The sequence below is a fragment of the Acinetobacter sp. SWBY1 genome, from assembly GCF_002946595.1.
Lineage (GTDB): Bacteria > Pseudomonadota > Gammaproteobacteria > Pseudomonadales > Moraxellaceae > Acinetobacter > Acinetobacter towneri.
The window spans coordinates 2,247,916-2,305,586 of record NZ_CP026616.1; the positions used below are offsets into that span (position 1 = coordinate 2,247,916).

Below are 57,671 nucleotides of genomic sequence, written 5' to 3' on the forward strand. Positions count from 1 at the left end.
GTAACAGAAGTCAAAGGCTTCGGTCGCCAAAAAGGTCATACCGAACTTTATCGTGGCGCTGAATACGTCGTTGACTTTTTGCCTAAAGTTAAAATTGAAATCGCAATTAGCGATGAAATGGTGGATTCGGTGATTGAGTCAATCACTCGTGTTGCTAGTACAGGCAAGATTGGTGATGGCAAAATCTTTGTGACTAACCTCGAACAAGTCATCCGTATTCGTACAGGTGAAACGGGTGCAGACGCTGTTTAAGAAAATGGCACGAAGTTTGCTGAGTACCTAATAACTCACAAAAACAAAGGTCGGGGGACACAAATGAAAAAAATGCTACTCGCGCTGAGTCTATCAGGCGCACTTCTTGGTGGTTCTGTTGCTTGGGCTGAAGAAGCCGTAACAGCCACCGCACCAACTTCAGATGTTGCAGTGCTTGAAACTGCCGAAACATCTCCTATCGAAACAACAAATGCAACAGAAGTTGCAGCTGTAGCAGAAGTCAGCACGCCCGAAGCTGCTGAACCTGAAGCTGTATTAGATACAGGCGATACCGCTTGGATTTTAGTTTCGACTGCTTTAGTTTTACTCATGACCATTCCTGGTTTGGCACTATTTTATGGCGGTATGGTACGCAAGAAAAACGTACTCAATACTATGGCTTATAGCTTTGTAGCAGCAGCCGTGGTCAGTATTGCCTGGGTGGCAGTGGGCTATAGTTTGGCTTTTGGTGAAGGTAATGCCTTTATTGGTGGTCTAGACAAAGTCATGCTGGCAGGCATTGGTACCGATGCGCTCAGTGGCAGTATTCCTGAAATTCTATTTGTGATATTTCAAATGACCTTTGCCATCATTACTGTGGCAATTATCAGTGGTTCAATTGCAGAACGAATGAAGTTTGGTGCCTTTGTTGCCTTTATCGCGATTTGGGTGGTCGTGGTCTACGCACCAATTACCCACTGGGTATGGGGTGGTGGTTGGTTAGGCAATGATGGTGCTCTCGACTTTGCTGGTGGTACTGTTGTTCATATTAACTCGGGTGTTGCAGGTTTAGTTGCTGCATACATGTTGGGCAAACGTATAGGCTTGGGCCGTGAATCTATGGCTCCGCACAACCTGACTTTGACTGTACTGGGTGCAAGTTTACTCTGGGTGGGCTGGTTTGGTTTCAACGGTGGTTCTGCTTTAGGTGCCAATGGTGCAGCGGGTTATGCCTTAGTTGTGACTCAAGTGGCAGCCGCAGCCGCAGCAATTGCATGGCTTGTAGCAGAAAAACTGGTACGTGGTAAAGGTTCTGTATTAGGTGCTGCATCGGGTGCTGTAGCAGGTTTGGTGGTGATTACTCCAGCAGCAGGTTTTGTGACTGTTGGTGGTGCATTAGCGATGGGTTTAATTGGTGGTGTGGTATGTTTCTGGGGTATTACTGCCTTAAAACGCGCCCTGAAAGCTGATGACTCTCTAGATGCCTTTGGACTACATGGTGTAGGTGGTATTGTTGGTGCAATTTTAACAGCCTTCTTTGCCAGCGAGTTTATTATGGGCGATGCTGCACCAAGCAACTTGATGAGCCAACTTTGGGTGCAAGTTGAAGGTGTGTTAGCGACCATTGCTTACTCTGCTGTACTGACTTTCATCATCTTAAAAGTAATTGATCTAACCATTGGTATTCGTGTGGCTGCAGAAGATGAGCGTATGGGACTCGACTTAAGCCAACATGGTGAACGTGTAGAATAATCTAGACAGTACATAATCAATATATTGTGTAAAACAGCCCTTCGGGGCTGTTTTTTTTCTATATGTTGCGTAAAACTCTACAAAGTTTGGAATTTTTGCTACACTGCATTTTCATTCAAATTTGTGCAATTAAACCGCTATGCATTGTCCATTTTGCAACACTGCAGACAGTAAAGTGATTGACTCACGTTTGGCGGCAGAAGGCTGCCAAATTCGCCGACGTCGTGAGTGTATTGGCTGTGGTGAACGCTTTACCACCTTTGAAAGTTATGAAGTGGTTATGCCACGGGTGATTAAATCCGATGGTAAAAGTGAGCCTTTCGATGAAGCCAAGTTACGTCGTTCGTTAATGCATGCTTTGCAAAAACGTCCCGTGACCCAAGAGCAAATTGAAACGGTACTCAGTGACATCCAACTGCAAATTCGCCGTTTGGGAGAGCGTGATGTGAAATCACGTACCATTGGTGAGGTTGTTATGCAGGCTTTATTTGCATTGGATCATGTTGCTTATGTACGTTTTGCCTCGGTGTATCAAGACTTTCAGGATGTCGAAGCATTCCGTCGCCAAATTGAACAAATGCAGTCGCGTGAGCAATAAAGCGCAATGCCAGCATCTATTCCACAGCATCCATCATCCATGACTGAACTCAATACTGACGCGCAACCTGATGATCTTTTTTGGATGCGTCGTGCCATTGAACTGGCACGTTTGGGGCAATACAGCACCAAGCCAAATCCGAACGTGGGCTGCGTTATTGTTAAAGATGCCCAATTATTGGGCGAAGGTTTCCATCCTCGTGCAGGACAGCCACATGCCGAAGTCTTTGCTTTGCGTCAGGCCGCTGAACAAGCGCAGGGTGCAACTGCTTATGTGACTTTGGAACCTTGTGCACACTATGGGCGCACACCACCATGTGCCAAAGCCTTGGTCGATGCAGGCGTGGCCAAAGTGGTTGTGGCTTGTCCAGACCCAAATCCATTGGTGGCAGGTAAAGGTGTTCAAATTTTAAAAGATGCGGGTATTCAGGTTGATGTCGGTGTGGCAGAAGCCGAAGCGCGTCAGTTAAATTTAGGCTTTTTAAAAGCCATGGCTACGGGCGTGCCCTATGTGCGTTTAAAAGTAGCTTCGAGTTTGGATGGTCGCACGGCAATGGCTTCAGGTGAGTCCAAGTGGATCACAGGCACGGCTGCCCGTGCCGATGTGCAGCATTGGCGGGCAATTTCTGCTGCAGTATTAACGGGGATCGACACGGTACTGGCCGATGACTGTCTGCTTAATGTACGCCATTTAGAGGGTGTAGATGACATCCACAGCGTAGTACAACCTAAACGGATTATTTTAGATCGCCAAGGTCGTTTGCCTTTGAGCGCACAAATTTTGCAGCAGCCTGAAACGGTGATGGTGATGGGACCGTATCGTGCAGAGTTGGCTGCTTTGGGCGTGTTACAATTGGAATCGCAACCTTTAGCCACCTTACTTGCCCAATTGGTACAGCAACATCAAATTTATGATGTATTGGTTGAAGCGGGAGCAACCTTATCGACCGCTTTCTTACAGGAAGGTTGGGTCGATGAAGTGATCAGCTATGTGGCACCTACATTGTTAGGGCGCTCGGCTCGTGCCATGTTTAATGCAGAATTTGAACAGATGGCAGAGCAACTTCGATTTAAACTTTGCGATGTCACTCAATTGGGTGATGACGTGCGCCTTAGGTTAATTCCTTCTCAAGAGACACTATGAGTTCAGAGTCAACGGTTTATCACAAACGTCGCCATGCGGCACGCACCACTGATGAATACTTATTCCATCAGTTAGTGCCTTATTTGGGCAATAAACGCCGTTTACTGCATCTGATTTTAGAAGCACTTGAACAGACAGGAACGCTGCATCCTAAAAATGGTCGTGCGCCAATTTTTGCCGATTTTTTTGCAGGTTCAGGAGTGGTATCACGTTTGGCGCGCCAAAATGGTTATCGGGTGATTGCCAATGACTGGGAACCGTACAGCCATGCCTTAAACCATGCGATTTTGGCCTGCACTGAAGCACCTGCGTTTAAAGAATTAGGTGGCTATCAAAAAGCCATTGATTATTTGAACCGTTTGCCTGAAGTCAAAGGCTGGGTGACGCATAACTTGTGCCCGCGCAATGACGAAATTTATGACCCAAGTCGTGACCGTTTATTCTTTAAACGTCGTAACGGCATGCGCATAGATGCGATTCGTCAGCAAATTGCCACGTGGCAAGCGCAGGGTGCCATTGATGATGTCGAGATGTCGGCATTGTTGGCGCCGTTGTTGTACTCTGCCAGTTTTGTCAGCAATACCAGCGGGGTGTTTAAAAGCTTCCACCACGGCTGGGGCGGCAAAACCCAAACTGCACTCGAACGAATTGAATCATTATTGTGGCTCACTCCAAGTCGTTTTTGTGACATTGGTGAACCAAATAAACCTGCTGCAGAAATGTGGTGTGTCGATGCACAGCATCTTGCCAATCAAATGAGTGGTTTTGAGGTGGATGTGGCTTATTTAGACCCACCGTATAATCAACATGCTTATAGCAGTAACTATCATGTCTTAAATGCCTTAACCTTGTGGGATCAGGTCGATTTACCAACCCCAGACACCAAAGGCTTTAAAAGTGGTATTGACCGTGCATGGCGCAAAGAACGTCCAAGTCCATACAACTCATCTAAGTACGCCAAAGAGGCGTATGAAACCTTATTGGACACCATTAATGCACGTTTTATTCTGACCAGTTATTCTACCGATGGTAATATTAGTGCCACAGACTTGTTGCAAGCCAATTTAAAACGCGGTCGAGTGACGTTATTGACGCAAGATGTTCCGCGTTATCGCGTGAGTAAACAGCGTCAGTCCGAGCGTGCGCGCGTGCTGGAATTTATTGTGATTACCGATACGCATGCCAAGTCAGGCCCACCTATTCGCCAGTTGTTAGGGCAACTTTACCATTTTGCAGAATTGGGTGGTGTAGATACCTCAGGTGTGAGTACCCAATTGGCGTTGTGGTAAATCCACAAATCCTCAGTGAATGAGAGAAAAGATTATGTTTACAGGCATTATTGAAAGTTTAGGTAAAGTAGAAAGCCTGCAAAGTGTGGGCGGTGATGTACGTTTGCGTATTCAGACCGATTTGGATATGTCGGATGTGCATTTGGGGGATTCAATTGCCACCAATGGTATTTGCCTGACTGTGATCGAGTGGGGCGACAATTGGTATGCCGCAGATGTGTCCCGTGAAAGTTTGAACCGTACCACTTTAGGCACATGGAAAGTGGGTCAGCCTGTCAATGTCGAAAAAGCCATGTTGCCGACCACACGTTTTGGTGGACATATCGTAAGTGGCCATGTTGATGCAGTCGGTGAAATTACGCTGGTACGTGAAGATGCACGTTCAATTTACTATGAAGTGACTGCACCTGCAGAAATTGCCAAATATTTGGCAGAAAAAGGTTCGGTGACCGTCGATGGCATCAGCCTGACCATTAACCATTTACGCGGCAGTGTTATCAGTCTGAATTTAATTCCACACACGGCAGAGCGTACCAATATTGGCACATGGAAAGTTGGCAGCAAGGTCAATTTAGAAGTGGATGTCTTGGCGCGTTATATTGAGCGTTTGCTCTTGGGTGATAAAGCTGCAGAAACTACGCAGCAATCTAAAATTAGCATGGAATTCTTGGCTGAAAATGGCTTTTTAAAATAAGCACAGAGCCGAATGAAATTTAAACAGTCTGATTGAAAAATTAGACTGTTTTTTTGTTTTTAGGGATAATTAAAAAGATAAAGATGTTTTTTTTATCATAAACACCCCTTTGGTTTAATGTAGATGATTGATTTTTTAATGAATTTGGAACACTGGCTGCCATTATTACTCGATAATTATGGTCTGTGGATCTATGCCATTTTGTTTCTGATTATTTTTGCAGAAACAGGTTCTGTGTTCATGTTCTTTTTACCAGGCGATAGTTTGCTGATCGCAATTGGTGCCTTGTGTTCCACCACCGATGTGGTGCATTTGCACTATATGGGGATTTTGCTTTTTGTCGCGGCAGTCTTGGGATATAGCGTCAACTATTACACTGGACGAATTCTAGGGGTGAAGTATTTTCATCAACATTCACGTTATTTCAAACCTGAATATATTGTCAAAACCAACCATTATTTTATGAAACATGGTGGCAAAACTATTTTAATGGCGCGTTTTATACCGTTTGTACGCTCATTTGCACCATTTGCTGCAGGGTCAGGGCACATGCCTTTGGCGACCTTTAGTTTTTATAATGTGGTGGGTGCTGCCGTATGGATTTTTTCTTTAATGGCAATAGGTTATGGCTTGGGTAATATTTTGTCTTGGTTGGGTGATTGGATTTAAATTCCTCATTTTTTCTATTTTCTTCTTCTAAATCCACCGCGATAACTAAAAAAGTGGATTGATGGCCACAAAAAAAGCCCACCGTGTGGACTTTTGATATTGTTCAGTTTTAGTGTTTGGTGACAATTAATTCTGTGCCACCCAAGCGCGGGCTAAAAGTATCGTTACTTTGAATTGAAAACTCACCCTTTTCCGCTTCTTTAGACAAGTACATGCTTAATGATTGGAAATCTGCACGACTGATCCATAAATCCTGAGCACGAATACTCCACTGTTCGCCCGCATTAAGATGGTCGATTTTGCCTGAAATTTTCGTCAAGATATCCATTTGAAACCCATGATTACAAAAGTCATTTAAAGGAGATAAAAGTTGAGAATTCAACTTTTTCTGGATGATTATCATGTGACAAAATTATTTCATTTTGATGACATTGGGTTTAAGACTTTGGGCTAATTGGGGATAAAAAGTAAAATTATTCTTTAGAAAAATTTGAATTTTTTAAGATATAGTCAATTTCTTCTTGGGCTGCAGCATGTAGTCGCGCACGAAAGATCGTTACCGCCTGCTCAATTTGAGTTTCGGCTTCTAGCTCTAAACGCAAACGTACACTTTCAAGTTCAGAAACAATTTGATCATCACTTACCGCAGTTGCGGCTTGATTAAAAGTCACTGCAGGTAATTCAGGATTTTGCTCATAACGTGCAGTATAGTTTGAAATTTCCTGATCCAGACTTTGACGCATCAACTCAAGTGCTTGAGTTTGTTCTGCAAAGCGTTGCGCTTCATCTTGCTGTAGCTGTGCAGCATAAGCGGCTTGTTCTGCACGTTGCTGTTCTAATTTGAGTTCGAGTGCCAATTGGCGACGTTGCCGTGCTTCTTCAATCAAACGTGCTTTCAGGTCAGCATAGGCTTGTTCAATTTTTTCCTGTGATTGTTGCTGAGCGCGCTGATCTTCTGCAATCCAGTTGTGTAATTGCGTTTCAGGTTGCAAGACCTCACAAATTCGATGCAGATCATCCATAAATGTCTGGCGCACAGCCTGAGGCGCGGTTAACCAGCGCTGTTTAAAATCTGAGCCGACATTTAAAGTCACCGCATCTCTCCTTATTTTGAGCAGTATTTTTAAAAAAACGTTTTAAAATTAAAGCTTAAACGTCTGTGGTTCTATGCCCAAACGTCGATATTGTTTAAATTTTTCACGTCCAAGCACTTTAGCTGCTTCGTGATTTTCAATAATCTCAATAATGTGACTAAATTTTGCATAGGCTTCAAGTGCCTGACTGTTAAAATTAAACACAATCCAGTCCGATTGCTGCGGTAATTCGGCAGAAATACATACGCTGGCCTGTGTTTGGTTAATGCCATGCGGAATAAAACTGCTGGCATCAAAACTCCACAGACGCTCATCCAATGTTTGCTGTAACTCTGGGTCAGGGCAATGCAACCAAATGCGCGCCTGCTGCCGCAGTATTTTGCGGCATAAACGGCAAGTGCTTTCCACTTGCCGTTCAGGACTTTTTTCAAACAAATAAAAGCTGACTTTAGCCATTATTGCCTGCACGTTGTGCGAGGAACTGCATCAATAACGGTACAGGACGACCTGTTGCGCCTTTATTGCTGCCTGAATTCCATGCAGTGCCTGCAATATCTAAGTGTGCCCAGCGGTAGTCACGAGTAAAGCGTTGCAAGAAGCACGCTGCGGTAACTGAACCTGCTTTAGGACCACCAATATTGCCAATATCGGCAAATGGTGAATCCAGTTGTTCTTGGTAATCGTCAATCACGGGCATACGCCATACACGGTCAAATGCGGTGAGTCCCGCAGCATCTAATTCCGCCGCAAGCTCATCATCTGGGGTAAACATGCCTGTCAGTACCGAACCGAGTGCAACCACGCAAGCGCCTGTTAAAGTCGCAATATCAATCACCAAAGCAGGGTTGAAGCGTTTCACATAGGTTAGGGTATCGCACAGCACCAAACGACCTTCGGCATCGGTATTTAAAATTTCGATGGTTTGACCGCTCATACTGGTCACAATATCACCCGGGCGAGTAGCTTTGCCTGATGGCATGTTTTCTGCTGCAGCAATCGTACCGACCACATGGATAGGTAAACGTGCTTCACATAGCGCGCGCATGGTGCCTAAGACTGAAGCAGAACCACACATATCAAATTTCATTTCATCCATCCCTAAGCCAGGTTTGAGTGAAATGCCGCCTGTATCAAAAGTGATGCCTTTACCAACCAATACCACAGGTGCTTCATCACGCTGTGCTTGGTATTCGAGGCTAATGATGCGTCCTGGACGGTCTGAACCCTGACTGACTGCAAGGAAAGCACCCATGCCCAATTCCGCTATTTCTGCTTCATCTAAAATGGTGACTTTGAGTAGGTCTGGATATTCTGCCGCAAGTGCTTGGGCTTGTTCTGCCAAATATTCAGGGAAACAAATGTTGCCCGGACGGTTGCCCAAGTCGCGTGCCATGTTTTGCCCCGATTGCATGGCTTCAATCAATTGAAGTTGATCTGCGCTGAGTGGGCTGTTATTGGCAATGAAATGGATTTGTTCAAGCTGAAACTCATTCTTTTTGCTTTTGTATTCATCAAAAGCATAGGCTGCTTGGGTCAGGCTGAGTGCAAATACATAATGCAGCTCGCTAGGCAGGGCAGACAAGTCAATGCTGATCTGTTTAAATTTTTTTTGTGAAGATTTGATAATGCTTTGTGCAATTTTTGCCAGCTTTGCGGCTGGTAATTCTTCGGTTTTACCCAAACCGATCAGGTTGCTATTGGCGCATTCAGCAACGCTAGCCACCAAACTTAAACTTTCATTAAAGCCTGCTTTAAATTGTGTCGCTTGAATAATGCTGTCTAAATCCTTGATTTGATAAGCAGCAGTTGCCTGTGGCACCTGTTCTGCAGCCACTAAAATTGACAAAGATTCACTCGCGCTGTGTTCTTGGAATGCGGGACTTAAGCTAAATTTAATCACTGGATTTTATGCCTATCTAAATGTGCAAACTATGCAACCATTGAAACATTTTTATGCGTCGAGTTTCAATGTATAACAAGGCGATAGGTTTTATATTTTCAACATTCAGGTAAACTAACGCGAATTGGATTCCCTCACATTTTGGAAGAAATAATTTGATTATTCGGCGTTATTTGGTCAAGCAAGTTGTGTCGACATCCTTGGTTGTGATTGCCTTACTGACTTTGATCATGATGGGTGGTCGCTTGATCAAGTATTTTGGCGTGGCGGCACAAGGGCGTTTGGATGCGAGTATTTTATTCAGCATCATTGGCTATCGCTTGCCTGAATTTTTGACGCTGATCTTACCTTTGGGTTTCTTTATTGGTTTGATGCTGGTATTTGGTCGTTTATATGTCGACCATGAAATGGCAGTGCTCAACAGCAGTGGCGTGAGTCGGCATCAATTGGCACGTTTATTGGTGCCAATGACGCTGGTATTTCTAATTGTCCAAGGCTTTTTAATGCTGTGGGCATCACCGTGGGGACTGCGTCAGTTTGAAGCATTGACCACCAGTCAGGCAGTACGCACAGGTTTTGATTTGGTGCGACCCAAAGAATTTATTTCTTCAGGGCCATATACCATTTACGCAGGCGATCTGTCCGAAGATCGTAAAAACCTGAAAGATATTTTCTTTTATCAACGTGCAGAAAAAGCAGGTCGTCCTGATGTCATGATTCTGGCAAAAGAAGCGACACGGGTAGAGCTGGAAAATGATCCTGCCAATGTGGTGGATTTGGTCGAAGGGCGTCGTTATGAAATATTTCCGGGCACAGCCAAATATTCACAGGCAGAATTCCAAAGTTATCGTTTACGTTTAGAGAATGACAAAGAAGCTAAATTTGAAAGTGCCGAAGTAGAAGCCTTAACCACCTCGCAACTTTGGAAAAACCGTGCAGACCCTGTGGTCGCAAGTGAACTGGGATGGCGTATTTTTGTGCCTTTTGCGATTGTGGTGGCGTTGTTTTTAGCCGTGGCATTGTCAGAAGTTAGTCCGCGTCAGGGGCGTTATTTAAAACTGTTTCCTGCCTTGTTAATTTTCGCCAGTTTGATTGTGGCGCTCATGGCGGTTAAAACCCGTATCAGCAAACAAGAAATGGGCATGATTGCTTATCCGTTGGTGTTGTTGGCTTATGCGATTGCGGCAGCCTTGTTCTCACGTAAACAAAAACTAGCACCTAAAATTAAGCAGCAAATTCAGCGAGTGAGGTCTTAAGATGTTGGCACGTCGTATAGTTGCAAAACACGTCACCAAGACCACTGCACTGGCTATGTTTGGTGCAACGGCAATTTTGTCTGGTTTGCAGGTGTTGTTTACCTATTTAGGCGAATTGGGTTCACTCAATGAAAACTATAGTGCATGGCAGGCATTGCTGTATGTATTGTGGGGTGCGCCAAATTATCTCTATGAAATTTTGCCGATTTCTGCCTTGATTGGCGCAGTGTTAGGCTTGGGTACGTTGGCATCCAACAGCGAATTGATTGTGATGCGTTCTGCAGGGATTAGCCTGTGGCGTATTGTGGGATGGGTGATTCGTTCCGCCATGGTATTGGTACTGCTGTCTTTTGTGCTCAGTGAATGGGTGATTCCATACACCAATGAACAAGCCAAAAGTGTTAAAAGTCACCGTAGCGTCGCTGAGCTGGGTGAAGTTCGTGGCTATTGGTCGCGCGAAGGCAATCGTTTTATTTATATTGACTACGCCAATGCCCAAGGGCAGCTCAAAAATGTACAAGTGGTCGATTTTGATGATAACTATCGCTTGCGTGGTACATTGTCTGCAGATCAGGGACAGTTTGTTAAAGACGGTAGTTGGTTGCTCAATCAAACTGAACAGATGGATATTTTGCAGGCGGGCAACGCGACTTTAGCTAAAAACAGCGAACAGGCTTTGGCTTTAGCATTGCAACCGAAATATGTGCACATGGTCACCATCGACCCTGAAGATTTATCCCCAAGTCAATTGGTCAGTTTCATGAGTTATATGCATGAATACAGCCAAGTACCCAAAACCTACCAACTGGCGTTCTGGCAAAAACTTGGTGCACCCTTTGCGCTGATTGCTTTGGTGGTGATTGCTTGCTCCTTTATTTTTGGGCCGTTACGTCAGCAATCTATGGGTTTCCGTTTGGTGATTGCTTTATTTGTCGGCTTAACCTTCTTTTATTTACAGGATTTCTTGGGCTATGCCAGCTTGGTCTATGCACCATCGCCTGCGTGGTTCGTATTTATTCCTATTATTCTGATGTTTGTCATCGGCGGTTACTTACTGCATCGTGCGCGTTAAGTGCGGGCCGATGCTGCTGCTTTTTCCGTATGATTGGGTAAACCTATCTGAATCAGTGGCGGAAACCATCTTCTGAACATAGAGTCTTGACGCAAAATTCGTTAAGATAGCATGATTAATTTGTAGACGAAAAAGAGTATTGATTATGGCGGATGCAACTGCTGGCAAAATCCCTCACGTATTGGTGATTATGGATGGTGTGGGTCATCGCGAAGCGGTCGAAGACAACGCGTTTTTAGCAGCGAAACGACCAAATTTGACTGCTATGCAGGAAAAGCATCCGCATGGTTTGATCTCTGGTTCAGGTGAAGATGTGGGCTTGCCAGATGGTCAAATGGGTAACTCTGAAGTTGGTCACATGAACTTGGGTGCAGGACGTGTGTTGTACCAAGACTTTACCCGTATTACCAAAGACATTCGTACAGGCGCTTTCTTTGAACATGAAGTGTTGGTCGATGCGGTAGAAAAAGCCAAAGCAGCCAACGGTGCAGTGCATCTGCTTGGTTTATTGTCTGAAGGCGGTGTGCATTCGCATGAAGATCATATCGTGGCGATGGCAGAATTGGCATTAAAACGTGGTGCAAAAGTTTATCTACATGCCTTTTTAGATGGCCGTGATACGCCACCCAAAAGCGCGCAGCCTTCTTTGGAAAAATTGGACGCATTATTTGCACAATATCCAAATCAAGGTCGTATTGCCAGCCTGATTGGTCGTTACTATGCGATGGATCGTGACAACCGTTGGGATCGTGTAGAACAAGCCTATCGTTTACTTACCGAAGGTGAGGCAGTACGTACTGCGGCAACCGCGGTAGAAGGCTTGGCAGCGGCTTATGCGGCAGAGGAAAGTGATGAGTTTGTGAAAGCCACCCGTATTGGTGAAATTGCCAAAATTCAAGATGGCGACAGCGTGGTGTTTATGAACTTCCGTGCTGACCGTGCGCGTGAATTGACCAAAGCTTTTGTGGAACAAGACTTTGCTGGTTTTGAACGTAAAGTTGTGCCGCAATTGTCTAAATTTGTGATGCTAACCCGTTATCAAGCCAGCATTGCTGCACCAGTGGCGTACATGCCAGAAGATTTGAAAAACTCCATTGGTGAATATTTATCAGACTTGGGCAAAACGCAATTGCGTATTGCTGAAACTGAAAAATACGCACACGTGACGTTCTTCTTTAGTGGTGGCCGTGAAGATGAATATCCGGGTGAAAAACGCATCCTGATCCCATCGCCAAATGTAGCAACCTATGACTTAAAACCTGAAATGAGCGCTTATGAAGTGACTGATGAACTGGTTGCAGCCATTAACTCAGGTGAATATGACTTGTTGGTGGTGAACTATGCCAATGGCGATATGGTCGGTCATACTGGTGTGTTTGATGCAGCTGTCAAAGCAGTTGAAGCGGTAGATACCTGCTTAGGTCGCGTTTATGAAGCGGTGATGGCGAAACAAGGTCACATGATTATTACAGCTGATCATGGTAACGTCGAGCAAATGCAAGACTATGACAGTGGTCAGGTACATACTCAGCACACCACTGAATTAGTGCCATTCATTTATGTAGGCCCAACTCAGGCCACCATTTTGGAAGGTGGTGTGTTGGCAGATGTTGCACCAACTTTATTGAATTTGATGCAATTGCCAGTGCCAGCAGATATGCAAGGTCGCAACTTAATTCGCTTACAGGCATAACCCTCGATACAGGTAGATGATGGAATGACGGCTCACAAAATTTATGCGGTTGTGTTGGCAAGCGTGTTGTGTGCCAGTCATTCGAGTGTTTGGGCTGCACCAGATTTGGAGTTAGATGGCCCTACACTACAACAGGACTATGTCGATGTGCCTGTAGAGTCGATACAGGAATTTGTACAAATCTATGGCATTGTCAAAGACAACTATGTGACTGAAAAAAGTGATGATGCCTTGTTTCAGCAAGCCATTCGTGGCTTGGTGAGCGGTTTAGATCGTTATTCACGCTATTTAACTGCTGAAGAATATAAACAACTTTTACAATATACCGAAGGCGACTTGGCCTCGGTTGATTTTACTTTGCGCTATGACGCTGCCCAGCAACATTGGGTCATTCAAAATTTAAGTGCCAATGCCGACTCGGCTAAACAAGGGCTGAAGAATGGCGACAGCCTATTTAAAATTGATAACCAAGAACTGAAAAAGCTGAGTGCAGATCAGGTCAATAACCTGCTCACAGGCTCAGTGGGATCGACTGTAAGCGTACAACATGCAGCCAATCAGCCTGAAATTATGTTGGTACGCAACAAAAAAGTAGAAACCGATATTCAGGCGCAGATGCTTTCTAATCAGGTCTTGTTGTTAAAAGTACGTGTGTTTCAGCAAGACACCGCCAATGAAATTAAACGCTTAATTGAAGAACATAGCACGCCACGCTTAAAAGCCGTATTGATTGATCTGCGTAATAACCCAGGAGGCTTACTGTCTGCTGCGGTGGAATCTGCCGATTTATTTTTAAATCAGGGTGTGATTGTATCGACCAAAAGTCGTTCTGAAGGCGATCAACAATTTCAGGCGTTACCTAGCTTTGAATTTCAAAATTTAAAAGTCGGAGTACTGATTAATCATCGCTCTGCATCTGCGGCAGAAGTCTTTACCGGTGCTTTAAAAGACCATTCACGCGCTTGGGTGATGGGCGAAAAAAGTTATGGCAAGGGGGTGGTGCAAAAACTGTTCCCACTTAGCGATGGTGCTGCCTTACAAATGACGGTTTCGCATTATTACACCCCACGCGAGCAAATGATTGAAGGGGTTGGGATTCAGCCGAATCAGCAATATATTCAAAGTCCTGAAATGAAAGAAGAGGCTTATCTTGAGCATGTGGCAGATTTACTGCTGAGCCGCCGTTAAGTCTCATCTGAGTAACACGTATTTTTAGACAGTCTTCATTGTTTAGCGTTTACTCATCTTCAGTATCTAATCCAAACTTTTTCAGACGATAGCGCAAAGAACGGAAAGACATGCCCAATTTTTTTGCTGCCAACGTACGGTTCCAGTGGGTCAGGTGCAGCGCATTCAGTAAAATGTCTTTTTCTACTTTTTCCAAGTAGGCTTCTAAACCTTCTTCAGGCAGTTTGCGTCCTGTCAGCAATACATCTGTCACGATCTGCTGTGGTGTTTCTGCTGCGGGTTGCGGTTCAGCGGTTGCTATATTGCTTATGCTGAATTGGCGTAAGGGTGCAGTTTGTAAGTGTTTGAGATCAATAACATCCTCATCACTCAGGGTAATGGCACGTTCAATTATATTGCGTAATTCACGCACATTGCCCGGATAGTATTGCTCTAATAAAAATTGCTGGGCGCGTGGCGTCAGTTGTTTGGCAGGAATATCCCATTCTTGTGCAACTTTTTGAATGAAGTGGTCTGCCAATAATAGAATATCTTGTCCACGTTCACGCAGGGCAGGCAAGACCAAATCCATCACGTGAATTCGGAAGAATAAATCCTGACGGAAACGTCCTTGCTGAACCAAACTTTCTAAGTCCTGATGACTGGCGCTGATCACTCGAAAATCGACATCAATTTCACTATCTGAACCCACAGGACGGATGCGCTTTTCCTGAACGGCACGCAGCAGTTTGACTTGCATGCTCAGTGGCAGTTCGGCAATTTCATCTAAAAATAAGCTGCCACCATGTGCAGATTGAATCAGACCTTGTTTGTCTTGAGTCGCTCCTGTAAAGCTACCTTTTTTGTGTCCAAATAGCTCGCTTTCCATGAGATCGGTGGGAATCGCGCCGCAGTTAATTGCAATAAATGGTCCTTCGTTGCGGTTGCTTAAGCGGTGAGCCAAATTGGCGACAACTTCCTTTCCCGTACCTGATTCGCCTGTAATAAACACAGGCGCTTGCGAGCGCGCAATTTTTTTGATGGTGCTGCGTAATTGCTGAATAGGCAAAGATTGCCCAATCAACATTTTATATTCAAGCTGATCTTGGCTGTGATGATCGGTGGTGTCGAAAGGTTTATTCAGTGCTTTTTCAAGGAGTTGCTGTAAATGTATTTGATTGACAGGCTTGCTGACAAAGTCAAATGCACCTGCTTTTAAAGCAGCAATCGCAATATCCATATTGCCGTAAGCGGTCAATACGGCAACAGGCACATTCGGATATTGTTCGGAAATCCATTCAACCAGTTGCAAGCCATTGCCATCGGGCAGGTTTAAGTCGGTTAAGCAAGCATCGTACTGATGTTCTGCCAATAACTGCTTGGCTTGCACCAAACGATACGCGACATGGGTTTGAATCCCCATACGTGCCAAAGTCATCTGCATGAGGGTACAAAGGTCTTCTTCGTCATCGACCAATAAAACCAAAGGTTGAACAGCGTGCATATTTTCCCCAAAACCACACAAAATTAAATCAAAACCACAGCAACAAGATTGATCCAATATCAATCGCGTTTATTCAATGGCACGTAGACATTTCATCCTGAAACATGCGCCTTGTTCTTGTTCTACATAGCTCAGCTTGGCTTGATTCGCCTCGCAAAAACTATGCGATAGATACAATCCTAAACCAGTTCCATTGATTTCGGTACTGAAAAATGGCTGGAACAGATAGAGGAGATCTTGACTGGCGACACCTGCACCAAAATCCCGCACATCAATATAAATATAAGTTGTTTGCGGGTAGACCGTAATCTCAATGGGCTGCTGTGCAGCATTGTGTCGAATGGCGTTACGAATCAGGTTAATCAGCACTTGGCGAAACTGTGATTCATCAAACTGGATGCTCAGTGGTTCGGTCAGTGTAAGCTGAATTTGACTCGCTGCATCAGGTAAATCTTCCTGAATGAATTGTGGCAAAAATTGATTGAGCTGAATCGCGACAGGCGTGGTTTGTTTATTTTTGACCATACTCAGCGTGTCGTGAATAATCTTATCAATCCGTGTCGCTTGTTTGCTGATCATGTCCGACAGCAATTGTTGCTGTGCAGCATCACTGCCTGTAAATAAATTGTTGGCTTGTACAATGGCTGCCAACGGGTTGCGAATTTCGTGCGCAATACTGGCAGAGAGTTGTCCTAAGGCGGCTAATTTGAGTTGCTGGACTTGCTGATTGATTTTACGTCCATCCTGCAGCGCCAATAAAGTCAGCGTTTGATGTGGCACTTTGAGTTTTTGTACCTGAATATGCACATGAAAATGACTCAGTTGCGACTCGAATTGAAATTTTTCTCCATCTTGCAATTGATCAAATTTGAACAGATCAAATAAATCGGGCTGAATTTTATACAATGGATAGGTCGCGTGCGCATATTTAGGATGAATCCCCAACAGATGACAGGCTGCAGGGTTGCTGAGGACGACATAGCAATTTTCATCTAAAACCAAATAGCCCATTTCGGTTTGTTCTAAAATATAACGGTTGATATTTTGTAGGCGGTTTAATTCCAAAGATTGCGAAAAATTTAGATTTTCTAAAATTTGGAAACGCCGTACTGCAATACGTCCACTGCCATAAACCACCCAAAATAAAAATGCCAATAGCGCACTTTGACCAATATTATTTAGCGATGAAAAGTCCAGCAAACTCCCAACAAAGTGTTGGTAAATCACCATAATCATCGCGATGAGGGTAATGGCTAAGGCTTTACGATTTTGCAGCAAGAGTGATGCTGCAAAAATCGTGATCGCAAACAGCAGACTTAAATATAAATTAGGGCCATCGCTGGCAAAAGTCAGGCTACTGAGCGCGATAATATCGACTGCAAAAAACAGGGTCAGTTGTTGCGTGCTTTTAAAAGGAATATATTTATAGCTGATCAGTTGCAGGCAGCTAAAAATAAAATAGCAGACCAAGGTGTATAGATATAAACCCGGGTGCTGATATTGTGTGCCAAGCTGCTGAAAGGTGAGTAGGGTAATCAGCAGCAAACAAAAGGCAATCAGCAGTCGGTAAGTACCATACCACATGCCAAGATGATACTGATTTAACTCAGAATGTTGTTTTAAATCTGGCATATCGTAAAGGTCTTATTTGTGCATCAACAGCGTTGAAAATTTAGGGTTTAATCAGTCCATAACGAATGGCAAGGTGAGTCAGTTTGACATCACTATCAATATTTAATTTTTCAAAAATACGGTAACGATAGGTATTTACGGTTTTTACACTGACAAACAACTTATCGGCAATTTCCTGTGCGCTAATACAATTCACCACCATCATCGCCACTTGCATTTCACGTTCTGAAAGACTATCAAAAGGCGATTGTTGTGTGTCAGATAAGTATGAACTTGCCAGTTGTTCGGCAATGTCGGCACTGAAGTATTTACCGCCCTGCATGACTTTTTTAATGGCACGTACCATTTCACTGACAGGTGCGCCTTTGGTGATATAGCCTTTTGCACCTGCTTTCAGCAATAAAGAAGGGTAGGGTTCTTCTGCCAAACCACTCACCGCCAAGACCTTAGTGTCTGGTGCAGTTTGCAATAGACGACGTGTGGTTTCTACGCCTCCAATCCCAGGCATGTTCACATCTAACAACACCACATTGGGATGATGCTGACGCACTAAGGTAATCGCTTCTTCACCCGATTCAGCTTGTCCAATCACCTGCACATCGGTATGGTCTTCGAGCATACGGCAAATCCCAGTACGTACCAATTCATGATCGTCGACTACTAAAACTGTGATCACCTACACTCTCCCTTTGAAAAAATCATCTTTTTTGTTACATAAAGCAAAATTAGCTTGCAATGAAACGACAAAATTAGCAATGCTATTCTTAATCTAGAATGAAAAGTTCTGCACAATATGGTGTCAAAAACGATTCATTGTTGTATTTTTAAATGTAAGGCATATTTGAGGTAATACGCAAATGTATCTTACCTCCCTGAGTTGAGTAAGCAGTCGTGAAAAATTCTAAGAAGTCGTTCATGCATGTGCTGGTCGCATCTATGATGTTCAGCCTAAGTTCTGTCAGTTTTGCTGAACTTGTCATCAATCCTTCCTCTGGGAGCGACGGTCAGGCGACCTTAAGTTGGTCTTCGGAGCAAGCCGATCAATTCTTAAATGGTGATCTGGAAAGTACCAGTGCGAGCGCTCAGGCTGCGCCAGAGAGCTATGTTGCTGAACCTACTCCGCCAGGTTCAACGAAAATTACCACTACAGTGCGTAGTAGCAATGGTGTTGCACCTGCTTCCACTGCGCCTAAAACAGTCCGTATTTTAGATACCTCTGCTTATAGCAACCAACCATCAGTTAATGCACGTGCGGCTTTGGTGATGGATGCGCAAACAGGTGAAGTGCTGTATAGCAAAAATACCAATGTGGCATTACCTATTGCATCTGTGACCAAGGTGATGACTGCCGTGGTGACTTCTGATGCACGTTTGAATATGTCTGAACAAATCACTTTGCAATCGATTGATTTTGCAGGTGCAGCAGGTAAAAACTCAAGCTCAACTTTGCGTGTGGGCGACAAGTTAAACCGTGCCGAAGCGTTACTGTTTGCATTAATGAAATCTGAAAATCCTGCAGCAGCAGCGTTGGCACGTACTTATCCAGGTGGGAAAAATGCCTTTGTAGCCGCAATGAATGCTAAAGCGCGTGAATTGGGCATGCATTCTACCCGTTTTACCGAAGCAACAGGCTTAGACCCACGTAATGTATCTTCTGCGCGTGATTTGGGTATTTTGGTCAGTACCGCTTCGCAATATGGTTTGATTCGCCAATTCTCAACCACGCCAACCTATGACTTTAACTTGGGTTATCGTGTTTTAAAATCTAACAATACCAATGCACTGGTACGTAATGGTGGTTGGAATATTAATCTGTCTAAAACAGGCTATATCAATGAAGCAGGGCGTTGTGTGGTGATGCATACCACTTTGAATAACCGTCCTGCAGTGGTGGTGCTTTTGGGTGCAGATACTTCACAAGCACGTACCAATGATGCAACTCGCTTAATGAGTTGGGCAAGCCAGTTACCTAAACGTATTTAAGAGCACATTCAGCTTGGAGCGTTGAGTTATCAATCGTATGACTCAACTTCCGTTAAAGTTGCATGATTCCAAATACAAAAAAACCTGCTAATGCAGGTTTTTTTGATCACGATTCAAAACTTACATGTTTGAAAGGATAGAGTCTTTTACTTGTTGCATTGTAGCATCAATAGAGAGCATCACCGCATCTGCACATTGTTTCATTGCAGTGTCAGGATCTTTCAGACCGTTACCTGTTACGGTACATACAATCACAGAACCTTCTTTGATTTTACCTGCTTTGATGTCGCGCATTGCACCACCAATAGACGCAGCAGATGCAGGCTCAACAAATACGCCTTCATACATTGAAAGCATGCGTTGTGCTTCTAAGATTTCAGCATCAGTTAGCTCATCAAACCAACCTTCTGAATCGCGTACAACGGCTTTAGCATGATTCCAGCTTTGTGGGTTACCAATACGAATTGCAGTTGCAACAGTTTCAGGGTTTTCTACAGGCGCACCACGTAAGAATGGTGCAGCGCCAGATGCTTGATAACCCACCATGATTGGGCGACCTTCAGGGTTTGGACCTGTGAATTTGTCCGTTGCTGCGTCATAAACCACTTGCTCGAATTGATCGGCAGGTTGGTTGGCAACCGCTTCGGTATAACCCATCCAGTGTGCAGTAATGTTTCCTGCGTTACCTACAGGTAAGCAGTGGTAATCTGGTGCACGACCTAACTCATCTACAATTTCATACGCAATGGTCTTTTGACCTTGTAGACGGTAAGGGTTGATCGAGTTCACAATAGTTACAGGCGCTTGGTCAGCAACTTCTTTAACTAGACGCATACCATCGTCAAAGTTACCGCGAATTTGCATGGTGATGGCACCGTACATCATCGCTTGTGCCATTTTACCCATGGCAATTTTGCCTTCAGGAATTAAAACGAATGCTTTGATACCTGCACGTGCAGCATAGGCAGCAGCCGCAGCAGAAGTGTTACCTGTAGATGCACAGATAATGGCTTTTGAACCTTCTTCAACTGCTTTAGTAACTGCCATGGTCATACCACGGTCTTTAAATGAACCTGTCGGGTTTAAGCCTTCATACTTCACATAAATTTCAACATCTTTACCAATAATGCGTGGAATATTCTCAAGCTTAATCAGTGGCGTGTTTCCTTCGCCTAGAGAGATTGCACGTGTGGTTGCAGACACTGGTAAACGGTCACGATAACGGTCAACTAAACCAGTATAACGATTGGCATTCGACATGATGATGTTCCAATTGTGTGTAGAGCTTGGCAAGGGGAAATACTCCCCTTCACCCGATTAATTATCAAGCGATTCTAAACGAATTCGTACAATTTCGCCATGAATGGTTGGCAATGCTTGAATTTGTTGTAACGCTTCATCCATTTTTGATTCTAGGACTGGGTCAGTCAGAATCACGATAGGAATAAGGTCTTTCAAGCGTGATTGCTGCATGATGGCATCAATACTGATTCCCGCGCGGCTTAAAATAGTGGTCACATCAGCAAGTACGCCAGTTTGGTCTTCGGCATTAATGCGAATGTAGTAACCCGTGGTCATTTCTTCACGGCTTAAAATTGGCAAGTCGGTTAAGGCTTCAAATGCCAATTGCGGAATTGTACCTGCGCCATCTTCGGTATAAGAAATGTCACGGACAATATCAACGACATCTGCAACTACTGCAGAGGCTGTTGGGCCTGCACCTGCACCTGCGCCATAATAGAGCGTTGGACCAACCGCATTGGCTTGTACCAAGACCGCGTTTTTCACGCCATTAACATTGGCAATCAATTCTTCTTCAGGAATTAAAGTTGGGTGAACACGCAATTCAATACCTTTATCGGTACGACGGGCAATCCCCAAGTGTTTGATGCGGAAACCGAGTTCTTCGGCATATTTCACATCTTGTGCGGTCACTTTGCCAATACCTTCGGTAAAGACTTTGTCAAACTGTAGTGGAATACCAAATGCACATGAAGCCAAAATAGTCAGTTTGTGTGCAGCATCAATACCTTCGACGTCAAAAGTCGGATCGGCTTCGGCATAGCCTAACTCTTGCGCTTCTTTCAGTACATCTTCAAATGCACGACCTTTTTCACGCATTTCACTTAAAATGAAGTTGCCTGTACCGTTGATGATGCCTGCCAACCATTCAATTTTGTTGGCAGCCAAACCTTCACGGATGACTTTAATAATTGGAATACCACCTGCAACCGCAGCTTCATAGGCAATTTGTACGGCATTGTCTTCAGCTGCTTTAAATAGCTCATTGCCGTGTTCTGCAAGTAGGGCTTTGTTGGCTGTCACTACTTGTTTGCCGTGCTTCATGGCTTCCATGATCACGTCATAAGCAGGGTGAATACCGCCCATCACTTCAACCACCACGTCTACATCGGGTTGACGGACAATGTCCATCAAGTCGGAGCTTTGCTTGACCGATTCAGGCAAGTTTAGGTCAGGACGCGGACGACGTGTTCCCACATAAGTGATTTCAATTTCACGACCGGTGCGACGTCTAATCTCAGCAGCATTTTCTTTTAATAGTTTAAGGGCACCACCACCCACAGTACCAAGACCGAGGATTGCCAGACGAACTGGTTTCACGTCACACTCCATATTTTAATAACTTTAAGCAAGCCTAGATCATAGCTAAAAAAACGCGCTGACTCTAGGGCAGATCTCACTTATCTTCACAGTATAAAAAAAAGTAAAATAACGCATAAAAAATCGTTATTTATATTGGCTTCATAGATGCTACGTCTTGGTGTATTGGGATGATGCAGCATCCACAGATCCGCTATTTTTATTTGTCTAAGCGCTTGATCAATTCAGCGGTAGACAGATAGCCGCCTAAATATACGCCTTCGGCATTATAAATCGCAGGTGTGCCATTGACGCCCATATTTAAGCCCAATTGATACTGAGCACGAACAGGGTTTTTACAGTTGGCAGGTGCAATTTGTGCGCCATTCATGACCTGATTAAAGGCAGCGTGACGATCTTCGCTACACCAAATTGCTTCCATAGCAGGCATGTGCTGTTCACCACGCGGCCAAGCAATGTAACGGACTTCAATGCCTTTACCATTCATTTCATCCATTTGTTCATGTAGACGATGGCAATATGGACAGCTGACATCGGTAAATACATAAATGACGTGTTTGGTTTTGCCTTTGGCAGGGAATACCAATAAATCTTCCTGTTTTAATTCAGCAAAAATTTTCTTGTTCACGCCTGCTTGCAGGTTTTCACTGACGTTATGTAGTTCTTTGTCACCTAAACGGATCACATCGCCCTGAATAATGTATTTGCCATCACTGGTGGCATAGACCGATGACATGCCTTCAAGACTCACCCAAAATAAATTTGGAACTTCCGTGGCTTTAATGTCGGTAATTTTGGCGTTGATACCTGCAGTTTTAAAATGTTGCTGCAAGGTTGTACTTAAACGCTGTTGTGCATTGCGTTCAATTAGGGTTGATGCTTCACCCGTTGCAGGCGCACTGGCGGTGAGTGTGGTTTGCTTTTTATCTTCATTGTTTGCATTTGAACATGCGGTGATTGCAAAAGCACTTGCCAGTGAACAGGCAATCAAAAGTGTCGAGCGGGTAAATGTCATAAACAACCCTTTCTTGTTGGCATAAAAAATAGAGCGTTAGCATAACAAAAAATATTCGTGATCGTTAGGGTCTGTTGCCATTTCATAAATGGCTTACGTTCATAGATGAAGTGTCAACAGACCCTATGCTTCTACGTCGTTTTTGTTTTTTTAAGCCCGTGGATGATGCTGGGCATGCAATTGCTGCATACGGATTTGTGCGACGTGGGTGTAGATTTGTGTGGTGGATAAATCACTGTGCCCGAGCAGCATTTGTACCACGCGTAAATCTGCCCCATGATTGAGTAAGTGTGTGGCAAAGGCATGTCTTAACGTGTGTGGCGATAACTCGGCTTGAATGCCTGCTTGCAGGGCATAGCGTTTAATGGCATACCAAAAATTTTGTCGGCTCATAATGCCGCCATGAACTGTTAAAAATAGATAATCGGTAGCACTTTTATACAGTTGCGGACGCGACTCGGTTAAATATTTTTCTATCCATTCACAAGCGACTTGTCCCATAGGCACCAAACGCTCTTTATTGCCTTTACCTACAATTCGTAAATAGCCTTGTTTTAGGTTGATTAATTCTAAACGTAAATTCAGCAATTCCGTCACTCGTAAACCGCAAGCATATAAGACTTCAAGCATGGCACGATCTCGTAATCCGAGTGCAGTGTTGATGTCAGGAGCGTGAATTAAGGCTTCAACATCGGCTTCAGATAAATCTTTGGGTAAGGCACGACCTAATTTTGGGGTTTTATGCGCAGCAACAGGGTTGTCAGAGCGCAGTTTGTGCTCTCTTAAAAATTTATAAAAAGAACGTAGTGCAGACAGGCAGCGTGCAATAGAGCGGGGGCTTTTTTGTTGTTTGGTGAGTTCGATGAGTACATCTGAAATATCGTCATGATTCCATTCAGGCATGGGTTTGCTGACATAGTCACTGCATTGAATTAAATCGGACAGATAGGCATTGCGGGTATGCGGGCTGACACTTTGCGCGATTAAATCGTTGCGATAGCCTTCCAAAAAGCTCAAAGCTTCTGGAATTTGTATTGCAGCAGGAATACGAGGTTTTTTGTTCAGCATAGGAATCACAGACGAAATCACAAAATTAATTGAGAAATTCGATAATAAGCAGCGTTATTTTCTACTCTAATCCAATTCAGCAAGGCTGTCGATGTGATATAAAGCATTTAAATGTAAGTCGACCTTATTTGTTAATTGTTCTCATTTGCATGTTATAATATGCAAAATGGTATAGGAATTTCACGGTGCGTTTGTCAGAACTTAAAGCAAAACAAACAGCCATCATCCGTCAGGTATTACGTACCGCCGATGGTGGAACATCCCTTAGTGACTTGGTGGCAAACCGCTTAGAAACACTGGGTTTTGTGCCGGGTACGCAGGTGCAGGTGATTACCAAAGGTATTTTTGGTGGTGATCCAATCCTGATTCAAGTGGGGTTTACCCGTTTTGCTTTGCGCAAAGTAGAAGCTGAACGCATTGAAATTGAACAAGGGGTGTCCGCATGAGCGATGCCTTACGTATCGCACTTGTAGGGAATCCAAACTGCGGTAAAACATCTTTATTTAACCATTTGACAGGGACACGTCAAAAAGTTGGCAACTACGCAGGCGTGACCGTGGAGCGTAAAGTCGGGCAATTCACCTTGCCTTCGGGACAGGCGGTGCGGGTGTTGGATTTGCCCGGAACTTATAGTTTAGAAGCCACCAGTCCCGACGAAGCCATTACCCGTGATGTAGTACAGGGCAAAATAGCCGAAGAAGGTCAGCAAGATGCCTTTCTTTGTGTCGTGGATGCCACCAACCTGAAATTGCATTTGGGCTTGGTTTTGGAAATGATTGCACTGGGTCGTCCGATTTTGTTGGTACTCAACATGATGGATGAGGCGCGTCGTCGTGGCATGCAAATCAACACGCAAAAATTGTCTGAGCGTTTGGGTGTACCTGTGGTGGAAACCGTGGCAGTGCGTGATTCAGGTATTCAAAACTTAATGCATGCCTTAGATCAGGGCAAATTTGCTGTTCCGCAGACAGAATTGACAGGCTTAACAGGCAGTCAGCATCAACGGATTCAAACCATTTTGTATGATGTGGTGCACTTTGTAGATCAAGAAGACAAACGCTCCGACTTCCTCGATAAAATTTTTTTACATCCTGTATTCGGTTTAGTCAGCCTTGCGGTGATGATGTTTGTTGTCTTCCAAGCGGTATTTGCTTGGGCTGCACCGTTTATGGATGGCATCGAAAGTTTATTTGGCTGGCTAGGTGAAGTGATTGGCGAAAACATTAGCCATCCCTTGCTGAACAGCTTGATTGTGGATGGCATTATTGCGGGCGCAGGCGGTGTGGTGGTGTTCTTGCCGCAAATTTTAATTCTGTTCCTGTTTATTTTAATTTTAGAGGAATCGGGTTATTTGCCACGTGCCGCATTCTTGCTCGATAAGCTGATGTTTAGCGCAGGTTTGAGTGGTCGTGCCTTTATTCCATTGCTGTCTAGTTTTGCCTGTGCAGTGCCGGGCATTATGGCAACGCGTAGTATTGCTGACCCACGTGATCGTTTAACCACGATTATGGTTGCGCCGTTAATGACTTGTTCTGCGCGCTTGCCTGTATATGCCTTACTCATCGCAGCATTCATTCCCAATCAAACCGTATGGGGCATGTTTAATTTACAAGGTCTGGTCTTGTTCGGTCTGTATATGGCAGGCATTGTGAGTGCCTTGGGCGTATCTTTTGTGCTTAAATTTTTGCAAAAAGATAAATCTGAGCATGTCTTGTTGATGGAACTACCAAGTTACCGTTTTCCAGACCTAAAAAGTGTTTGGATTGGTTTGCTAGATCGCGCCAAAATTTTCTTAAAGCGTGTCGGTGGCATTATTTTTGCACTGTCGATTTTATTGTGGTTCTTGTGTACGTTCCCGCAGCCGCCTGAAGGCGCGACCATGCCTGCAATTGACTATAGTTTTGCAGGGATGCTGGGGCATGTATTACAGCCAATTTTTGCTCCTGTGGGCTTTAACTGGCAGATCGTGATTGCCTTGATTCCTGCGATGGCAGCGCGTGAAGTGGTGGTGGCTGCATTAGGCACAGTCTATGCCTTATCTGCAGTGGATGAAGATGCCATGTCCCAAGGTTTGGCTGCTTTAATTAGTGGTGGTGGTGAACTGGGCTGGTCATTGGCAACGGGTTTATCGTTATTGGTGTGGTTTATTTATGCACCGCATTGTTTGGCAACTTTAGCAACGGTAAAACGCGAAACAGGATCATGGCGTACGGTCAGTATTATGACCTGCTATCTATTTGGTTTGGCTTATTTCATGTCATTCCTGACTTATCAAACGGCATCGTATTTGTTGGGTTAAGGCACATGCCTGACCTACAGGAGTAGATGAACATGGTTGAAATTTTAATTGTTGCTGCATTGGTACTGTGGAGTGCTGTAGTAGTCTTTAAAAAAGTCTTTCCCAAGACTTCTGGCGCAGTTTTTCTAAAACTCTCCAATTTCTGTACTGAAAAAGGCTGGCATGGCTTGGCCAAATGGCTAAAACCTGCAGCCGCGGCAGGCTGTGGTGGCAGTTGTGGTTGTGATTCTCAAGATCAACCCGCAGAAAAGAAAGTTGAAGTTCAAGCGGTGAAGTGGAAATAGACTTGTTTATTCACTTTAGCAATATTCTTTTTAAAAACCGTCTGCAATATGACGGTTTTTTTACGCACTGACACAAAAAAACTGCAGGAACTGCAAACAGAAAAAGCATTCAAAACAGCAAAGTGCTACTATTTTGTCTGTTTCAAAATTAGCGCACAAAATGGGGCAAAAATGTTAATACAACGTGGTGGATTAAAAGTCGTTGCAGGACTTGGTATTTCTGGTGTTGCAGCCGTTAATTTTTTACATCATCAGGGTTACCGCGTTGCTGTGACAGATTCTCGCCCCACACCCCCAGGGCATGACCAAATTCCTGCCGAAGTGGAAACCCGTTTTGGTCAGTTTGATCAGGATTTATTGTTGTCTGCAGAAGAAATTGTGATTAGCCCAGGGCTAGATCCAAAACTCCCTGAAATTCAGGCTGCGATGGCGCAGGGCATTCCTGTGGTGAGTGAAATTCAGATTTTACGTCGTGCGACCGACAAACCTATTGTGGCAATTACAGGGTCTAATGCGAAAAGTACCGTTACCACACTGATTGGTTTAATGGCAGAGCAGGCAGGCAAAAAAGTCGCGGTAGGTGGCAATTTGGGACGCCCTGCGCTGGATCTGATCAAAGATGATCCTGAACTGTATATTTTAGAACTCTCCAGTTTTCAGCTAGAAACCACCTCGAATTTAAATGCAGAAGTGGCGGTAGTGCTGAACATGAGTGAAGACCATTTAGACCGTCATGGCGATATGTTCGGTTATCACACCGCCAAACATCGTATTTTTCAGGGTGTGAAAAAAGTGGTGTTTAACCGTGATGATGCTTTGAGTCGTCCGTTGGTGCCAGATCAGACTCCTATGCAAAGTTTTGGCTTAAATGCGCCTGACCTAAACCAATACGGCTTATTAAAAGATGATGATGGCAGCATGTGGTTGGCACGTGGGCGTGAGCGTTTATTAAAAAGCACCGAGATGTATATTCAAGGCACACACAATATTGCTAATGCATTAGCGTGTTTGGCATTGGGTGAAGCCATTGGTTTATCTATGCACAGCATGCTGGAAACGCTGAAAACCTTTAAAGGTTTGGAGCATCGTTGTGAATTCGTCAAAGAATTACATGGGGTGCGTTATTATAATGACTCCAAAGGAACCAACATCGGTGCAACTTTGGCAGCTTTAGATGGCTTGGGTGCAGCAATTCAGGCACAAGGCGGTAAGGTTGCGATTATTTTAGGTGGGCAAGGCAAAGGGCAGGACTTCACTGCGCTGCGCCAATCATTGCAACAATATGCCAAACTGGCAGTGTTGATTGGTGAGGATGCTACGAAAATTGAAACAGCAGTTGCGGGAACAACCCAACTCTTAACTGCAGATACCTTGCAACAAGCAGTTGAAATCTGCCAACAACATACACAAGCGCATGATGTGGTGTTATTGTCACCTGCATGTGCAAGTTTTGATATGTTCTCGGGCTATCCAGAACGTGGTCACAAGTTCGTTGCTTATGTCAACGCACTGGTATAACAACAATAAGGTGTGAGATATGGCTGGCTTTGCTCAGACAACAATCAATAAACTCAATCAGGTCTATGATCGCTGGTTACCCAAACTGCCAGCGGAAGTGAATGTACGCAATGTGCTGATTTTTAGCGTACTGGCGCTGTTATGTATTGGTTCAATCATGGTGGCATCGGCTTCTATGCCTTATGCCGAGCGCATGCATGAAAATGCCTTTCACTATGTATTGCGTCATGGCATTTCTATTGTGGTGGCATTAATCGCTGCCGTGATTGCCTATAGAGTGCCGCTGAATACCTGGTTTAACAACACCTTCTTTCTGTGGATTGTGACCATTGCCTTGTTGGCTGCAGTGTTGCTGGTGGGTACTGAAGTCAATGGTTCTAAACGCTGGATTCGGGTCGCAGGTTTTACCCTGCAAGCTTCCGAAGTCGCTAAAGTGATGATGGCCATTTTTACCGCTGACTATGTGGTGCGCCGTGCCGAAGAAGTGCGTAATAACATTAAAGGTCTGATTCGTCTTGCAGTGATTATGGCAGTCACGGTAGGTTTGGTGATTGCAGAGCCTGACTTGGGGGCGACCGTGGTGATTGCCTTGACCATGTTAGGGGTCTTCTTTTTAGCTGGTGCGCCATTAATTCAGTTTGGTATTGCCTTTGGCGCGATTATTGCCGCCTTTGTGTTTTTGGTGGTATTTGAGCCTTATCGTTTTGAGCGTTTAATGTCGTTCTCAAACCCGTGGAATGACCCTTTGGGTGTCGGTTATCAGTTGTCTAACGCCTTAATGGCATTTGGACGCGGTGAATGGGCAGGCGTAGGCTTGGGGCATAGTATCCAGAAAATGTCCTATTTACCTGAAGCACATACGGACTTTATGTTGGCTGTCTTAGGTGAAGAGTTTGGCTTTTTAGGCATTTTTGTGGTGTTGAGCTTGTCTTTTGCTATGCTGATTGCCTGCATTAAAATTGGTCATCGCGCCCTGAAAAACCAGTACTTACGTGCAGGATATTTGGCTTATGGCATCAGCATTATCTTCTTATTACAGATTATGGTGAATGCAGGCATGAATATGGGTATGTTGCCTACCAAAGGTTTGACTCTACCTTTTATTAGTTATGGTGGTTCATCGTTAATTATGTGTGCAGTGATGGTGAGTTTGATTCTGAAAATTGAAGCCAGCACGCATGAGATTAACCCTAGCCGTGAAGAATCCAGCTTCTAGAATTTATCCTTCTATTTCGCTTCTGGCTGAGCATGGTGCAAGACCATGCTTGGCATGACTGTTCCGCAGTGTAAGCACTTGACTGTAGTATTTTTTTGTTTAGACATAGGAAACAAGGGAATAAAAAATAAGGAAAAATATTGTCGTTGCTGTCTGAGTTCATAGCTACTGCGAGTGCGGCAAACGGGGCAGCTAAATTGACTTTTCTCGACCACTTTGGTTTTCGGTCCAACACCAAAAATAAAAAACATGACACAACCTCAAATGATCCATTTCAATTTGAGCATAACTGAATTTTAAATTTTATAAATAATAGCCGTGTAAAGCTGTGCCTGCAGGAATACGTGAAAGATCCCATTGCTGAATGGCTTGCGTAAGCATGCGTGCAGGGGTGTCTAATTCGACAGTGGCTTGATTTAAGGCAGTTAAAGCGGCTTGTAGCAGCTTCGGTGCTTGGGCTAAATCTAAAGCTTGTGCCAAGTTCTGTTTAGACAGTTTTTGCCCTTGTGCATTCATGGCTAAAGGCAGGTGCGTGTAGCTGAGTTTAGGGTAGCCTAACAGTTGCCCCAAATAGATTTGCCGTGCGGTGTTGTCGAGTAAATCTGCGCCGCGAACCACATGGGTAATGTCTTGCAAATAATCATCCACCACCACTGCCAGTTGATAATTGATAATGCCATCACGCCGTTTTAGGACAAAATCGCCCAAGTCCTGCGCAAGGTTGGAACATTGTTTGTCTTGCAGGCGGTCTTGAAAGCAAATCTCTTGGTCTGTGACTTTGACTCGAATCGCTTGATTGGCAAAATCTAAACCTAAATTGCGGCAAGTCCCTGCATAAATATGATTGGAGCCAAGCATTTTGCGGGTGCATTGACAGGCATAGACCAAGTCGCGTTGCTGCAATTGTTGCAACACGGCTGCATAGAGATCGAGGCGATCTTTCTGGAAAATAATTTCGGCATCTGGCTCAAATTGAAAGGCATCAATACAACGCAAGATATGATTTTCACTGCCAGGGTAAATGCGTGGGATGTCAGTATCTTCAATACGTACCAGCCAAGTGCCGTGCTGGGCTTTGGCATCGCAATAACTGGCAACGGCAGTAATGAGAGAGCCAAAATGCAAAGGGCCGGTTGGCGATGGCGCAAACCGACCTGAGTAGCGCGTCAGCGAAATATGATCTCGCTGCTGCGCATGGGGAGCATGCTCCGCTAAAGAATTTTCAACAGTCACAATTAACCGTTATTTTGCTTCTCTTTGATCTCTGCCAAAGTTTTGCAGTCAATACATAACGTTGCCGTTGGGCGTGCTTCTAAACGACGCAGACCAATTTCGATACCACAAGTTTCACAGAAACCATAGTCATCGTTTTTAATCGCTTCAATGGATTGTTCAATTTTACGAATCAATTTACGTTCACGGTCACGGGTACGTAATTCAATCGCAAATTCTTCTTCTTGTGTCGCGCGGTCATTCACATCAGGCAAAGCGGTATTTTCGTCTTGCATGGTGTTGAGTGTACGATCTACTTCTGACATTAACTCTTCTTTCCACGCCATTAAAATTTGACGGAAATGTTCGAGTTGTCCTTCAGACATGTATTCTTCATTCTTTTTCGGCTGATAAGGTGCAATACCAAATAAGCTAGCTGTAGAACCACCCTCTAAAGCCTTTGGCTTTGCCTTACGCACGCGTTTTGTAGCTTTTTCTTCTACAAGATCTGTTTGTTCGTCCAAGACTTGATTTTGGTTGTCATTCGCCATGTAGGGCATTCCTCATCATATGCGTAAGATTCATACGCGAAAAATATGGTGATATGCAAGTGTTTGTATCCACTCCCTCAGAAAGAATTCTCTCTTCGGGGGACGTCATCATATAGACTTTTTTTGATTATGGATAGTCTTTGATGTTTGGATGTGTTATCGCATTTTTTCGTTGAAGGCATAAAGTAAAGCAAAAAAAATAAAATGGAAAGTTAATAACCTGAAATTTCAAAATTTATTTGTTGTGTGACATGCTCAACCCGATGCACTTGGGTGCTAAAACTGCCATCTGCATTCAAATGTAACACACGGTAACCCGGTGCCTCAGGCCCAAGCGCAAAGTGCTGGCTATGTGGTTTAAATTGCACGCAGGTCGAAGGCGTAGAGTAAAATTGAATCCCTTGCCATTCATTTAATGAGTCTTGATGCACATGCCCACACAGCACCAATTTGACATTGTTGTGGCGTGCCAATACATCAATTAAGGCTTCGGTATTTTTAAGTTTGTGCTGATCTATCCAGTGCGATTGCATATCAAAAGGATGGTGATGACAGGCAATAATCACCTGCTGCTGCGCATGTTGCTGTAAAAGCTGATCTAACTGCTGTAATTGTGCTGCGTCCATCCAGCCATCAATCCGACCTTTAACCGCAGTATTCAGTAAAATGACACTCCAATTGCCCAACTCAATTGCATGAACTTGATTGGACTGTAAATGGAATGGAAAAACCGCGGCATCATCATGATTGCCCGGAATCTGGAAATGCGGCGTATTCAAAGTCTGCATAAACTGCAAATAACGCTGATAGGTTTCAGCAACAGGGATTTGTGCTAAATCGCCTGTATGGAAAATAGCATCGAGCTGCGGATATTGCTGTTGAATATCGTGCATTACCGCGTGAAAGCTGCGTTCAGGATTCATGTGCACAAACTCTAAATCTTCCTGATTCATGAGGTGCGTATCTGAAATTTGTACAATTGTCCAGCGTTGCTGGTGATTGTTTGAGAATAAAGTCATGCCTGACCCCTTAGACATCCTTCACGGTTTTAATTTGTTGTTGTAACCATTGCAATGCCATGATGACAGGGGCGTTTTTTAGCCGACCATTGGTCAGCAAGTTTGGAATTTCCTGATAATCAAGAATGTGTAATTGAATATTCTCTCCTTCATCTGGCATACCAAACACGCCACCTTCCTGTGGTAACGTGGTGCTCGCACTATATAAGTGGAACAATTCTGCGCATGCACCCGCAGATGGATAAAAACTGAATAAATGTTGTAATTCTTTTAATTCACAGCCCGATTCTTCCAAAGCTTCACGACGAATGCAACTTTCAGGTGATTCATTGCCATCTAGCACGCCTGCAATCACTTCGAGTTGCCAAGGCGAGTCGCAATCATCAATTGCACCAATACGGAATTGTTCAATCAGGGCAAATTTTTGTTGTGGTGCATCATAAATGAGTACCCCAGCCGCTTCAGGGCGTTGAATGAGTTCACGCTGAAGGACTGGGGTATATGTAGTTTGATTAAACAAGCGATGGCTCAGGCTGACTTTTTCAACCTGAATAAAACCACGATACAGGTATTCACGTTGGTGAATCTGTGCATCGTGTTGTCCATAAGTTGCTTGTTGAATAATCTTCATAAACTCTCATCAGGATGAGCAAAGCATGATTTCATCCTAACTGAGATTTGATTGAATACAAACGCTTTTTAAACAATTTATAGCTTATGGTACAATTTTTGACCATGTTCCTGATAAGCGGTTTTCATGGCTTTGAGACCTGATTCTACCTCTGCATCTACTTGCTCTGTTTTGTTCGCAGCATTTTGATTTTGTGCATAATCTCTCACGTTTTGGGTGATTTTCATGGAGCAGAACTTTGGTCCGCACATTGAACAGAAGTGTGCAGACTTATGCGCTTCTTTTGGCATGGTTTCATCATGCATGCTGCGTGCGGTGTCTGGGTCAAGGCTCAGGTTGAACTGATCTTCCCAGCGGAATTCAAAACGTGCTTTAGACAGCGCATTGTCACGGGCTTGTGCACCTGGGTGACCTTTGGCAAGGTCAGCCGCGTGGGCTGCAATCTTATAGGTGATGATGCCGTCTTTGACGTCTTTTTTGTTTGGTAAGCCCAAATGCTCTTTTGGTGTCACATAGCACAGCATTGCTGTACCGTACCAGCCAATCATCGCTGCACCAATGGCAGAGGTAATGTGGTCGTAGCCTGGAGCAATATCAGTGGTTAATGGGCCAAGTGTATAGAATGGTGCTTCTTTACAGACCTCAAGTTGCAAGTCCATATTTTCTTTGACCATGTGCATTGGCACGTGTCCTGGGCCTTCAATCATCACTTGCACATCATGTTCCCAAGCACGGTGGGTCAATTCGCCCAAAGTACGCAGCTCGCTGAACTGTGCTTCATCGTTGGCATCTTGAATACAACCCGGACGTAAACCATCACCTAAGCTGAACGATACATCGTAAGCTTTCATGATTTCGCAGATTTCATCAAAGTGTGTGTAAAGGAAGTTTTCTTCATGATGCGCCAAACACCATTGCGCCATGATTGAACCGCCACGCGATACAATACCTGTTAAGCGATTGGCCGTGAGGGGTACATAACGCAATAACACGCCTGCGTGAATGGTGAAGTAATCCACACCTTGTTCAGCCTGTTCAATCAGCGTGTCTTTAAAGATTTCCCAAGTGAGGTCTTCGGCAATGCCATTTACTTTTTCTAAGGCTTGATAAATAGGAACAGTACCAATTGGCACAGGTGAGTTACGGATAATCCATTCACGGGTTTCATGGATGTTCTTACCTGTCGATAAGTCCATGATGGTGTCTGCACCCCAACGGGTTGCCCAAGTCATTTTTGCGACTTCTTCATCAATACTGGAACCTAGTGCCGAGTTACCAATATTGGCATTGATTTTCACCAAGAAGTTACGGCCAATAATCATCGGTTCACATTCTGGGTGGTTAATGTTGGCAGGGATAATTGCACGGCCTTCAGCCACTTCCTGACGTACAAATTCTGGCGTGATTTCGGTTAGATTTTTAGCCCCGAAGTTTTGACCTGGGTGCTGACGCATATCGACCCCTTCGCGCTGACGCTGGTTTTCACGAATCGCGATATATTCCATTTCTGGGGTGATGATGCCTTGTTTGGCATAGTGCATTTGGGTTACGTTTTTGCCCGCTTTGGCACGACGTGGCTTTTGAATATGCGCAAAACGAATTTCAGCGGTGCGAATGTCACGTAAGCGTTCTTGACCAAATGCAGAGCTCAGAGTTTCTAGTTTTTCGGTGTCTTGGCGTTCTTCAATCCAGCTGTCACGAATATTTGGTAAGCCTTTGTTTAAGTCAATTTCAACATTTGGGTCGGTATATACACCTGAAGTGTCATACACCATGAGCGGTGGATTGTGCTCACCGCCTAAACCTGTTGGAGTGTCGGTCAGTTCAATTTCACGCATTGGCACCTGAATGTCTGGGCGTGAGCCTTGAATATAGACTTTTTTCGATGCAGGCAAAATGCGGGTTAAATCTTTGGCATCTTGCTCGTGTTGAGCAGAAATGTCAGCAGGGGATAGATTCGTTAATTGGTTCATTGCAATGATCCTGAAGAATGAAATCAACGAATCAAGCACGACCAAAAACATTGCAATTGAGTTGTTGAAACTTTAATAGTTCAACATTAACCGTGTGGCGGGGTTTTTAGGTGGCTTGATTCCTACGCAGGTTTTAACCTGATCAGGTTCAACGGTACTTGGGTTTAAATCTGTGTTGCAGACCTTTGGGCAAACAACAAAGAATGGACACAATCTCAGCGAGGAATTACTCGCGCTCCGTCAAGCTGTATAAATAGTAGCACGTTGTTGGTATAAAAGCAGGCTTCGCGCGGCTTTTATTCTTTGATGCCTAATGACAAGTATTTGAGCTTTAAGCGACTTTGGATAATTAGCGAGTAATACAAACGGCATCACTAAAACAATCGCGTTTTGCATGGATGGAGATGTTCTTTAAATTTAAATATTGATGCAACTGTGCATGTACTAAAGCATCATCGCCATATTCACGCTGTTCACGTGCAGTGGGCTGTGCTGCAATTTCAGTGAGTCGTTGTTCACTGCTCATGTGTAAAAAGGCAAGGAATTTACGCGCTTGCTGTGCTAAGGGAGATTTTTGCAACTTTGCCAGTTTTTTAATTTCAAATAATACGGCAGGTTGGATACTGTATTCATCGACATAATCCTGAGAAACAGGACTGTTGACTGTGCCTTTAAACAGCAGCAAGGCATACACTTCGGCTAGATAACGTGCATCCCGTATAAAGTGACTTTTAGGATAACGCTGCACGTAATCTTCCCAAAATAAGGCGCGTTCAGTCAAATCGGCAGCATCAAGGGTGAGTCCACCATCACGCAGGCTGTGCTGCATATTGTCATTGGCCATTCTTTCAATAAAAATCTGCTCGGCATCGGGCATGTAAGGCGCAAAAATAATGGCTAAGTATTGCGGGCTTCGACGATAAACCAACTGTGCTTCACCTGCATCGTATAGCTCTAAATAGGCTTGTCCCTTATGTTTCAATAAATATTGATCACGCAAGGCAAAGTTTTCAAAATGACTTTGCTGAATGGTCGGATGCTGTGCCATATCAAAAGCGTGTTGGTCAAAGGCAGCTTGTTCTGCAGCGCTGCGTTCTACATGCAAAAAGCGTTGATACATTTGGGTCGAAAGATTGAGCAAATTTAATTGCTCATTCAAAGGCAGCAAGGGTAGGCAGACTTTTAAATCCTGATTAATTTGTTCTAGCGCAAACGTGGTGCGGGTATTGTCAATTTGCTGCATATTGTGCTGAATATTTTCACACATTTGGGTCAAATCCACAGGCTCGCTGGCACTGGCCTGTACCTTTGGTGGTTCAGCTACGGGAGGTGTATCTGAATTTTGGCAGGCGAGCAAATACAGACAACTGCCAAGCAGTAGGGCAAGTTTACTGGCGCGAAGAAATTTAACCATTACAGCAATTCAACATGAGTATTCATTCATCATCTAGTGCCTTCATTTAGGCACTATGGATTCCAAAAATTCAAAATGAGTCATTCATACCAAAATTCTAAATTTAAAATATCCGCTGTGAGGCACACGGTTTTAGAAGCTTGGGTCGAAGGACGAGGGGAGAGCTTGCATTGTAAAGTCAAAGCCACGGAGTAAATTGTAGTATTCTGCTAGAGTTTGGTTACATGCCTGTGAGTAAGTACCACTTTATGCAGCGATTGTTAGCACGTGTATGGCTTTGCTTAATTATTGCAATGAATTGAAATAATATGAAAAATTATCAAAATTAATGAAAGTCATACGAAAAAAATGCAAATTCGCTTTAGTATGGGCGGTGTAAAAATACATTGCAGTAGGATTGACGAAATTACAGAGTGGGTTGATCGAAAAATAATGAAAAAAATGATGTTAGTAACATGCTTATGTTGGATGAGTTCAAGCGCTTTTGCTTTGGATTTAATGCAAGCCTATCAGCGTGCTCAAAATAGCGATCCGACTTGGCGCGCACAGCAATTACAATATCAGGCCGATCAATTAAATTTAGGGCTTGCGCAAGGCAATTTACTGCCAACTGTGACTCTGTCGGGCAATATCACCCGTAAAAGTCAGGAAATGAGTCGAGTCAATATTGCCAGTTCCTCGCCAGAGCTTTTAAGCAGTTCATCTTCAACTTCACGTCAAGTCGCGTTAACAGCACGTCAGCCTTTATTTCGTTGGGATGCTTGGCAAGCCCTGAAACAAGTCAAAACCTCGTTAAGCCTGAGTGAAGTCACCTTACGTTTACAACAACAGCAACATATTTTGAATGTATCAGAAGCGTATTTTAATGTGCTGAGACAGCAGTCTTTAACAACAGCATATTTACAAGAAGAAAAAGCTTTGTTGGAACAGCTCAATATGATGAATGCCAAACTGCGTGAAGGTTTGGTGGCTAAAAGTGAAGTCAGTGAAGCCAATGCGCAATATCAAAATGCACGAGCGAACAGGATTGGAACACATGTGCAGTTGGTTTTGGCACAAGAGCAGTTGGCACAATTGATTGGGCCATATCAAGAAAGTTTGGCAGTTTTGCGAGATGACTTTCAATTTCAAAAACCTGTGCCTGAAAGTTTAGAGGCATGGTCGCAATTGGCACAAACTCAAAATTTGGCTATTCAACAGGCACGTTTGCAGCGACAATATGCCGAAGATGCACGTCGGGTTGAACAAGCAGCACGTTATCCGCAGGTAGAAGCTGTGGGCAGTTATGGTTATGCCAAACAAAGCCCTGAAAGTATCATGTCGCCCGATGGTCAGTTCGACCAGGTCGGGATTGAAATGAACTGGAATGTGTTTAGCGGTGGGCGGGTCAATAAAAATGTGCAAAAAGCAGTGGTTTTGGTACAGAAATCTGAAGCCGAGCTAGATGCAGCAATCCGTAAAGCCAATACCGATGTGAAACAGGCATATTTACAAGTCGAAACTGATCAAGCCAAATTGCAGGCGCGACAGGCTGCAATGAATTCAGCAGATTTAGTGGCACGAGCATCCAAAGCGCAATATCAGGAAGGTTTAAAAACCATGGTGGATGTACTGTTGGCACAGCGTAACGCCTTTTCTGCCAAGCAGGATTATCTCAATGCACAGTATGACTATTTGAAGCATGTGTTACAGTTGAAAGCAGCCGTTGGGCAATTGACTGAACAAGATGTGCAGGAAATGAATGCTTGGTTGATTCGGAAAGCCATATAGGGTCTGTTGACATTTCATAAATGGCTTGCGCTGTAGGCTAAAACTGAGCAGATCAGGCATGAAACGCAGGGAATAGCGAGACTATTGCCAAGTTTCATAACGCAATCTGAGAAAGTTTTAGCCACATGAGCAAGAACAAAGCGTTGCTTTGTTTGCTGCGCAAGGGGGCGAGCATATTTTTGCTACTATTGCTTTATGAGTCAGTCATTTAGAATGACTAAATTTCCTGTCCCATGCCTTATATCAGCTAAAAAATATGCGTTGCCGCAAACATAGACGAAATGTCAACAGACCCAAGTCATTTTGTCATCTGAATGGCTTATGCTGTTTAAAGACAGAAACGATCAGACTTGAGAGTTTGGTGAGAAAATGTCATAAAAACGTCATCATTGCTGTGCTTTAATATTCAATCATTGCGTCAGTCTATCCTTTTGTTGTGGAGTGTATTCCTTGAGTACGAATAATCCTGTGTTAAGTCACCATATTTCTTCTCAGTTCAATGAAGATTTGCAGGATGTAAATACCAAATTTATGGCCATGGGTGGTTTGGTAGAGCAGCAGGTTGCCAACTCGATTCACGCACTCTTGGATACCGATGCAGCCTTGGCGGTAGAAGTTCAGTTCCAAGACAACGTTGTCAATCGCATGGAAACCGAAATTGATGAAGCCTTAACTTTGATTTTGGCGCGTCGTCATCCAGCCGCAATTGATTTGCGTATGGTGATTGCCATGTCTAAAGCCAATACTGACTTAGAGCGTATTGGTGATGAAGCTGCAAAAATTGCCCGTATTGCCCAAAACTTATGTGAAGAAGGTGGTTCGCCACGCGGCTATATGGAAACACGTCATATTGGTAACCAAGTGCGCGTCATGATTCACGATGCACTCGATGCTTTTGCGCGTTTAGATGTCGATCAAGCACTGCGTGTTTTACTTGCCGATGCCGATATTGACCGTGAATATCAATCTGCAACACGTACTCTTATGACGTATATGATTGAAGATCCGCGTCATATTTCACGTGTGATTAATGTGATGTGGGTGTTACGTTCATTAGAGCGTATTGGTGACCACGCACGAAATATTTCAGAACAAGTGATTTATATGGTCAAAGGTTTTGACGTACGTCATACCAGCGTCAAAGAAATTGAAGAAAAAGTACAGGAACGCTAAGTTCAGCTTTTTTTTTGAATATTCAGCCTCATCTAATGATGGGGCTTTTTTTTATGGCTTGAATGAGTCTTTTTGATTTTTGCTGATCTTTAAGATTTTGAAATAACCTGAATTTTGGATAAAAAAAATCTCAGACTTTGGGGGAAATCTGAGATTGAAATCGGGGATATTTATTATAGTGAGAGATAATTGCTTATCTCCTTGAAAATAAGTATAGGGAAATCACACTCAAGAATCATGTGGTTTATTGTAGTGGAATGTAGCGTTTTATATGCAAATGTATTTTTAAATTACATTATTTTTAGTGTGATTATTTTTTTAAATTATTCTTTTTGAAATCAATAATTAATCTATTGTTAAGTGTTTTGTTGTGACTATAAAATATACGCTTCAATCGAGAAATAAAAATAGGAAATTAGCTTAATTTTTTGAATCTATTTTCATTTATTTAAAGTACTGTTGTTGTAATTCATCATAAATAAGATTATAAAAAAAGAGCCTTCGTAAAGACTCTTTTAATGATAATGCGAACAAGGTTTGAATTTTCTAAAATGAAAAACAGTACTTGGATTAGTTTTGAGGTTTTAAGCCTTCTGCGACTTCCAAGCTGGCATCATTGTTGAGAAACTTCTCGCGTTGTTCTTCCAAAAACTTTTTCGCATCGGCTTCAAACACATTTAAACGCTTTTCGTTAATGAGTGTAGTTTGGTGTTTGAGCCATTCTTGCCATGCCTGCTTAGACACGGTTTCAAACAGTTCCTGACCTTTTGCACCTGGAAATGGCGCAAAATCCATCGCATCCATTTCCTTTTCATATTTACGACAAAACACTTGTTTAGACATAGCGACTTCCCGGTTAGGCATAAAGTTGGGCAAGACGTGCTTGAGCACGTTCAATTGCTGCAGCGACTTGTGCAGGTGCAGTGCCACCAATATGATCACGTGCATTTACAGAAGCCTCAAGGGTTAAGGCTTTTTCAAATACATCGGCTTGAATCAAATCAGAGAATTGTTGTAATTGCGCTAAGCTCAGTTCAGACAGGTCTTTACCTTCTTGAACACCCAAGGCTACGGCTTTACCTACAATTTCATGCGCATCACGGAAGGCCACGCCATTTTTCACCAAGTAATCGGCAAGGTCGGTTGCGGTAGAGAAACCACGCAATGCTGCTTCACGCATTTCTGCAATATTTGGTACTAAAGCAGGAATCATATCGGCAAATGCCATGAGTGAGCCACGTACGGTATCAATTGCATCAAATAAAGGTTCTTTGTCTTCTTGGTTGTCTTTGTTGTAAGCCAAAGGCTGACCTTTCATCAGGGTTAATAGGCTCATTAAATCGCCATAGACACGACCTGTTTTGCCGCGCACCAATTCAGGTACGTCTGGGTTTTTCTTCTGCGGCATAATGGATGAGCCTGTGCAGAAACGGTCTGGAATATTCACAAACTTAAATTGTGCCGATGTCCATAAAATCAGCTCTTCAGACATGCGTGACAAGTGCATCATAATTAACGATGCAGCGGCATTAAATTCGATCCCAAAATCACGGTCTGATACTGCATCTAGCGAGTTTTCAGATATAGCTTCAAAGCCAAGTAGTTCTGCGGTATAAGCTCGGTCAATTGGGTAAGTCGTGCCTGCTAATGCAGCAGAACCCAATGGCATGCGGTTGACACGTTTACGACAGTCAATTAAACGCTCTGAGTCACGTACTAACATTTCAAACCACGCCATCAGATGGTGACCAAAGGTCACAGGCTGTGCGGTTTGCAAGTGAGTAAAACCAGGCATAATAGTGTCAGTATTTTTTGCAGCCAGTGTCAAAATACCGTGTTGTAGTTTTTTTAATAATTCTAAAATGGCATCAATTTCATCACGGACATAGAGACGAATATCGGTTGCCACTTGGTCATTACGGCTACGACCAGTGTGTAGTTTTTTACCTGTAATGCCAATACGCTGAGTTAAACGTGATTCAATGTTCATGTGCACATCTTCAAGATCAATGCGCCATTCAAATTGACCTGCTTCAATTTCGGCCTGAATGGTGTTTAAGCCCTGAACAATGTCATCACGCTCTTCGCTGGTGAGTACGCCCACTTTTGCCAACATGGTGGCATGTGCAATTGAGCCTGCAATATCTTGTTTATAAAAGCGTTGGTCAAATTGAACAGATGCTGTAAATTCAGCAACAAATGCGTCAGTAGCTTCAGAGAAACGACCGCCCCACATACCCGAAGTTTGGGCTTGTGACGGATTTGAGGAATTAGAAGATGTGGTCATATCGGCTCAATAAAGTAAAAAGCGGTAATTTGGACAAGAGTATAACAAATTCAGATTCACTTGCCGAAGAACAAGCCAATCAAACTTTTGCTGATACGCAGGCAGAACAGAATTATGTGTATTTTTTTACGAAAATAGGGCGTTGGCAATATCTAATTGAACTATTTATTGGCAGTAATGCTTTGGCAATGGTTTTGGCTTTGGCTGAAGCACAGGGCTGGCAAGGTTTAAGTTTTACTCGGGTGCTGCAATATATTTTGTATATCAACTGGGTGGTGTTGTGTTTTGCGGCTTTGGTTGAATTTTTTCAGGCACGTTTTTTACGCATGGGCTTGGCGCTGTCGTTTATGGTGAGTTTTATCTTGCTGCAAGCCATCGTATTGGTCACAACACTCAGTTTAAATACCTTATTGCATTTTGGGCAAAATTTTCATTTACAGCAGTTTAATCTGGCTGAATTGATGCATGGGATTGGATTGCATTTGAGTTATGGTGTGATTTTGGGTGCATTTTGTTTTCGTTATATTTATGTGCGAGAACAAGCCATTCAGCAGCGGCATAGTGAATTGCAAGCGCGGGTGCATGCTATGCAGGCTCGTATTCATCCACACTTTTTGTTTAACAGCTTAAATAATGTGATCAGTCTAATTGCAATTGACCCTGATAAAGCCGAGCAGATGCTGCTGAATTTATCTCGTTTATTCCGTGCCAGTTTGCAGGAATTAAAACTGGTGAGCCTGAAAGATGAGATCGAACTTTGCCAACGATATTTACAGATTGAGCAAATTCGTTTGGGTGATCGGCTGGCGGTAGAATGGAAAATTGAACAACCGCAACTGCTCAGTCAGGTACAAATTCCGTTATTAACTTTACAACCCTTGCTAGAAAATAGTATTTTTCATGGAGTTGAAAAAGTTTTAGCAAAGAGTACGATAAGTATATTGATCGAAATATTGCAAAACCAAGTCAATATTGTCATTACAAATCCGTATGTCAGCGATAAAATAAATTTAAGATCTGGACATGGGATTGCACTGCAAAACGTGGAACAGCGCTTAAAAGCGTATTATGGACGCAGTGTTACTTTCAAAAATTATGCGGGGGATGGTATGTACACCACGGTGCTGCAATACCGTTATAAATAAAATAAGCTGTGATTGCTCTGATTTTTCTAGACTTGATAAAAATAAAGTTATTGACTTAAAAAGGAGGAAAAATGGACATCCTTATTTGTGATGATGAGCCTCTAGCTAGAGAGCGATTATCACGTTTGGTCACTCAACTGGGGCATCATGTGGTGGCAACGGCAGCTCATGGGCAACAGGCGATTGAACTGGCGGATGAACATCAGCCGGATGTCATATTATTAGATATTCAAATGCCGGGAATGGATGGTCTAAGTTGTGCTCAGCATTTACGTGAGCTTGACCCTATGCCAGCCATTGTGTTTTGTACCGCTTATGATGAACACGCACTTGATGCGTTCAAATCCAATGCAGAAGGCTATTTGTTAAAACCGATAATGCAACAGGAATTGCAACAGGTTTTAGATCATTTAACAAAACTCACGCAAGCGCAGATGAGTCATTTAAAACAAAAAGAAAATATGGACGAATTAAAAATAAAACGTCACCAAATCGCGGCGAAAACTTATCGCGGTGTAGAGTTGGTGCCAATAGAAAATATCTACTATTTTTTAGCCGATCAGAAGTATGTCACTGTGCGTCATAAAAATGGCAGTGTCCTGATTGATGAAACGCTGAAAGATTTAGAAACCGAGTTTGGTGATCAGTTTATTCGGATTCACCGAAATGCCTTAGTGTCGATTCAGTTTTTGGAGGGGCTAGAAGTGGTCAATTCAGGACAATATCAGGTACGTTGCCGTGAGCTGGATGAGCGTTTAGCCGTCAGCCGCAGACACCTGCCGTTGCTGAGAGAACGCATCCAAAAACTCTAATTTTTGTGCAGAATCCAGCATTTTTTGTAAGTGGATCAAGCAATCGGTAGAGAAATAGACTTGCATTTTTAGGGGATCAGGTTAAGTTTAGATGAACAAAATTGATCTTGCTTAGTCACTATGATGAAAACCCTGAAAATTGCAACTCGACAAAGCCCGCTTGCGTTATGGCAGGCAGAACATATTCGTGCCCGCTTGGAAGCACTGCATGCCGATTTAACCGTTGAGTTGGTGACCTTTGTCACGCAGGGCGATAAAATTTTAGATACCCCATTGGCAAAAATTGGGGGCAAGGGACTGTTTGTTAAGGAATTAGAAGCTGCTTTGATGGATGGTCGTGCCGACTTGGCGGTGCACTCCATGAAAGACGTGCCGATGGCACTGCCTGAGGGCTTAAGTTTGGCGGTCATTTGTGAACGTGAAGACCCGCTCGATGCCTTTGTGTCGAATCACTATGCCAGTTTTGCAGATTTACCACAGGGCGCTAAAGTTGGAACCTCAAGCTTGCGCCGTAAATGCCAAATTTTAAAAGCACGTCCAGATTTAGAGATTATTGATTTACGTGGCAATGTGGGTACGCGCTTGTCTAAGCTAGATGATGGTCAGTATGACGCGATTATTTTAGCCAGTGCAGGATTAAAGCGTTTGGGCTTGGCAGAGCGTATTCGTCATACCATTCAGCCTGATGTGAGCTTACCTGCCGTTGGGCAAGGGGCTTTGGGTCTGGAATGTCGTAGCCAAGATCAGGCGGTGTTGGATTTAATTTTGCCGTTAATGCATGCCGAAACCAATGTCTGTGTACGTGCCGAACGTGCTTTTAATGCCTACTTGGAAGGCGGTTGTCAGGTGCCAATTGCAGGCTACGCAACTTTGCAGAATGGTCAGTTGCAGATTGAAGGTCGTGTTGGTAGTGTCGATGGGCAAACCATTCTTAAAGCTGTGCAATTTGGCGCACCTGAACAGGCTGAAATGCTAGGTGAAGAATTGGCAAAAGCTTTATTGGCACAAGGTGCGGGTGAATTGCTCAAAGCCTTGTATCAATAGTCCATATTGCGCCAGAAGCCCATGCTCTTCATTAATACCCGACCTCAAGATCGTGCAGAGATCTTAACTCAGGCTTTGCAACAACAGCACATTGAGGTCATTGATTTACCTTTGTTGCAGCTTTCTGCACAGCCGTGGTCGGAGCAATTGGCTAATTTATACGCCCAGTTGCCCAACACGCATATTATTGTGGTGGTCAGTCCGACTGCTGTCGATATTGGGATGCAATATTTAGCCCAAAGCCAAATATCATTGCAGGACTTGCAGCATATACGTTGGGTGGCTGTGGGCGAAAAAACTGCAGAAGTTTTAAGTGGATATGGTCTTTACAGCGAAGTCCCGCAGGTTGAAACTTCCGAAGGGATGCTGAGTTTGCCGTGTTTGCAAAATTTGAAAGTCGGCACACACATTGCCTTTTGGCGTGGCGAGGGCGGACGGCAATTTATGATGCAAACACTGCTTGATCAGGGGATGCAGATCCATAATTTTGTATTGTATCGGCGGGAGTGTCCTGCCAGTTCTATTGAAAAAATGCAGGCAGTACGCGCACGTTTAATACAATCTTCAGAATTTATCATGATGATCAGCAGTGAAGCCAGTTGGTTAAACTGGCTAAGCTTAATTCAGCGGGATTTCGATCTACTGAACAAAGGTCATTATTGGGTATTGGGTGATCGTTTAGAGAAAATTTTGCTCGATTATCAAACGCAGCATCATACAAAATATAACGTATTCAAGTTGACCCATTTAAAAACAGAATTAATATTGCAGCAAATGATGCGCATGCAAGGAAAACTATGAAAAAACTGGTTGTGATAGTGGTGTTGATCGCTTTGGTCTGGATCGTCAAATTAAGTTTTGATGTGATGCAAATTTCAGCGCAACAACAGCAACTCAGTCAAAGTTTGCATCTTGCAGAAAAAACCAATGCCAATTTAAATGATCAGTTGGTGGCTTTGCAGCGCCGTAATTACACCCAAGATGCACCAGAACAGCCCGCAGTATCTAGCGCTGTGCAGCAAGAAGATGCGATTCAACCAGTAGATATGGTGGCGCAGCAATTGGATTTGGTGGAATTTTCCTTACAGCAACAACAATTTCACTATGCGACTGAAAAACTGGCAAATTTAGACCGTGAGTTAAACGAATATGCGTTAGCCCCTGCTTTGAAACAAAGTTTGCACCAAGTTATTCAGCAAGATCAGAAACAAATTCAACAATTTATAACAACACGTGATGCGCAATATCAACAAGTAAGTCAGTTGTTACAACAGTTAGATCAACAATTAAAACAGCAAGCTCAACAACCTGAGCTGAACCCTGCCGATGTCGATGATCGTTTTTTTTGGCAAAAATGGCTGAGTATTGAATCTGCCAAGCAACCTGCGACACAGTTGATGCAGCGCCAGATTATTTTAAAAGAAGCACAATTGCGTCTATTGCTGGCTCGACAAGTCTTTATGCAAGGTCAATATGTGCAATACCAACAAGAAGTGAATGACATTATTCAGTTATTACAACAATTGCCTGATCAGAAAGCACAACAATTGGTTCAGCAATTAGAAAAAATTAAAAACTTAAATATCGTTCCAACGCCGAGTTTAAAAACACGTGCTTTATTGGGGGCGGTATAAATGAAACAGATTTTACTCGCCTATGTGGTGGTCAGTATTGTACTGGTCGCTTTGCTGAGCGTACTGAGTTATGGGTATGGTTCAGGCTATGTTTATGTGTATTGGCGCGAATGGCAATTGCAAACCAATATTTGGTTGTTGTTGTTCTTTTTCTTGTCGATTAGTGTTTCGCTACAAATTTTATGGTTGTTGTTAAAGCGCTATTTTAGCCGTGAACAGCGTAAGGTTGAAACAGTATTTAACTTTAAAAATCTGCATCCATATGAGCAATTGGCGGTCATTTGGTTGCTAGATGCTGCAGAAGATCAACACCAGTTTATTCGACAGGTGTTTGCCCAGTCAGGTTTGCTCAAAGGAGTGATGGAAGCATGTATGCACTCCATCCAACAGCAATATCCGCAAGCGTTGGCTGCCTTAAATCAAAGCAGTGCCATGGCGTTTGAGTTGGCAGAAATACAGCGTATTGAAATTTATTTAGCGCAGCAACAACCTGAACAAGCTTTGACGCATTTAGAGTTTTTGAATCAGCACGAATTATCGCCGTGGTTATTTAAAGTCAAAACGGCTTATCAAAAACGTTTAATTGCCTTGTGGGGCGAATTTGCCACGCAATATCCTTGGCATTATTTACGTTCGACCAAATACGGGCATTTAGATGCAGACACCAAGCAAAAGTGGCTGACTGAGTTATTAACCCAATTTGAGCAGGCTGATGCAGAAAATTTACAGGCTTTGCAGCAGCGTTATAGTGATTTAAGTGAGCAGATTTTCAGTCAGTCTTATGCCATTCAGGTGTTGTGGTTGAAGTTATTGTCGCGTCTGCCTGATTTGGCCGCACAACATGAACGTCTTGCGGTACAGATGTTGAGTGAACAGTTTAATCAGGAAGTGTTTTATTTATGGTTCCAACAGCAGTTGTTAAAACAACAACCTGATTATGCCAAAATTGAAAAGCAAATAAATCTGTGGGAACAGAAATACCCTGCATTACCTGTATTTAGTTTTGCCAAATGGCATATTTTTACAGCAACAGCGCGTTATTCAGAAGCCGAGCAATTACTGGATTTATATCCTGAACACGTATTAATGAGTTATTTAAGAGTTAAATCTAATTTAAAAGATCAGCCTGAATTATTAAAACAGTTAAATTTAATCTTTGAAAATAATTCTAATTTTGTCGAAATTAAAATTTAAGGGTGAGTTGTGTTAACACTAGCAGATTATCCAATTGTTTTTGAGCAGCGTGTTGCATGGGGAGATATGGATGCTTTTGGGCATGTCAATAATGTGATCTATTACCGTTATATTGAAAGTGCGCGTTTATATTATTTAGACCATTTAAAAATTTTACAGCAAGATGTTTTGACTGTGATTGCCTCAAATCAGTGCAAATATATACGTCCTGTGGTTTATCCTGATATTTTAAAAATTGGCGTTCGGGTAGAAGAATTGCGTAATAGTGCCATGCGTATGCATTATTTAATCCACAGTGAAGCACAGCAAATGGTGGTGGCAGAGGCAGATGCGGTGATTGTATGTGTAGATCGCGTCAATATGCAAAAAACCTTAATCCCTGAAAATGTACGCGCGGGTATTCATAAAATAGAAAAAACCGTACAGCATATTCTTGATTAAATCTTAATAATCAGTTCATAATATGTCCGACTGTTATTTATATGTAGAGTAGTAGATTTTTTATTGACGCTTCGGTTTGATAAAAATAGAATGAATCTGCTTAATTTAATAACTGAATATAAAAAGCATAGTTTTTGGAGTAAGTATGATGCCTGATATTAGCAATTTGTCTGTAGAACAGTTAAAGCGTTTACAAGCTGAAGCGGAAGCATTAATTGCCACGAAAAAAGATCAAGCAATTGAAGATGCCTATAATCAAATTTTAGCGATTGCAGACAATTTGGGTTTAAGCATTGAGCAGATTTTGGAAGTTGGCGAAAGCAAGCGTAAGAAAAGCCCGCGTAAAACAGTAGCGCCACGTTATCGTAGCAAAACAAATCCTACAGATACTTGGACTGGTCGTGGTAAAAAACCACGCTGGTTAGTCGCTGAATTAGAAAAAGGCGCAAAACTTGAAGATTTTCTAATCTAAGCTTCATCAATTTGTCATTGATTTGACTTAGAGTTCAAAAACCAAGCAATACGGCTTGGTTTTTTTATCTGTATCAATTGGCGACGCCGAAAAAGTGTGCATAATGTGTGAGTGTTATAAAAAGTCATTCATAGAAAAATTAGTAAGGTTGGTCGTGGTGGCATGATAAAGAAACCCAAATACATCACGTGGTGGATTTTCGCCCTCATTGCATTTTTGATTTTTGTGTTATTACAAATTCCTGCAGCGTGGTTGATTTCAAAATTTTATAAAAACAACCAGACTTTACATAATGTCAGTGGCAACATTTGGCAGGGGCAAGCCGACTGGCAAAAAGGACAATTACGTGGCACTTTAAACTGGAATACGCGCCCTTTAAATTTGGTACTATTGCGTGTTGCTGCCGACGTAGAAGTGCACAGCGGCAATACACAATTGGAAGGCATAGTTGCTTATCGTTTTGGCACGATTTTACTGCAATCACTCGAAGGTCAAATTGCGCCTGAGACTTTAAAAAGTGTTGTGGACTGGCAATGGCCGAGCAATGCGATTCAACTTAAAGACGTTCATTTAAATTTCAAAAAACAACAAGGTTTTGCAAAGTCAGAAGGACAAATACAGTGGGCAGGGGGTGAGTTGCTGTATCGTTTTGCACAGCGCCAAGATCGTATGAATATTCCTGCTTTAAAAGGCAGTTTGTCTGACGAAAATGGTAAATTGATCTTCGATATTCGAGATCAACGTGAACAGAAAATGGTGAATATTGCACTGGATCAGAATTTGATGCTGGATGTGCAACTCACCCAACGTTTGTTGATGAATATTGCTTCTTATGAAGGTAAGGCAGGGCTAGATACTTATGTCATCAGTACCCGTCAGCCTTTACTGAAAGGAGGCTTTTGATGCGTGATTTTTCAGAGCGTTGGGCAAACTTAGATTGGAAGCAAGTAGACCGTGTTGCGCCTGTATTATTAACCCTGCTCATTTTGTATTTGTGCTGGAAACTGGCGAGTTTATTTTGGCTGGTGCTTGCACCGCCGCAGGCTATGCAGGTAGATCGGGTAGAATTGGGCTCACAGCAACCACAGATTCCAAATATTTCATCATTTGCACTATTTCATGAGGCTGGGCGTACCGCTACAGTAGACGATCAATTAAATATGACTTTGCAAGGTGTTGTTGTCGGACAACCGAGTCAGTTCTCATCGGCCGTAATTAAAGTGAATGATGTCGCTGAGCGTTACCGTGTGGGAGATGTGATTGACTCTAGTCAGTATCAATTGGCAGAAGTGTATTGGGATCGGGTGATATTACGTCATAGTAGTGGTGCCACGCGTGAGATATTGTTTAAAGGGATCGAAAATGGTTTAAATCAACCCATTGCCCCATTGATTTCCAGTGGCAATGCGCCCGCAATGGTTGCCCCAACAGCGCCTGCACAACCGAATAATGCAATTGGACAAGCAGTGCAGCGAATTCAGGAAGACCGTGAACAATATTTAAAAGAAATGGGAGTTGAGACCAATACAGGCAACGGTTATGAGGTAACCACACGGACTCCCGCAGCGTTAAGAAATAAACTAGGCTTACAACCAGGTGACCGTATTTTGTCTTTAAATGGGCAGAGTGTTGGGCAAGGGCAAAACGATGCACAGTTATTGGAACAGGCGCGTCGTGAAGGTCAGGTGAAATTAGAAATAAAACGTGGTGATCAGGTGATGACCATACAACAAAATTTTTAAATGAATCGGCATGTTGAACAATGCAGAGGCATATTTAGGGTTAGGAAACACAGTAGATTATGGCTTTATTGAATCATGAGCGTCCATTTTGGGCATTACTGGCTGCTGCACCGCTTGTTGCAATGGTGAGTACTGCAAGTCATGCGCAAACTTGGAAAATTAATTTACGTGATGCGGACTTGACTGCATTTATTAATGAAGTGGCCGATATTACGGGCAAGAACTTTGCAGTCGATCCGCGTGTGCGTGGCAATGTCACGGTGATTTCCAACAAAGCCCTGAATAAAAATGAAGTCTATGACCTGTTTTTAGGCGTATTGAATGTGAATGGTGTGGTGGCAATACCATCAGGCAATACCATTCGCCTTGTACCTGACAGCAATGTAAAAAGCTCAGGCATTCCCTATGATGGTCGTCAAAATGCGCGTGGTGACCAAATTGTAACGCGAGTGATTTGGCTAGAAAATACCAATGCCAATGACCTGATTCCTGCTTTACGTCCGCTCATGCCACAATTTGCACACTTATCAGCGGTAGGGGGCACCAATGCCTTAATCGTGTCAGATCGTGCCAGTAATATTTACCAGTTAGAAAGCATTATCCGTAATTTAGATGGTACGGGGCAAAATGACATTGAAGCGATTAGCCTGCAATCCAGTCAAGCTGAAGAAGTCATTGGCTTGCTTGAGTCGATGAGTTCGACAGGGGCAGCGAAAGATGTTAAAGGTTCGCGTGTGCGTATTGTGGCGGACAACCGTACCAATCGTATTATCATCAAAGGCGATACCGCAACACGTAAACGCATTCGTCAAATGATTGAAATGATGGATGTGCCTGCGGCAGATCGTTTGGGTGGTTTGAAGGTTTTTCGCTTGAAATATGCCAGTGCACAGAATTTAGCAGAAATATTGCAAGGTCTGGTTTCAGGACAGGCGGTGAGCAGCAGCTCTAATGCAAATAGCAACAGTAACAACAACAGTGCTAGTAATTTAAGCAGCACCAATAACAACACAGGTAATTCATCGACTATTTCCACCCCAAGTATTAATTTGGGTGGCAGCTCGAATAGCAACAATCAAAACAACATCACCAGTTTTAATGGTAATGGTGTCAGTATTATTGCCGATGGCTCGCAAAATGCTTTGGTGGTCAAAGCCGATCCGCAGTTGATGCGTGAAATTGAATCGGCCATTCAGCAACTAGATACCCGTCGTCAACAAGTGTTGATTGAAGCTGCTATTATAGAAGTGGAAGGTACCGATGCCGACCAATTGGGTGTGCAGTGGGCATTGGGCGATTTAAGCAGCGGTATCGGTCTAATTAATTTTGACAATATTGGTGCAAGTTTAAAAAATGTTGCTGCAGGCTATTTAACTGGTGGTGCAGCAGGCGCAGGCAGTGCGATTGGTGCAGGTACGTCATTGGTGTTGGGTGATTATCGTGAAGGTCGTGATGGTTCACGCAAGCTATATGGTGCGATGATTCAGGCCTTGAAGGAAAAAACCAAATCCAATTTATTGTCTACGCCATCTATTGTGACCATGGACAATGAAGAAGCCTATATTGTGGTTGGTGAAAACGTTCCTTTTGTAACAGGTTCATTATCTACCAATGGTGGTGTGGCAAATCCGTATACCACTATTGAACGTAAAGATGTCGGGGTTACTTTAAAAGTCGTGCCACATATTGGTGAAGGCGGAACACTACGCTTGGAAGTTGAACAAGAAGTGTCAGATGTCAAAGCCAATAAAGGTCAGGCGCAGGATTTAGTCACCAGCAAACGCGCAATTAAAACTTCTATTTTGGCCGAGCACGGACAAACCATTGTCTTAGGTGGCTTAATTTCTGATAACTCGGTTTATAGTCGTCAGGCTGTGCCAGGTTTGGGTGCTATTCCAGGGTTGGGGCGTTTATTCCGTTCCGATGGTCAATCTAATCAAAAACGTAATTTATTGATTTTTATTCACCCAACCATTGTGGGAGATAGTCAGGATATTCGCCGTATTTCGCAGCAGCGTTATAGCCAATTGTATAGCCTTCAGTTGGCAATGGATGCCGATGGTAGCTTTGCTAAACTGCCTGAGAATGTTAGCGATGTTTATCAGCAGCGTTTGCCTGTATCTCGAGTGGCGCCGCAAACAGGAACTTATCAAACCTTACCATCAGCAGTGTCTGCAAACCGCACAGCAACGGTGGTGAGCACCCCTGTTGCGATTGAGCCTGCGGTACAGCGCCAAAACGTAGTTTTGCCGCAGCAGGAAGTCAGCAAAACTAAAAATACAGTCACTACGACCACAATTCGCGCTACACCTTAATCGTATCCTGCGCAGATTGTGGTTGAGGGCATGTTATGATGTCGCCAAATCACACGAGAGAAGTTATTTATGACTTGGAAAATACAAGCAATTAGCGGTGAATTTACTGGCCAAGAAATTAGTATCGACCGTGATATGTTGGTGGGGCGTCATCAAAGTGCAGATTTGGTGCTGCAATCGGCAGAAATTTCACGTAAACATGCGGCTTTTTTACTTAAAGAACAAGCGCTGTATGTGCAAGATTTAAATTCTTCCAACGGCACTTTTGTAAATGATTTACGCATTGCCGATGAAACCTTACTTAAAGAAGGTGATATCGTCCAATTTGCCAGCTTAAAGTTTTCAGTATTTGCGCCTGCGGTTGAATTGGAACATGCGGCAGATGTCGCCGAAACTGCTGAAAAAGTCACAGCACAAACAGAAAAAACACCTGCACAGCAAATGAACGAGCAGGGAATGCCTGAATTGAATCAACGTGACAGTTCTGTGCAATTAAACCGTGATGGTATGCCGCAAGGCGTGGCAGTACCAAAACCAGCACCTATTCCAGAAGGCGTGGATATTCATGCAGTTCCAGCAGAGCCAACACCTGTGTCTGTCGAGCAGCCTGTTTCTCGTGTGGAACAAGAGAAAGAACAGCAAAAAAATGCTTCTGTTGGCTTGATTTCACTGATTGTCTTGGTGATTTTGGCAGTTTTGGCTTGGCTATTGTTTAAATAAGCAGCCTTTGCTTTACAATCAAGGCATGCGATCGCATGCCTTTGTTCATTTAGGGGGAAGAATGTCTATTGCTCAGCTTGATACACGTCAAGTCATTTTATTTGATTTAGATGGCACTTTGGTCGATTCTGCGACAGATTTATACCGCGCCATGAACATGAGTTTAAATGCACTGCAACTGCCTTTGGTAACACTGGAACAAGTGCGAACTTGGGTGGGGAAGGGAACTGCGGTATTTTGCAATAGTGTCTTATCGCACTTAATGGGCGAAGTTCATCCTGAACAGCAACAACAGCTACTGAACACCTTCTTAGAAATTTATAATGCCGATCCGTGTATCGACACACAACCATTCCCGGGCATTATTGAATTTTTGGACTGGGCAAAAGCACAACAAAAAACCTTAGTTTGTGTGACCAATAAACCTGAACTACCTGCTCGTGCCATTGTTGAAGCATTAGAGATGCAACACTATTTTGCTGATGTGATTGGTGGAGATCGCTTTGAGGAGCGTAAACCACACCCGCGTCAATTGCTGCATTGTGTTGAACATTATCAAGTGGAGAAGTCTCAAGTCTTGATGATTGGTGATTCTTCTAATGATGTTGAAGCCGCGCGTCGAGCGGGGATTGATTGTATTGTGGTCAGCTACGGCTATAATCATGGTGAGCCGATTGCCAATTGTCAGCCGCAACAAATTGTGGATAATTTAACTGAATTGTTAAATATTTAAGATTCAAAAATCAAATAATTTTACGCTAATTGCTATAAAGGATATCAATATGAGTCAGGCTGTAATGCCCATATTTCGATGGCGACGCTAGTCAATCTACAACCGTCCTTCACTTCGTCTTATCGAAAACATTGCTACATCGAAATATAGAGAGCTTCACATGACCACTCTGACTCAATTTGAACAACTTAAAGCAGCAGGCTACAACCTCATTCCTGTATATCGCCAGCGTTTGGCCGATACCGAAACTCCATTGTCGGTATTTGCACGTTTGAAGCAGCATCAACAAGCCTATTTGTTTGAGTCTGTAGAAGGTGGTGAAAACTGGGCACGTTATTCAATTATTGGTTTGGGTGAATCTACAGTTTTCTCCTGTAATGCGGGTGAACTCACCATCCAACATGCTGACGGTTCAATCGAAAAACAAACTTGTGCACAGCCGTTTCAGTATATCCGCGATTTTCAAGCGCAATTTAAAGTGCCTACGCAAGCTGACTTGCCTGAATTGCCAAGCTTTACAGGTGGTTTGGTGGGTTATTTTGGTTACGATGCAGTGCGTTATATCGAACCGCGTTTAAAAAACGTGCCTGCAGCAGATCCAGTCGGTTTGCCTGATATTTGGATGATGTTGTCTAAAACAGTCATCGTGTTTGATAACTTAAAAGATACCTTGTTCTTAATTGTGCATGCCGATGCAGCGCAGGCAGATGCTTATGACAAGGCACAACAACAACTCGATGCACTAGAAGAAATTTTAGCAACCCCGATTAGTCTAAAAGCAGAAAAACATACGCCACCACATTTTGAATCGCTTACAGGCAAAGAAAAATTCTTGGCGACCATTGATACCGTCAAAGAATACATTCGTGCAGGCGATGTTATGCAAGTGGTGCCTGGACATCGCATGGTGTCAGATTTTGATGGTGAGCCGTTACAGGTTTATCGTGCTTTGCGCCATCTCAACCCATCGCCGTACTTATTCTTGGTACAAGGCAAAACTTTGGGCGATGATCAGCCGTTTCATATTGTCGGCTCATCACCTGAAATTTTATCGCGTTTGGAAAATGGTATTGCCACTGTGCGTCCTTTAGCAGGTACACGCCCGCGCGGTAAAACCAAAGAAGAAGATTTGGCACTTGAGCAAGATTTGTTGTCGGATGAAAAAGAAATTGCCGAACACTTAATGCTGATTGACTTGGGGCGTAATGATGTCGGGCGTATCGCCAAAATTGGTAAAGTACAAGTGACTGATCAAATGGTGATCGAGCGTTATTCGCATGTCATGCATATTGTGTCCAATGTGCAAGGTGAAGTGCGTGACGATGTCGATGCTTTGGATGTTTTTCAGGCAACTTTCCCTGCAGGGACACTTTCGGGTGCACCAAAAATTCGTGCCATGGAAATTATTGATGAAGTTGAGCCTGTAAAACGTGGTGTTTTTGGTGGTGCTGTTGGTTATTTAGGCTGGCATGGCGAAATGGACATGTCGATTGCGATTCGTACCTGTGTTATTCGTCAAAATAAGGTCTATGTGCAGGCAGGCGCAGGTCTAGTTGCGGACTCAAATCCTGAATCTGAATGGAATGAAACCCAAATAAAAGCTCGCGCAGTGATCAAAGCGGTTGAATTATCATCAAATGGATTGATTTTATGAGTTTTTAGCGTTTTTTTTGAAAAAAACACTTGCACGGATTTCAAGTTTTGCTAAACTGCACACCGTTCCGATACGAAACGTACGAAACACTAAGAGACGCCGGCATAGCTCAGTTGGTAGAGCAACTGACTTGTAATCAGTAGGTCCACAGTTCGAATCCGTGTGCCGGCACCATCTTAGGGAGTTTGAGTTGTTAAGTAAAGAACGAACACTGAGTAAGTGTGAAAATGGTGGGATTCCCGAGCGGTCAAAGGGAGCAGACTGTAACTCTGCCGCGTAAGCTTCGAAGGTTCGAATCCTTCTCCCACCACCATTAACTTCGATAGAAGTGGTAATTACCAACATAGATGCGGGAGTAGCTCAGTTGGTAGAGCGGCAGCCTTCCAAGCTGCATGTCGCGAGTTCGATCCTCGTCTCCCGCTCCATCGAAGGATTTGTCGCTCTTATAGCTCAGTGGTAGAGCACTCCCTTGGTAAGGGAGAGGTCTCGAGTTCAAATCTCGATAAGAGCTCCAGATACAGTTTAGCGATTATTCGCACAAGATTTTCAAAAAGCAGGCTTATTAGTCTGCTTTTCAAGTATTAGGTGTCTAGTTTTTTAGGCGATATGTCGGGGCAGAGTTTTACTCAGCATTGTGTTCGACGTAAACGAGGAAGATGAACATGGCTAAGGCTAAGTTTGAACGTAATAAGCCACACGTTAACGTGGGCACAATCGGTCACGTTGACCATGGTAAAACAACTTTAACAGCTGCGATTGCTACAGTATGTGCACGTAAGTTTGGTGGTGAAGCGAAAGATTACGCTGCTATCGACTCTGCACCAGAAGAAAAAGCACGTGGTATTACAATTAATACTTCTCACGTAGAATACGACTCTCCAACTCGTCACTACGCGCACGTAGACTGCCCAGGTCACGCCGACTATGTTAAAAACATGATCACTGGTGCTGCTCAGATGGATGGTGCGATCCTTGTTTGTTCAGCGACTGATGGTCCAATGCCACAAACTCGTGAACACATCCTTCTTTCTCGTCAGGTAGGTGTACCTTACATCATCGTATTCTTAAACAAATGCGATATCGTAGATGACGAAGAGTTAATCGAATTAGTTGAAATGGAAGTTCGTGAACTTCTTTCTACTTACGACTTCCCGGGCGACGACACTCCAGTAATCCGTGGTTCAGCACTTGCTGCACTTAACGGTGAATCAGGTCAATATGGCGAAGATGCTGTAGTTGCTCTTGTTGAAGCGCTTGATACTTACATCCCAGAGCCAGTACGTGCAATCGATCAAGCATTCTTAATGCCAATCGAAGACGTATTCTCTATTTCTGGTCGTGGTACAGTAGTAACTGGCCGTGTAGAAACTGGTATCGTGAAAGTAGGCGAAGAAGTTGAAATCGTTGGTATCAAAGACACAGTTAAAACAACTGTAACTGGCGTAGAAATGTTCCGTAAACTTCTTGACGAAGGTCGTGCGGGCGAGAACTGTGGTGTTCTTTTACGTGGTACTAAGCGTGAAGACGTACAACGTGGTCAAGTACTTGCTAAACCAGGTACAATCAAGCCACACACTAAATTCGATGCGGAAGTATACGTACTTTCTAAAGAAGAGGGTGGTCGTCACACTCCATTCCTTAACGGTTACCGTCCACAATTCTATTTCCGTACAACTGACGTAACTGGTGCAATCCAGTTGAAAGAAGGCGTTGAAATGGTAATGCCAGGTGACAACGTTGAAATGTCAGTAGAATTAATCCACCCAATCGCAATGGACCCAGGTCTACGTTTTGCGATCCGTGAAGGTGGTCGTACTGTAGGTGCGGGTGTTGTTGCTAAAGTAACAGCATAATTATAGAATGTGTTAAACAGGTCGAGAGCTTTGGCTCTCGTTCTGTTTTGTAGGTCAGTAGTTCAATTGGTAGAGCGTCGGTCTCCAAAACCGAATGTTGGGGGTTCGAGTCCCTCCTGGCCTGCCACTTTTTTTAAAAAAGCTTGATGTCGGCTAATCTAGTCATATAATAAGTCGCGAATTCTACGACGAGTACAAAAATGTCGAATGATAAATCGCGTGACGCATTAAGCGACGCGCCAATCCCTCAAAGAAATAATTCTGCTGAAGTTGTTCAATCGAGTTCTCCATTAGACTACGTGTTGTGGGGTATCGCTTTGATTTTATTCATCGCTTCGATGATGGTGAATCAGCATCTTCCTGCGTATTGGGCACCAGCCAATGATATTTGGGTGCGTGTTGGGGTAATTTTGGCTTGTATCGTTGTGGCTTTAGGTTTAT

General features: G+C 43.4%; 55 protein-coding genes, 5 tRNA genes and 1 riboswitch (2 of these 61 only partly in view). Of the genes, 40 read left to right on the top strand and 20 right to left on the bottom strand.

Annotated features, from left to right (window positions below; translation table 11 throughout):
- From glnK to C3Y93_RS10840, 7 genes are all read left to right on the top strand, one after another.
- Positions 1–252, top strand: partial view of a P-II family nitrogen regulator gene (glnK, locus tag C3Y93_RS10810; RefSeq protein WP_004650081.1) — the 3' portion only. It extends 87 nt beyond the left edge of the window; 252 of the gene's 339 nt are visible here — the last part of the coding sequence; its start codon lies beyond the left edge, outside the window; its stop codon occupies positions 250–252.
- Between the two features lie 63 nt (positions 253–315).
- Positions 316–1,725: an ammonium transporter gene (locus tag C3Y93_RS10815; RefSeq protein ID WP_104852909.1), complete on the top strand. Its 1,410-nt coding sequence runs from the start codon at positions 316–318 to the stop codon at positions 1,723–1,725.
- Between the two features lie 139 nt (positions 1,726–1,864).
- On the top strand, positions 1,865–2,323 hold the full coding sequence (gene nrdR / locus C3Y93_RS10820) for a transcriptional regulator NrdR (protein WP_096902237.1): 459 nt from the start codon (positions 1,865–1,867) through the stop codon (positions 2,321–2,323).
- Between the two features lie 39 nt (positions 2,324–2,362).
- Positions 2,363–3,466: a bifunctional diaminohydroxyphosphoribosylaminopyrimidine deaminase/5-amino-6-(5-phosphoribosylamino)uracil reductase RibD gene (gene ribD / locus C3Y93_RS10825; RefSeq protein ID WP_104853277.1), complete on the top strand. Its 1,104-nt coding sequence runs from the start codon at positions 2,363–2,365 to the stop codon at positions 3,464–3,466.
- Positions 3,463–4,755, top strand: coding sequence for a DNA adenine methylase (locus C3Y93_RS10830; RefSeq protein WP_004975669.1), 1,293 nt, complete (start codon positions 3,463–3,465; stop codon positions 4,753–4,755). The genes ribD and C3Y93_RS10830 overlap by 4 nt, the downstream gene beginning before the upstream one ends.
- A 34-nt stretch (positions 4,756–4,789) precedes the next feature.
- A complete protein-coding gene (locus C3Y93_RS10835) occupies positions 4,790–5,449 on the top strand; it encodes a riboflavin synthase (RefSeq protein WP_104852910.1) in 660 nt (219 codons plus the stop codon).
- A gap of 123 nt (positions 5,450–5,572) precedes the next feature.
- Entirely contained in the window at positions 5,573–6,118 is a 546-nt protein-coding gene (locus tag C3Y93_RS10840) for a VTT domain-containing protein (protein ID WP_004975673.1), read from the top strand.
- A gap of 109 nt (positions 6,119–6,227) precedes the next feature.
- Here C3Y93_RS10840 and C3Y93_RS10845 read toward each other — a convergent pair whose 3' ends face one another.
- The 4 genes from C3Y93_RS10845 to C3Y93_RS10860 form a co-directional block, all read right to left on the bottom strand.
- Positions 6,228–6,446: a hypothetical protein gene (locus C3Y93_RS10845; protein WP_096901968.1), complete on the bottom strand. Its 219-nt coding sequence runs from the start codon at positions 6,444–6,446 to the stop codon at positions 6,228–6,230.
- 145 nt (positions 6,447–6,591) lie between these two features.
- Positions 6,592–7,212 (bottom strand): hypothetical protein, encoded by a 621-nt coding sequence (locus tag C3Y93_RS10850; protein WP_004975677.1) that lies wholly within the window; start codon positions 7,210–7,212, stop codon positions 6,592–6,594.
- A 48-nt stretch (positions 7,213–7,260) separates the two neighbouring features.
- Positions 7,261–7,668: a DNA polymerase III subunit chi gene (locus C3Y93_RS10855; protein WP_104852911.1), complete on the bottom strand. Its 408-nt coding sequence runs from the start codon at positions 7,666–7,668 to the stop codon at positions 7,261–7,263.
- A complete protein-coding gene (locus tag C3Y93_RS10860) occupies positions 7,661–9,109 on the bottom strand; it encodes a leucyl aminopeptidase (RefSeq protein ID WP_104853278.1) in 1,449 nt (482 codons plus the stop codon). Before C3Y93_RS10860 ends, C3Y93_RS10855 begins: the two co-directional genes overlap by 8 nt.
- A 158-nt stretch (positions 9,110–9,267) precedes the next feature.
- Here C3Y93_RS10860 and lptF point away from each other — a divergent pair, with 158 nt between their 5' ends.
- From lptF to C3Y93_RS10880, 4 genes are all read left to right on the top strand, one after another.
- A complete protein-coding gene (lptF, locus tag C3Y93_RS10865) occupies positions 9,268–10,368 on the top strand; it encodes an LPS export ABC transporter permease LptF (RefSeq protein ID WP_004975682.1) in 1,101 nt (366 codons plus the stop codon).
- A gap of 1 nt (position 10,369) precedes the next feature.
- On the top strand, positions 10,370–11,440 hold the full coding sequence (gene lptG / locus C3Y93_RS10870; protein ID WP_004975683.1) for an LPS export ABC transporter permease LptG: 1,071 nt from the start codon (positions 10,370–10,372) through the stop codon (positions 11,438–11,440).
- 145 nt (positions 11,441–11,585) lie between these two features.
- Positions 11,586–13,133: a 2,3-bisphosphoglycerate-independent phosphoglycerate mutase gene (gene gpmI / locus C3Y93_RS10875; protein WP_104852912.1), complete on the top strand. Its 1,548-nt coding sequence runs from the start codon at positions 11,586–11,588 to the stop codon at positions 13,131–13,133.
- 24 nt (positions 13,134–13,157) lie between these two features.
- The gene (locus tag C3Y93_RS10880; protein ID WP_104852913.1) at positions 13,158–14,321 is read left to right on the top strand and encodes a S41 family peptidase; all 1,164 of its coding nucleotides are present in this window, start codon (positions 13,158–13,160) and stop codon (positions 14,319–14,321) included.
- 49 nt (positions 14,322–14,370) lie between these two features.
- Here C3Y93_RS10880 and C3Y93_RS10885 read toward each other — a convergent pair whose 3' ends face one another.
- The 3 genes from C3Y93_RS10885 to C3Y93_RS10895 all read right to left on the bottom strand — a co-directional run bounded on the left by C3Y93_RS10885 (position 14,371) and on the right by C3Y93_RS10895 (position 18,112).
- Complete coding sequence (locus tag C3Y93_RS10885; protein ID WP_104852914.1) at positions 14,371–15,804, bottom strand: sigma-54-dependent transcriptional regulator; 1,434 nt, start codon at positions 15,802–15,804, stop codon at positions 14,371–14,373.
- A 69-nt stretch (positions 15,805–15,873) separates the two neighbouring features.
- Positions 15,874–17,436 carry a sensor histidine kinase gene (locus C3Y93_RS10890; protein ID WP_104852915.1) on the bottom strand — a complete coding sequence of 521 codons (1,563 nt, stop codon included), beginning with the start codon at positions 17,434–17,436 and terminating at the stop codon, positions 15,874–15,876.
- A gap of 40 nt (positions 17,437–17,476) precedes the next feature.
- A complete protein-coding gene (locus tag C3Y93_RS10895) occupies positions 17,477–18,112 on the bottom strand; it encodes a response regulator (RefSeq protein ID WP_104852916.1) in 636 nt (211 codons plus the stop codon).
- A 215-nt stretch (positions 18,113–18,327) separates the two neighbouring features.
- On the opposite strand from C3Y93_RS10895, the gene C3Y93_RS10900 reads away from it, so the two are divergent.
- Positions 18,328–19,419: a serine hydrolase gene (locus C3Y93_RS10900; RefSeq protein WP_131260992.1), complete on the top strand. Its 1,092-nt coding sequence runs from the start codon at positions 18,328–18,330 to the stop codon at positions 19,417–19,419.
- Positions 19,420–19,539: 120 nt separating this feature from the next.
- Here the strand turns inward: C3Y93_RS10900 and thrC are convergent, their stop codons facing one another.
- The 4 genes from thrC to xerD all read right to left on the bottom strand — a co-directional run bounded on the left by thrC (position 19,540) and on the right by xerD (position 24,124).
- Positions 19,540–20,679, bottom strand: a complete 1,140-nt coding sequence (thrC, locus tag C3Y93_RS10905; RefSeq protein ID WP_104852917.1) for a threonine synthase — start codon at positions 20,677–20,679, stop codon at positions 19,540–19,542.
- A 57-nt stretch (positions 20,680–20,736) separates the two neighbouring features.
- The gene (locus C3Y93_RS10910) at positions 20,737–22,041 is read right to left on the bottom strand and encodes a homoserine dehydrogenase (RefSeq protein ID WP_004975708.1); all 1,305 of its coding nucleotides are present in this window, start codon (positions 22,039–22,041) and stop codon (positions 20,737–20,739) included.
- A gap of 199 nt (positions 22,042–22,240) precedes the next feature.
- Entirely contained in the window at positions 22,241–23,056 is an 816-nt protein-coding gene (locus C3Y93_RS10915; protein ID WP_004975709.1) for a DsbC family protein, read from the bottom strand.
- Positions 23,057–23,206: 150 nt separating this feature from the next.
- Positions 23,207–24,124: a site-specific tyrosine recombinase XerD gene (gene xerD, locus C3Y93_RS10920; protein ID WP_004975712.1), complete on the bottom strand. Its 918-nt coding sequence runs from the start codon at positions 24,122–24,124 to the stop codon at positions 23,207–23,209.
- 185 nt (positions 24,125–24,309) lie between these two features.
- Here xerD and C3Y93_RS10925 point away from each other — a divergent pair, with 185 nt between their 5' ends.
- From C3Y93_RS10925 to ftsW, 5 genes are all read left to right on the top strand, one after another.
- Positions 24,310–24,570, top strand: coding sequence for a FeoA family protein (locus tag C3Y93_RS10925; RefSeq protein WP_004975713.1), 261 nt, complete (start codon positions 24,310–24,312; stop codon positions 24,568–24,570).
- Positions 24,567–26,423: a ferrous iron transporter B gene (gene feoB / locus C3Y93_RS10930; RefSeq protein ID WP_104852918.1), complete on the top strand. Its 1,857-nt coding sequence runs from the start codon at positions 24,567–24,569 to the stop codon at positions 26,421–26,423. The genes C3Y93_RS10925 and feoB overlap by 4 nt, the downstream gene beginning before the upstream one ends.
- A 32-nt stretch (positions 26,424–26,455) precedes the next feature.
- Positions 26,456–26,707 (top strand): DUF6587 family protein, encoded by a 252-nt coding sequence (locus C3Y93_RS10935; protein WP_004975717.1) that lies wholly within the window; start codon positions 26,456–26,458, stop codon positions 26,705–26,707.
- A 171-nt stretch (positions 26,708–26,878) separates the two neighbouring features.
- Positions 26,879–28,225, top strand: coding sequence for a UDP-N-acetylmuramoyl-L-alanine--D-glutamate ligase (gene murD / locus C3Y93_RS10940; protein WP_104853279.1), 1,347 nt, complete (start codon positions 26,879–26,881; stop codon positions 28,223–28,225).
- Positions 28,226–28,244: 19 nt separating this feature from the next.
- Positions 28,245–29,441 (top strand): putative lipid II flippase FtsW, encoded by a 1,197-nt coding sequence (gene ftsW, locus C3Y93_RS10945; RefSeq protein WP_104852919.1) that lies wholly within the window; start codon positions 28,245–28,247, stop codon positions 29,439–29,441.
- Positions 29,442–29,452: 11 nt separating this feature from the next.
- On the opposite strand, the gene C3Y93_RS10950 is transcribed toward ftsW, so the two are convergent.
- The 7 genes from C3Y93_RS10950 to C3Y93_RS10980 all read right to left on the bottom strand — a co-directional run bounded on the left by C3Y93_RS10950 (position 29,453) and on the right by C3Y93_RS10980 (position 36,241).
- Entirely contained in the window at positions 29,453–29,692 is a 240-nt protein-coding gene (locus tag C3Y93_RS10950) for a zinc-ribbon domain-containing protein (RefSeq protein WP_104852920.1), read from the bottom strand.
- Positions 29,693–29,744: 52 nt separating this feature from the next.
- Positions 29,745–30,674, bottom strand: a complete 930-nt coding sequence (gene gluQRS, locus C3Y93_RS10955; RefSeq protein WP_171287399.1) for a tRNA glutamyl-Q(34) synthetase GluQRS — start codon at positions 30,672–30,674, stop codon at positions 29,745–29,747.
- Positions 30,675–30,676: 2 nt separating this feature from the next.
- Positions 30,677–31,204 carry an RNA polymerase-binding protein DksA gene (gene dksA / locus C3Y93_RS10960; RefSeq protein ID WP_004975725.1) on the bottom strand — a complete coding sequence of 176 codons (528 nt, stop codon included), beginning with the start codon at positions 31,202–31,204 and terminating at the stop codon, positions 30,677–30,679.
- 212 nt (positions 31,205–31,416) lie between these two features.
- Positions 31,417–32,223 carry a 3',5'-cyclic-AMP phosphodiesterase gene (gene cpdA / locus C3Y93_RS10965; RefSeq protein WP_004975727.1) on the bottom strand — a complete coding sequence of 269 codons (807 nt, stop codon included), beginning with the start codon at positions 32,221–32,223 and terminating at the stop codon, positions 31,417–31,419.
- Between the two features lie 10 nt (positions 32,224–32,233).
- The gene (locus C3Y93_RS10970; RefSeq protein ID WP_004975729.1) at positions 32,234–32,854 is read right to left on the bottom strand and encodes an NUDIX domain-containing protein; all 621 of its coding nucleotides are present in this window, start codon (positions 32,852–32,854) and stop codon (positions 32,234–32,236) included.
- Between the two features lie 77 nt (positions 32,855–32,931).
- Positions 32,932–34,827, bottom strand: coding sequence for a phosphomethylpyrimidine synthase ThiC (gene thiC, locus C3Y93_RS10975; RefSeq protein ID WP_096901934.1), 1,896 nt, complete (start codon positions 34,825–34,827; stop codon positions 32,932–32,934).
- A 102-nt stretch (positions 34,828–34,929) separates the two neighbouring features.
- Positions 34,930–35,077, bottom strand: a riboswitch (TPP riboswitch).
- Positions 35,078–35,176: 99 nt separating this feature from the next.
- The gene (locus tag C3Y93_RS10980) at positions 35,177–36,241 is read right to left on the bottom strand and encodes a hypothetical protein (protein WP_104852921.1); all 1,065 of its coding nucleotides are present in this window, start codon (positions 36,239–36,241) and stop codon (positions 35,177–35,179) included.
- A 432-nt stretch (positions 36,242–36,673) separates the two neighbouring features.
- Here C3Y93_RS10980 and C3Y93_RS10985 point away from each other — a divergent pair, with 432 nt between their 5' ends.
- Both C3Y93_RS10985 and phoU read left to right on the top strand, forming a co-directional pair.
- On the top strand, positions 36,674–38,011 hold the full coding sequence (locus C3Y93_RS10985; protein ID WP_104852922.1) for a TolC family outer membrane protein: 1,338 nt from the start codon (positions 36,674–36,676) through the stop codon (positions 38,009–38,011).
- 450 nt (positions 38,012–38,461) lie between these two features.
- Positions 38,462–39,184: a phosphate signaling complex protein PhoU gene (gene phoU / locus C3Y93_RS10990; RefSeq protein WP_004975736.1), complete on the top strand. Its 723-nt coding sequence runs from the start codon at positions 38,462–38,464 to the stop codon at positions 39,182–39,184.
- A gap of 570 nt (positions 39,185–39,754) precedes the next feature.
- On the opposite strand, the gene C3Y93_RS10995 is transcribed toward phoU, so the two are convergent.
- Positions 39,755–40,027, bottom strand: a complete 273-nt coding sequence (locus tag C3Y93_RS10995; protein WP_104853281.1) for an oxidative damage protection protein — start codon at positions 40,025–40,027, stop codon at positions 39,755–39,757.
- Positions 40,028–40,040: 13 nt separating this feature from the next.
- On the bottom strand, positions 40,041–41,471 hold the full coding sequence (gene argH, locus C3Y93_RS11000; protein WP_171287400.1) for an argininosuccinate lyase: 1,431 nt from the start codon (positions 41,469–41,471) through the stop codon (positions 40,041–40,043).
- On the opposite strand from argH, the gene C3Y93_RS11005 reads away from it, so the two are divergent.
- From C3Y93_RS11005 to secE, 21 genes are all read left to right on the top strand, one after another.
- Entirely contained in the window at positions 41,462–42,616 is a 1,155-nt protein-coding gene (locus C3Y93_RS11005) for a sensor histidine kinase (protein ID WP_104852923.1), read from the top strand. The genes argH and C3Y93_RS11005 overlap by 10 nt on opposite strands.
- A 71-nt stretch (positions 42,617–42,687) precedes the next feature.
- The gene (locus C3Y93_RS11010) at positions 42,688–43,428 is read left to right on the top strand and encodes a LytR/AlgR family response regulator transcription factor (RefSeq protein WP_104852924.1); all 741 of its coding nucleotides are present in this window, start codon (positions 42,688–42,690) and stop codon (positions 43,426–43,428) included.
- 123 nt (positions 43,429–43,551) lie between these two features.
- Positions 43,552–44,472 (top strand): hydroxymethylbilane synthase, encoded by a 921-nt coding sequence (gene hemC, locus C3Y93_RS11015; protein WP_104853283.1) that lies wholly within the window; start codon positions 43,552–43,554, stop codon positions 44,470–44,472.
- Between the two features lie 21 nt (positions 44,473–44,493).
- Positions 44,494–45,273: a uroporphyrinogen-III synthase gene (locus C3Y93_RS11020; protein WP_104852925.1), complete on the top strand. Its 780-nt coding sequence runs from the start codon at positions 44,494–44,496 to the stop codon at positions 45,271–45,273.
- A complete protein-coding gene (locus tag C3Y93_RS11025) occupies positions 45,270–46,106 on the top strand; it encodes a hypothetical protein (protein WP_104852926.1) in 837 nt (278 codons plus the stop codon). Before C3Y93_RS11020 ends, C3Y93_RS11025 begins: the two co-directional genes overlap by 4 nt.
- Complete coding sequence (locus C3Y93_RS11030) at positions 46,107–47,300, top strand: hypothetical protein (RefSeq protein WP_104852927.1); 1,194 nt, start codon at positions 46,107–46,109, stop codon at positions 47,298–47,300.
- 9 nt (positions 47,301–47,309) lie between these two features.
- The gene (locus C3Y93_RS11035; RefSeq protein ID WP_096901909.1) at positions 47,310–47,741 is read left to right on the top strand and encodes an acyl-CoA thioesterase; all 432 of its coding nucleotides are present in this window, start codon (positions 47,310–47,312) and stop codon (positions 47,739–47,741) included.
- 145 nt (positions 47,742–47,886) lie between these two features.
- The gene (locus C3Y93_RS11040) at positions 47,887–48,213 is read left to right on the top strand and encodes an H-NS family nucleoid-associated regulatory protein (protein ID WP_070155499.1); all 327 of its coding nucleotides are present in this window, start codon (positions 47,887–47,889) and stop codon (positions 48,211–48,213) included.
- Positions 48,214–48,375: 162 nt separating this feature from the next.
- Entirely contained in the window at positions 48,376–49,116 is a 741-nt protein-coding gene (gene gspN / locus C3Y93_RS11045; protein ID WP_104852928.1) for a type II secretion system protein N, read from the top strand.
- Positions 49,116–49,955, top strand: coding sequence for a type II secretion system protein N (locus C3Y93_RS11050; protein WP_104852929.1), 840 nt, complete (start codon positions 49,116–49,118; stop codon positions 49,953–49,955). The genes gspN and C3Y93_RS11050 overlap by 1 nt, the downstream gene beginning before the upstream one ends.
- Before the next feature lie 59 nt (positions 49,956–50,014).
- Complete coding sequence (gene gspD, locus C3Y93_RS11055; protein WP_104852930.1) at positions 50,015–52,270, top strand: type II secretion system secretin GspD; 2,256 nt, start codon at positions 50,015–50,017, stop codon at positions 52,268–52,270.
- Positions 52,271–52,339: 69 nt separating this feature from the next.
- On the top strand, positions 52,340–52,990 hold the full coding sequence (locus C3Y93_RS11060) for an FHA domain-containing protein (RefSeq protein WP_004975761.1): 651 nt from the start codon (positions 52,340–52,342) through the stop codon (positions 52,988–52,990).
- 61 nt (positions 52,991–53,051) lie between these two features.
- On the top strand, positions 53,052–53,723 hold the full coding sequence (locus tag C3Y93_RS11065) for a phosphoglycolate phosphatase (RefSeq protein WP_004975764.1): 672 nt from the start codon (positions 53,052–53,054) through the stop codon (positions 53,721–53,723).
- Positions 53,724–53,883: 160 nt separating this feature from the next.
- Positions 53,884–55,377, top strand: coding sequence for an anthranilate synthase component I (gene trpE, locus C3Y93_RS11070; protein WP_104852931.1), 1,494 nt, complete (start codon positions 53,884–53,886; stop codon positions 55,375–55,377).
- A 98-nt stretch (positions 55,378–55,475) separates the two neighbouring features.
- Positions 55,476–55,551 (top strand) — tRNA-Thr (locus C3Y93_RS11075).
- Between the two features lie 55 nt (positions 55,552–55,606).
- Positions 55,607–55,690, top strand: a tRNA-Tyr gene (locus C3Y93_RS11080).
- Between the two features lie 36 nt (positions 55,691–55,726).
- Positions 55,727–55,802 (top strand) — tRNA-Gly (locus tag C3Y93_RS11085).
- Between the two features lie 14 nt (positions 55,803–55,816).
- Positions 55,817–55,891 (top strand) — tRNA-Thr (locus tag C3Y93_RS11090).
- Between the two features lie 148 nt (positions 55,892–56,039).
- Positions 56,040–57,230, top strand: coding sequence for an elongation factor Tu (gene tuf / locus C3Y93_RS11095; RefSeq protein WP_004975768.1), 1,191 nt, complete (start codon positions 56,040–56,042; stop codon positions 57,228–57,230).
- A 51-nt stretch (positions 57,231–57,281) separates the two neighbouring features.
- A tRNA-Trp gene (locus tag C3Y93_RS11100) sits at positions 57,282–57,357 on the top strand.
- A 73-nt stretch (positions 57,358–57,430) separates the two neighbouring features.
- Positions 57,431–57,671, top strand: the 5' portion of a protein-coding gene (secE, locus tag C3Y93_RS11105) for a preprotein translocase subunit SecE (protein ID WP_004975769.1). Its footprint extends 200 nt past the window's final position; the window shows 241 of its 441 coding nt (coding positions 1–241); the start codon lies at positions 57,431–57,433; its stop codon lies beyond the right edge, outside the window.

What these genes read in the sequence shown, in the direction of transcription:
- C3Y93_RS10815 (WP_104852909.1), top strand. Translation starts at nt 316, where the DNA reads ATGAAAAAAATGCTACTCGCGCTGAGTCTATCAGGCGCACTTCTTGGT.
- nrdR (WP_096902237.1), top strand. Translation starts at nt 1,865, where the DNA reads ATGCATTGTCCATTTTGCAACACTGCAGACAGTAAAGTGATTGACTCA.
- ribD (WP_104853277.1), top strand. Translation starts at nt 2,363, where the DNA reads ATGACTGAACTCAATACTGACGCGCAACCTGATGATCTTTTTTGGATG.
- C3Y93_RS10830 (WP_004975669.1), top strand. Translation starts at nt 3,463, where the DNA reads ATGAGTTCAGAGTCAACGGTTTATCACAAACGTCGCCATGCGGCACGC.
- C3Y93_RS10835 (WP_104852910.1), top strand. Translation starts at nt 4,790, where the DNA reads ATGTTTACAGGCATTATTGAAAGTTTAGGTAAAGTAGAAAGCCTGCAA.
- C3Y93_RS10840 (WP_004975673.1), top strand. Translation starts at nt 5,573, where the DNA reads ATGATTGATTTTTTAATGAATTTGGAACACTGGCTGCCATTATTACTC.
- C3Y93_RS10845 (WP_096901968.1), bottom strand. Translation starts at nt 6,446, where the DNA reads ATGGATATCTTGACGAAAATTTCAGGCAAAATCGACCATCTTAATGCG.
- C3Y93_RS10855 (WP_104852911.1), bottom strand. Translation starts at nt 7,668, where the DNA reads ATGGCTAAAGTCAGCTTTTATTTGTTTGAAAAAAGTCCTGAACGGCAA.
- lptG (WP_004975683.1), top strand. Translation starts at nt 10,370, where the DNA reads ATGTTGGCACGTCGTATAGTTGCAAAACACGTCACCAAGACCACTGCA.
- gpmI (WP_104852912.1), top strand. Translation starts at nt 11,586, where the DNA reads ATGGCGGATGCAACTGCTGGCAAAATCCCTCACGTATTGGTGATTATG.
- C3Y93_RS10880 (WP_104852913.1), top strand. Translation starts at nt 13,158, where the DNA reads ATGACGGCTCACAAAATTTATGCGGTTGTGTTGGCAAGCGTGTTGTGT.
- C3Y93_RS10885 (WP_104852914.1), bottom strand. Translation starts at nt 15,804, where the DNA reads ATGCACGCTGTTCAACCTTTGGTTTTATTGGTCGATGACGAAGAAGAC.
- C3Y93_RS10890 (WP_104852915.1), bottom strand. Translation starts at nt 17,436, where the DNA reads ATGCCAGATTTAAAACAACATTCTGAGTTAAATCAGTATCATCTTGGC.
- thrC (WP_104852917.1), bottom strand. Translation starts at nt 20,679, where the DNA reads ATGTCGAATGCCAATCGTTATACTGGTTTAGTTGACCGTTATCGTGAC.
- C3Y93_RS10915 (WP_004975709.1), bottom strand. Translation starts at nt 23,056, where the DNA reads ATGACATTTACCCGCTCGACACTTTTGATTGCCTGTTCACTGGCAAGT.
- xerD (WP_004975712.1), bottom strand. Translation starts at nt 24,124, where the DNA reads ATGCTGAACAAAAAACCTCGTATTCCTGCTGCAATACAAATTCCAGAA.
- feoB (WP_104852918.1), top strand. Translation starts at nt 24,567, where the DNA reads ATGAGCGATGCCTTACGTATCGCACTTGTAGGGAATCCAAACTGCGGT.
- C3Y93_RS10935 (WP_004975717.1), top strand. Translation starts at nt 26,456, where the DNA reads ATGGTTGAAATTTTAATTGTTGCTGCATTGGTACTGTGGAGTGCTGTA.
- murD (WP_104853279.1), top strand. Translation starts at nt 26,879, where the DNA reads ATGTTAATACAACGTGGTGGATTAAAAGTCGTTGCAGGACTTGGTATT.
- ftsW (WP_104852919.1), top strand. Translation starts at nt 28,245, where the DNA reads ATGGCTGGCTTTGCTCAGACAACAATCAATAAACTCAATCAGGTCTAT.
- C3Y93_RS10950 (WP_104852920.1), bottom strand. Translation starts at nt 29,692, where the DNA reads ATGTTTTTTATTTTTGGTGTTGGACCGAAAACCAAAGTGGTCGAGAAA.
- dksA (WP_004975725.1), bottom strand. Translation starts at nt 31,204, where the DNA reads ATGGCGAATGACAACCAAAATCAAGTCTTGGACGAACAAACAGATCTT.
- cpdA (WP_004975727.1), bottom strand. Translation starts at nt 32,223, where the DNA reads ATGACTTTATTCTCAAACAATCACCAGCAACGCTGGACAATTGTACAA.
- C3Y93_RS10970 (WP_004975729.1), bottom strand. Translation starts at nt 32,854, where the DNA reads ATGAAGATTATTCAACAAGCAACTTATGGACAACACGATGCACAGATT.
- thiC (WP_096901934.1), bottom strand. Translation starts at nt 34,827, where the DNA reads ATGAACCAATTAACGAATCTATCCCCTGCTGACATTTCTGCTCAACAC.
- C3Y93_RS10980 (WP_104852921.1), bottom strand. Translation starts at nt 36,241, where the DNA reads ATGGTTAAATTTCTTCGCGCCAGTAAACTTGCCCTACTGCTTGGCAGT.
- C3Y93_RS10985 (WP_104852922.1), top strand. Translation starts at nt 36,674, where the DNA reads ATGAAAAAAATGATGTTAGTAACATGCTTATGTTGGATGAGTTCAAGC.
- C3Y93_RS10995 (WP_104853281.1), bottom strand. Translation starts at nt 40,027, where the DNA reads ATGTCTAAACAAGTGTTTTGTCGTAAATATGAAAAGGAAATGGATGCG.
- C3Y93_RS11005 (WP_104852923.1), top strand. Translation starts at nt 41,462, where the DNA reads ATGTGGTCATATCGGCTCAATAAAGTAAAAAGCGGTAATTTGGACAAG.
- argH (WP_171287400.1), bottom strand. Translation starts at nt 41,471, where the DNA reads ATGACCACATCTTCTAATTCCTCAAATCCGTCACAAGCCCAAACTTCG.
- C3Y93_RS11010 (WP_104852924.1), top strand. Translation starts at nt 42,688, where the DNA reads ATGGACATCCTTATTTGTGATGATGAGCCTCTAGCTAGAGAGCGATTA.
- hemC (WP_104853283.1), top strand. Translation starts at nt 43,552, where the DNA reads ATGAAAACCCTGAAAATTGCAACTCGACAAAGCCCGCTTGCGTTATGG.
- C3Y93_RS11020 (WP_104852925.1), top strand. Translation starts at nt 44,494, where the DNA reads ATGCTCTTCATTAATACCCGACCTCAAGATCGTGCAGAGATCTTAACT.
- C3Y93_RS11025 (WP_104852926.1), top strand. Translation starts at nt 45,270, where the DNA reads ATGAAAAAACTGGTTGTGATAGTGGTGTTGATCGCTTTGGTCTGGATC.
- C3Y93_RS11030 (WP_104852927.1), top strand. Translation starts at nt 46,107, where the DNA reads ATGAAACAGATTTTACTCGCCTATGTGGTGGTCAGTATTGTACTGGTC.
- C3Y93_RS11040 (WP_070155499.1), top strand. Translation starts at nt 47,887, where the DNA reads ATGATGCCTGATATTAGCAATTTGTCTGTAGAACAGTTAAAGCGTTTA.
- gspN (WP_104852928.1), top strand. Translation starts at nt 48,376, where the DNA reads ATGATAAAGAAACCCAAATACATCACGTGGTGGATTTTCGCCCTCATT.
- C3Y93_RS11050 (WP_104852929.1), top strand. Translation starts at nt 49,116, where the DNA reads ATGCGTGATTTTTCAGAGCGTTGGGCAAACTTAGATTGGAAGCAAGTA.
- gspD (WP_104852930.1), top strand. Translation starts at nt 50,015, where the DNA reads ATGGCTTTATTGAATCATGAGCGTCCATTTTGGGCATTACTGGCTGCT.
- C3Y93_RS11060 (WP_004975761.1), top strand. Translation starts at nt 52,340, where the DNA reads ATGACTTGGAAAATACAAGCAATTAGCGGTGAATTTACTGGCCAAGAA.
- C3Y93_RS11065 (WP_004975764.1), top strand. Translation starts at nt 53,052, where the DNA reads ATGTCTATTGCTCAGCTTGATACACGTCAAGTCATTTTATTTGATTTA.
- trpE (WP_104852931.1), top strand. Translation starts at nt 53,884, where the DNA reads ATGACCACTCTGACTCAATTTGAACAACTTAAAGCAGCAGGCTACAAC.
- tuf (WP_004975768.1), top strand. Translation starts at nt 56,040, where the DNA reads ATGGCTAAGGCTAAGTTTGAACGTAATAAGCCACACGTTAACGTGGGC.